The organism is Achromobacter sp. 1011791174, from assembly GCF_059760925.1.
This window is the reverse complement of record NZ_JCBANH010000042.1, coordinates 1-49,983: the sequence shown is the minus strand read 5'-3', so window position 1 is coordinate 49,983 and position 49,983 is coordinate 1. Positions and strand designations below refer to the sequence as shown.

Here is a 49,983-nt window from a genome sequence, read left to right as displayed (position 1 = left end):
GCGGGAAGCCGGCCAGGCCGGGCTGGGTGGGATCGTCCGGGATCGATGAGTGCATCTGCGCGCTTCCTGGCAGGAGGGGAAAAGTGCGCGGATCGTACCCAGCATGGGCCGTGCGGGTAAATGAGATAAGTCCGATACTGCTAGGGGGCAGTAATCGCAATGCAGGAATTGGAAAGCAGGATTTTCAGTTCTTACGATCCATCCCGGCGGGCCTTTTCTTCCTGCGTATCGCCTCGCGGTACTGGCTGGGCGTAAACCCGGTCAGTATCTTGAACTGCCGGGTGAATGCGCTGTGGTCGGCGTAGCCGCACTGCATGGCGATCTCGGTGATCGTGACCCCGGTGTCCAGCAGATAGTGCGCATGTTCCAGGCGGACCTTGTGGATCATCTGCCTGGGCGTCAGATGGAAGATCCGCTTGCAGCACCGTTCCAGCTGGGCGGTGGAAATCCCCGCGACCTGGGTCAAGGCTTCCATGGTCACGGGCCGGCTGAAATTCTCCCGGATATAGCGATCCACCGCCGCCATCCGCTGGTAGGCCGGGTCCGAGTCGCTGGCCGATTGCAGGTCGCTGGATATGCCGACCAATCCGATGATCTGTTCGTTGCGATTGAAAATCGGGCGCTTGTGCGTGATGCACCAGCCGGGTTCGCGGCTGCCGAACAGATGCAGTTCCAGCTGCTCTTCCAGCGCGATGCCGAGTTTCAGGACGCGTTCGTCCTGTTCCGTATAGGCGGCCCCCAGCTGTTCGGGAAAGACTTCGACGCTCGTCTTGCCCAGTAGAAAGTCCAGCCGCTTGACGCCGCAGCGCTGCACCAGCGTGCGGTTGGCGAACAGATAGCGCGCCTTGGCATCCTTGATGAAGATCACCGCGGTGGGAATGGCGTCCAGGACAGGGGCCAGTGGAACGATCCCCGCCAGCATCTGCTCCATGTCCACCAGGTTTCCCTTGCCCCCGTTCTGGTCCAGCAGGCTTATCAGACTGTGCATGGGCTGTCTCGGTATCCAGGTCTATTGGTGTGCGGAATTCGACTTGCGAGGCTGGGAAATTATCAGACGCCGCGCTGTCGCCTGCAAGGCAATTTCGAGGCAGCCATTGCCGCTATTTCCAGGGGGAACACCGCGAATTCAAGCGGCTTGCATGGGTAGCGACCATGTGCCAAATGAGGATAAACCCTGACGCCGACTATGCAAACATCGTCATGCCGAGGACGACAAACATCAAGATCCAAGGCGGCGGCGGTTCTATCGTCCCGCTATCGCAGAGGGCTGCATCCGGAGGCAGCGCAAGGAGCTCTGCGGCCAAGTGGTTCAGCCCGGTTTCCATGGGGGCCGCTGTTCGGCTTGGCGCGTGATTGACATTGCCCGTTCACTCCAATAATCAAAACAGGAGACACCATGTCAGGCCTCGGAAAATTCAAGAAGCAGCTGTCGCTGACGGATCTAACATTCATCGGGCTGGGCGCCATATTCGGCTCGGGCTGGCTGTTCGCGGCCAGCCATGTGTCCAGCATCGCGGGGCCGGCGGGGATTCTCTCCTGGCTGTTGGGCGGGTTCGCCGTGCTGTTGCTGGGCATCGTCTATTGCGAGCTGGGCGCCGCGCTGCCGCGGGCGGGCGGCGTCGTGCGCTATCCGGTGTTTTCCCATGGGCCGCTGCTGGGCTATCTGATGGGATTCATCACGCTGATCGCGTTCTCCAGCCTGATCGCCATCGAGGTTGTGGCCGCCCGGCAATACGCGGCGGCCTGGTTTCCCAGCCTGACGCAGGCCGGCGGCAGCAATCCGACGGTGCTGGGCTGGCTGCTGCAATTCGCGCTGCTGGGCCTGTTCTTCTGGCTCAATTATTCCAGCGTCAAGACCTTCGCCAAGTCCAACAATCTGATCAGCATTTTCAAGTTCATCGTGCCCTTGCTGGTGATGGGCGTGCTGTTCTCGTTCTTCAAGCCCGACAATTTCACGATGCACGGATTCGCGCCGTTCGGCATGTCGGGAATCGAAATGGCCGTGTCGGCCGGCGGCATCATCTTTGCCTATCTGGGCCTGACGCCGATCATTTCGGTGGCGAGCGAGGTGCGCAATCCCCAGCGCACGATTCCGATCGCCCTGATCCTGTCCGTGCTGCTGTCGACCGCGATCTATGTGCTGCTGCAGGTGGCGTTTCTGGGCAGCATTCCGGCGGACATGCTGGCCGGCGGATGGGCCGCCGTCAGCAAGCAGTTTTCCCTGCCGTATCGTGACATCGCGCTGATTTTGGGCGTGGGCTGGCTGGCCTACATGGTGGTGGCCGATGCGGTGATTTCCCCCAGCGGTTGCGGCAACATCTACATGAACGCCACGCCCCGCGTGGTCTATGGCTGGGCGCGCACCGGCACCTTCTTCAAGGTCTTCACCCGCATCGACGAGAAGTCGGGAATCCCGCGCCCCGCGCTCTGGCTGACCTTCGGCCTGGCGGTGTTCTGGACCATGCCGTTTCCGTCATGGGAGGCGCTGATCAACGTCGTTTCCGCCGCCCTGGTGCTGAGCTACGCCGTCGCGCCCGTGTCCGTCGCGGCCTTGCGCCGCAATGCGCCGGACATGCCGCGTCCGTTCCGGGTCAAGGGCTTCGCCGTGCTGGGGCCGGTGTCCTTCATCATCGCCGCCCTGATCGTCTACTGGTCCGGCTGGGCGACCGTGTCCTGGCTGCTGGGCCTGCAGATCCTGATGTTCGGCATCTACCTGCTGTGCCGGCGCCTGGTGCCGACCGATCATCTCTCCATTGCCCAGCAGGTCCGTTCTTCCGCCTGGCTGATTGGCTTCTACGCGATCACCATCCTGCTGTCCTGGCTGGGCAGCTTCGGGGGCATCGGGTTGATCTCGCATCCGTTTGACACGCTGGTGGTGGCCGTCTGCGCGCTGGCCGTCTATTACTGGGGCGCGGCCACGGGCGTGCCCAGCCGCCTGGTGCGCCTGGAAGGCGACGAGGCGGAAAGCGAAACCGAGCCGGTCGCGATCCGTCGTCCGGCGGATGTCGTAGTCGCGGGTTCCGCGTCCTGAGCGCAGCGGGTAGAGGATGAAATGATGAAACAAGTACGCGTGATTGATTCCCACACAGGCGGCGAGCCCACCCGCCTGATCATTGACGGGTTTCCCGTGCTCGCGGGCGGCACGATGGCCGAGAAGCGTGACGCGCTGCGCGAGCAATACGATCAGTGGCGCCGCGCCTGCCTGCTGGAGCCGCGCGGCAACGATGTGCTGGTCGGCGCGCTGTGTTGCGAGCCGGTGTCGCAGGATGCCGTGTGCGGTGTGATCTTCTTCAACAACGCCGGCTATCTGGGCATGTGCGGCCACGGCACGATAGGTCTGGTGGCGTCGTTGCGGCACCTGGGCAGGATCGCGCCGGGCGAGCACCGGATCGACACGCCGGTCGGGCAGGTCAGCGCGACGCTGCATGAGGACGGGGCGGTCACCATTGCCAATGTGGCCTCGTACCGCCATCGCCAGCAGGTTTCGGTGGACGTGCCGGGATATGGCCGGTTCACCGGCGATGTCGCCTGGGGCGGCAACTGGTTCTTCCTGGTGTCCGGGCATGGCGAGGACTTGCGGCTGGGCAATGTGGAGCGGCTGACCGACCTCACATGGAAGATGCTGGGCGCCCTGGAAGCGCAGGGCATACGCGGCGAGAACGGCGCATTGATCGATCACATCGAGTTGTTCGCCGACGACGAGCAGGCCGACAGCCGCAATTTCGTGATGTGTCCGGGCAAGGCCTACGACCGCTCGCCTTGCGGCACGGGCACCAGCGCCAAGCTGGCTTGCCTGGCGGCCGACGGCAAGTTGGCCCCGGGCCAGCGCTGGGTGCAGGCGAGCATCACGGGCAGCCGGTTCGAGGGGCGCTACGAATGGCTGGGCGAGCGTATCCGCCCCTTCATCACCGGCCGTGCCTACATGACCGCCGACAGCACCTTGCTGATCGACGAACAGGATCCCTTCGCCTGGGGAATCTGATCCTGTACTCCTGGCCGCCCACGCGGCGGCTTTCCCTCGTTCCCCTGAATCGATTTCAAGGAAGTTCCATGAGCGACAATATTTTCACCGGCACCATTCCGGCCCTGATGACTCCCTGCACCGCCGATCGCAAGCCGGACTTCGACGCCCTGGTGCGCAAGGGCCGCGAGCTGATCGACGTCGGCATGAGCGCGGTCGTCTACTGCGGTTCTATGGGCGACTGGCCCTTGCTGACCGATGCCGAACGCCAGGAAGGCGTGGCCCGCCTGGTGGCGGCGGGGATCCCGACCATCGTGGGCACGGGCGCGGTGAATTCGCGCGCGGCCGTCGCGCATGCGGCGCATGCCGCCAGGGTTGGCGCCCACGGCCTGATGGTGATTCCGCGCGTGCTGTCGCGCGGCGCGTCCCTGGTCGCTCAGGAGGCCCATTTCTCGGCCATTCTGGATGCCGCGCCGCAGCTGCCGGCGGTGATCTACAACAGTCCCTACTATGGCTTCGCCACCCGCGCCGATTTGTTCTTCAAGCTGCGGGGCAAGCATCCGAACCTGATCGGCTTCAAGGAGTTCGGCGGCGCCCAGGACATGCGCTACGCCGCCGAGTTCATCACGTCCCAGGACGATGAGGTGATCCTGATGGCGGGGGTCGATACCCAGGTCGCTCATGGTTTCATCAATTGCGGCGCGACGGGCGCGATCACCGGCATCGGCAATGCCTTGCCCCGGGAGGTGTTGCAGCTGGTCGAGTTGAGCAAGCGGGCCGCCCGGGGCGATGCCCTGGCCCGCCGTCAGGCGCTTGAGCTTTCCGAGGCCCTGCAGGTGTTGTCATCGTTCGACGAGGGTTGCGACCTGGTGCTCTATTACAAGTATCTGCTGGTGCTCAACGGCGACCGGGAATACGCCCTGCATTTCAACGAGACCGACGCGCTGAGCGCGGCGCAGCGCCGTTATGTCGAGAGTCAGTATGCGCTGTTCCGCCAGTGGTACGCGCAGTGGTCGGCCGAGCAGCGCCTGGGCTGATCTTTCCCTTCATGACCGGCCGCGCCGCGCGCGGCCGGCGGCATCGGTACATCAGTTGCATCAGGAAATCCCATGACATTGACAGGCGACATGCTCATCGGCGGGCAGGCCATTGCCGGAAACCGTGACGCAATCCACGCGATCAATCCCGCGACCGATGAGGTCCTGGCGCCCGGCTACGCCGGCGGCGGGCGCGAGCAGGTCGAACAGGCCTGCGCGCTGGCCTGGGCGGCGTTCGACCGCTATCGAGAGACGGCTCCGGAGGTCCGCGCCCGCTTTCTTGAAACCATCGCCGATGAAATCGAGGCGCTGGGCGACGCCTTGATCGAGCGCGCATCGACGGAGACCGGCCTGCCTCGCGCCCGCATCCAGGGCGAGAGAGGCCGGACCTGCCAGCAATTGCGCCTGTTCGCCCAGGTCGTCAGGGCGGGCGAATGGCTCGATGTGCGGGTCGATCCGGCGCAGCCCGATCGCCAGCCCTTGCCGCGCGCCGACTTGCGGCAACGGCAGATTGCGCTGGGGCCCGTCGCGGTGTTCGGCGCCAGCAATTTTCCGCTGGCGTTTTCGGTGGCGGGCGGGGATACCGCGTCCGCCCTGGCCAGCGGCTGTCCCGTGATCGTGAAGGCGCATGGCGCGCACCCCGGCACCAGCGAACTGGTGGGCCGCGCCGTGGCGCGCGCCGTCCGGCTATCCGGGCTGCCCGACGGCGTGTTCTCCCTGCTGTACGGGGCCGGCCACGAGGTGGGCATCGCCCTGGTGACCGATCCGCGCGTCAAGGCGGTGGGCTTCACCGGCTCGCGCGCGGGCGGCGCCGCGTTGATCGATGCGGCACGTGCTCGCCCGGAGCCCATTCCCGTCTACGCCGAAATGAGTTCGATCAATCCGGTCTTCCTGTTTCCGGCGGCGCTGGCGGCCCGCGGCGCGGCCTTGGCGCAGGGCTTCGTGGGCTCGCTGACGCAGGGCGCGGGCCAGTTCTGCACCAACCCGGGCCTGCTGATCGCCAGGCAGGGCGAGCCACTGGATCGCTTCCTGGCCGAGGCGGCCCGGCTGCTTGAACGCAGCCCGGCGCAGACGATGCTCACGCCCGCCATCCACCGGGCCTATGTGGCGGGCGTGCGTGCGCTGGCCGGCAATGGCAAGGCCAGGCTGGTCATGCGCGGTGCGGAAAGCCTCGGCCCCAATCAAGGCCAGGCGCATCTGTTTGTCGCGCGGGCCGAGGACTTCCTGGTCGATCCGCGCTTGCAAGAGGAAGTGTTCGGCGCCGCCTCGCTGGTCGTGCAGTGCGGCAGCGATGAGGCGTTGCGCGAAGTCGCGGAGCGGCTCGAGGGCCAGCTGACGGCAACGCTGCACCTGGACGAGGCGGATCTCCCCGCCGCGCGGACGCTGGTGCCGACGTTGGAGCGCAAGGCGGGCCGGCTGCTCGTCAATGGCTGGCCCACGGGCGTCGAGGTCGCGCCAGCCATGGTGCATGGCGGACCTTTCCCGGCCACGTCCGATGCGCGCGCCACCTCGGTCGGCACGGCGGCCATGCAGCGGTTCCTGCGGCCGGTCTGCTACCAGGACTTTCCCGACAGCCTGCTGCCGGCCTCGCTGGCCTTTGCCAATCCCTTGAAGCTGCGCCGTCTGCTCGACGGTCAGCGGGAAGCATGATGTCCGCTGAAGACATCGTCGTGGTGGGCGCGGGCATCGTGGGCGTCGCCTGCGCCCTGGCGCTGGCGCGCCGGGGTGCGCGCGTGGTCGTGGTCGACAGGCAGGAGCCGGGCCTGGGCGCGTCCTATGGCAATGCCGGGCATCTGGCGACCGAGCAGGTGTTTCCGATTGCCGACCTGTCCATCATCAAGCGCTTGCCCGCCATGCTGATGGATCCCATGGGGCCGCTGCGCCTGGACTGGAAGTACCTGCCTCGCGCGCTGCCGTGGTTCACCCGCCTGCTGCTGAATCTGCGTCCGGCGCCATATCGGCGCAGCGTGGCGGGTTTGCGCGCGCTCAACGAATGCAGCCTGGCGGCGTGGCAACGGCTGCTGCGTTCCATCGATCGTCCGGACCTGCTCAAGGAAGAGGGCTCGCTCCTGGTCTACGAGCGTCAGGACTCCCGCGCGGCGGTCGAGGGGCTGCTGGCGCGCATGCGCGATCAGGGTGTGCCGGCGGATCACTGGAACGCGGCCGAGGTGGGCGAGGCGGCGCCCTTGATGAGCCGGCATCTGCTCGGCGGCCTGTTTTTTCCCGCGACAGGCCATTTCATCGACCCGCACCAGGTGGTTCGGGATCTCGTCGTGGCAGCCAGGGCCAGTGGCGTGCGCTTTCTGAAGCAGGACATCGGCGATGGCCGCCTGTCTGACGACGGCGTGGTTCTGCATGGCAGTGGCGGCGGCTTGAGCGCTCGCCGGGTGCTGATCGCGTGTGGCGCGCATTCGGCGTCGCTCACAGCCCGCTTGACCGGTCAGCGCGTTCCGCTGGACACGGAGCGAGGCTATCACCTGATGCTGCCGCACGAACACGGCCGGCTGCCGTTCGCGGTCACGTCATTCGAGCGCCGGTTCATCATGACGCCGCTGTCCGGCGGACTGCGGCTGGCGGGCACCGTCGAGTTCGCCGGCCTGACGCGGCCCCCGGCGATGGCGCGCGCGTGGCAACTGCATCGGCTAAGCAAGGGCCTGTTCGAGCATGACCTGGATGCCCGCGACGCCACGCCGTGGATGGGGTTCCGGCCTTCCTTGCCTGATTCGCTCCCGGTGATCGACGTGGCTTGCGCAGGCCGGGTGCTGCTGGCCTTTGGCCACCAGCACCTGGGCCTGACGCAGGCGGCGGTCACCGCCGAGCTGATCGCGGGACTGGCCATGCCTGTCGCGGGGCCCGCCGTGCCTTCCTTGCGCGATCTGTCCCGCTATCGGTTGGACCGGTTCACGTGATTCTTGATGTGATGCGCGGGCTCGTGGGCCATCGTCCGTCGCGCGAGCGCAAAACCGCGTCAAGGCAACATGGGTATGCGAGGGTCTAGCGGCGTGCCGCGCCGTGCATATTCGGCGAAGGCGACATTCCGCTTCATGGCCTCGTCCAGCGTCAGGACTACTTTCTCGCCCAGGCTTTTCCAGGGATTGACCAGGGTCATCGACACGGCCTTGCCGGTCATGTCGTAGCCGACGCTATCCAGCACGAACGCGTGACGGCTGCGGATGTGGCCAAACCGATCAGGCTGACCGTATGCGCATGCCACGATCAGGAATCTGGGGCTGCCGTCTTCCAGGCAGCATTCCCTGGCGGCGGCTTGCTCGAGGATCATCGACAAGCCCTCGGTATTTGTCGGACCATACATGAACGCGGTGCCGTAGCCCAGCAGGTTGCCGATCAGGGGATCGTAGTCGTCGGATCTTTGGTTGTGCGCGTCGATGGAGTCACGGTTTGAACGCAGCGGGCTTTGTCCGTTTTGCATCAGGTTGCCTGCCAGATGCTCAAGAATCTTGACCATCAGCGAATTCGTGCTGGCAGAACGGGGATGGTTGATGATCCGCCTCAGCCTGGACGGGGAAATGTCGACCAGCAGCCGGCCGTTCTCCAATGCCAGCGCATATCCCTTTTTCTTCAGGTTGCGCATCTCAGGCCGATCAGCCAGCACCTTTTCCAGGGTCTCCCGGGGCTCGCCCCGCAGCAGCCTCTGCCTGCCCATGGGGGAATGGATATTGGCGTTGAACGTCAGCCGAAGCGCCCCGCGCTCGGTGACTTCGGCCGAGTTCAGGATGCTCTCTTGCACGATGGGGCTAGACAGGGCGCCGATCATGACAGCCAGTGCGGAGCAATCGCGCGATGTTCCTTGCTTGATGGACAACGGTTCGCCGCTCGGGATGAGGCTCATGGCGTAGTCCTCGTGCTGCTGCAGGCTCAGCAGATGGTCGTCCACCTTCATGCGCTGGCCAGCCTGGCGCAGGCGGGCGATCTCTTGCTGATCATGGATATCGCGCCCCGCGTGCAGTGTCTGGCCGTCGATGATCAAGGCGTAGTCGCAGGTTCCGTTGGGATGTTCCGTCAGATTCAGTTCGAACATGTCCCGATACCGGGGCAGCGCCATGCCTCGCAGCAGCAGGAAGGCGCTGATGCGGGCAGGCTCCGCGTCAGCGATGGGGGCGTCGCGCTGGGCAGCGACGATGGCATAGACGTTCCGGATGCTGTCCCGTTTTGCATTGCCCCGGAAAACGTAGTCGATGATCCTGTCCAGCAAGGTCATGGCCGAAGCGTCTTGTTCGGACTTGGCCTGGAAAATGCGTCCGAGTCTCGACGGACTCAGGGAGTAGGCCGGATGGCGCTGGGCGACGTCGATGCTCAAGGCGTGTTTCTCCGGGCGTGGCAAGGTAATGGGGCGCCCGGAAATCGACGGCGTGGCGGCGGGGAATCACGGGCATCGGAACGCTGGGTGGCCGCAACCCGAAAAGGGTTCCAGCGGGGCCGGACGCTCAGCCCGGCCGTGCCCGCCGTCGTGCCGCCTGTTTCGTTGGCCAGCGCGGCTCGCGCATCTACGCCGCTGGCATCTGATTCGTCACGCAATGGATCCCGCCGCCGCCCGACGCGATGGCGTCGATGTTCAGCTGCACCACCTTGCGCCCCGGATACAGCCGTTCCAGCAGTTCGCGCGCATGGGCGTCGGCCTTGGCGTCGCCGAACTCGGGCGCGATGACGGCGCCGTTGATGACGAAGTAGTTGATGTAGCCGGCGGCGAAATCGGGGTTGTCGCGCAGGAAGCGGCTGCGGCGCGGGTTCTGCGGCGGCGGCAGGGTGTGGATGTCCAGCGGCTTGCCGTCGGCGTCGGTGCTGCGCTTGAGGATGTCCAGGTGCTTGCGCGTCAGTTCGTAGTCGTAGGAATCCGGATCCATGTCCAGGTTGGCGACGACCACGCCGGGGCGGGCAAAGCGGGCATAGAAGTCGACATGGGCGTCGGTGATGTCCCGGCCCTTGATGCCGGGCAGCCAGATGATCTTGCGAAAGCCCAGGTCTTGCGCCAACGCCTGCTCGATCTCGGCCTTGGTCCAGCGCGGATTGCGGTTGTCGTTGAGCCAGCTGCTCTCGGTCATGATGGCCGTGCCCAGGCCGTCGGTCTCGATGCCGCCGCCTTCGCCGACCAGATCGCTGCGCAGGTGGTCGATGTCCAGGCCGTCGCACATGGTCTTGGCCAGGCGGGAATCGGCGCCGTGGCGCTGCTTGTCGCCCCAGCCGTTGAAGTTGAAGTCCACGCCGGCCACGCTGCCCTGACCGTCGGCCAGGAAGACCGGGCCGATGTCGCGTATCCAGATATCGTCCAGCGGCGCTTCCTCGAAGCGGACGCGGGCCGCGTCGCAATGGTGTTCGGCCAGGCGCCGTTCCTCGGGCCGGCAGTACACGGTGACGGGCTGGAAGGCGGCGATGGCGCGGGCGATGCGGCCCAGAGCGGCCTGCACGTCGGGCGTGTCGTCCTCCCAGATGGCTGGCTGGGCGCCGAAGGCGATGAAGGCGCGCGCCTGTGGCGCGTTCTCTTCGGCCATGTGCCAGCCCTTGACGGCGGCGCGGGCGGCCGGGGTGTGGAAGGCCAGGCCCAGCGGCACGGCTTGCGCCCCAAGCAGCAGGGCGGAATGTTGGAGGAATAGGCGGCGGGTCGTCACGCGGGGCTCCTGGTATCAGTACGGATCGATTAAAAATGCTTGTTGATGGAAAAAGGGCGCGTAACCTTCGAACGCCAGTGTATTTCCCGGGAAAACACGCGGACAAGCGATATATTTAGCGGAATACTGATTAGCAAGGCTTATCGATATGTTGAAACACTGGCCTCCCTTGAACGTGTTGCGCGGCTTCGAGGCGGCCGCCCGGCTGGGCAGTTTCCACAAGGCGGCGGAAGAACTGCACGTGACGCAGTCCGCCATCAGCCAGCAGGTGCGCAGTCTGGAGGCCTACCTGGGCCAGCCGGTGTTTTTCCGGCAGGGGCGGGCGGTGTCGCTGACCGACGCGGGCTGGGATCTGCTGGGCACCACGCAGGCGATGCTGCGGCAACTGGCGGCGGGCATCCGCCGGCTGGACCAGTACCGCAAGCCCAATCAATTGATCGTGAACGCCAGCCCGGCCTTCGCGCGCCACTGGCTGATGCCCAGGCTGGAATCATTCCGCGCCGCGCGGCCCGAGGCCGATCTGTGGCTCTATACCAGCGACGCGCCGCCGGACATGGCAACGCAGACGGTGGACATCGCGCTGCGCGACGATCTGGCGCCGCAGGCCGATTGCGCGTTTCGCGTGCTGGTCGAGGACCGCCTGTATCCGGCCTGCCATCCGCGCCGGCTCGCGCCGGGCGCGGGGGCGCTGGCCACGCTGCATGGCGAGCGCGAGATGGACTGGAGCCACTGGGAGACGCAAGGCGGGGCCGATGTGGGCCAGCGCGCGCAGGGCATGAATTTTTCCGATCCGGGGCTGCTGCTGGATGCGGCGCGCGAGGGGCTGGGCATGGCGCTGGTCAGCGCCCTGCTGGCCGAGCGCTGGCGTGACGAGGGCACGCTGACCGCGATGACGGAACAGACCGTGCGCGGTCCGAACTGGGCCTGGCTGGTGCATCGCGACAGTCAGGACGATCCGCTGGCGCGGGCGTTCTGCGGCTGGCTGTGCGCGGCGCTGGGCGTGCCGGAGGCGCCGGCGTCTGGCGGCTGATGCGCGGCCGTCGATGGTCGGCCCGGCGCGCGGGGCGGTCGGCTTTCAACGGCTGATGCGCACGCGCATGCCTTCGCGCCGGGTGCGCAGGCGGTAGGTCTGCGCCAGCATGTCCAGCGCTTGCGGGATGTTGTCGATGGGGAAGGCGCCCGAGATCCGCAGCGCGCTTGCGCCGGCGTCCACCTCGATGGTCTCGCGGCCATGGCGCGCCAGCTCGCGCGCCCACAGGTCCACGGGCATGTCGTCGGCGATCAGCAGCCCTTTGCGCCAGGCCAGCGCGGCTTCGCTCGCGGCGTCGATGGCCTCGATGCGCTGGCGCGTGTAGCGCGCGCGCCGGCCGGCGCCGATGATGTTCGCGCCCGGCGCCACGTCGGCGCCGTCGGGGTGGATCTGCACGGCGCCTTCGTACACGGCAAGTTCGGTGTAGCCCGGGTATTGGCGCACGCTGTAGCGCGTGCCCAGCGCCAGCAGCAGGCCATCGTCGGTCTGCACCAGGAAGGGGCGCGGCGGCGCGCGCGTGTCGGCGGCGGTGCGGATGTAGATCTCGCCGCGGCGCAGGCGCAGCAGGCGCTGGCTGTCGTCGTAGCGCAGGTCCAGCGCGGTGTCGGTATTGAGCGCGACCTCGGCGCCGTCTTCCAGCCTGATGTCCAGGCGTTCGCCGATGGCGGTGACGTAGTCGGCGGCCAGCCAGTCGCGCCAGAACGGATGGCGCCACGACAGCCAGCCCAGCGGCGCGGCCGCGAGCAGCAGGGCCAGGGCGCGTAGCGCGGCGCGGCGGCCGGCCAGGGGCGGGCGGTTCAGCGTGCGCGTCGCGAGCGCGGGGGGCAGCAGGCCGATGCGGGCCAGCAGCCGTTCGGCGCGCCGCCAGGCGCGCTGGTGCTCGGCGCTGTGCGCGCGCCAGCGTTCGAACTCGGCCTGGCGGGCCGGCGGCAGCGGCCCGTCCTGCATCTGCAGCAGCCAGGACGCGGCTTCTTCAAGGATGCGCGGGGCCAGGGGCGGCAGATCGCGCGGCGCGCGGATGCCGGCGGCGGCGCGGGCGGCGTCATTCATCGGGCATCAGGCTCAGGCAGGCCAGGTAGGCCTTGCGGATGTAGCTCTTGACCGTGGGCACGGCCATGTTCAGCGCCTGGGCGATCTCCTGCTGCTTCATGCCGTCCAGCGTGGCCATCAGGAAGGCCTGCTTCACGCGCGGCTTGAGCGTGTCCAGCATGGCGTCGATCTCGTGCAGGGTTTCCAGGATGACGCTTTGCTGCTCGGGCGAGGGATGCTGCGGCTGGGGCAGGGCGGCCAGCGCGTCGAGCCAGGCGCGCTCCAGCGTCTGCCGGCGCATCCAGCTGACCAGCACGCCCTTGGCCACGGTGGTGAGATAGGCGCGCGGCTGCTGGATCGCTTCGCGCGGCGCGCCGGCGCGGCTGGACAGGATGCGCAGGAAGGTGTCGTGCGCCAGGTCTTCGGCCGCGCCGCGGCCCCAGGAATTGAGCCGGTAGGCCAGCCAGCCGCGCAGCCAGGCATGGTTCTCGATGTACAGGGCGGCGATGCGGTCGCGCTCTGCGCAGGGCTGCGGCGGGCTGGGGGCGTGCATGTTCGGGACGGTCTTGCGTGGAGCGAAGGAAACGGCCGCGCCGGCGACTGGGCGGGCGGCTGCTTGAGTAATAAATAAAAACCATTATCATTAAAGTTTGGGTGATTCGCAATACGGAGAGCCAGCCATGCGCGATTGCCGGCGCGTTGCTCGCGATGGATGCCGCAGGGGCCGAATGGCCCTGGCGCCGCGCGGTCGTCATGCCTCGGCCGCGCGGCGCGGGGGCGCGCACCGGGCCAAGGCCGTGTCCGCCGGAGCCGCCTTGTCGACCCGCGTATTGCGCGCGAAAAGTTTTTTTCCGGAAAACGTATCCCTTTTCCGATCTCGTGCGGCAGAGGAGCTGAAAGCCTGCGCTTGGCGTCGGCTCCAGACCCGACGAGATAGGAAAAGCATGTCCCCCGCACGTCATCTTCCCCGTTCTTCCCGATCCCCGCGCCGCCTGCGTCCGCTGGCCCTGGCGCTGCGCTGCGCGCTGGCGGGCCTGCCCGCGACAAGCATCGCCATGCTGCCAACGGGCGTTGCGCTAGCGGCCGAAGCCGCACCGGGCGCGTCCGGCACGCCCGCCACGCAGCTCGACGACACACAGCTGCGCAGCTACGACGTGCCGGCCGGGCCGCTCGGCGCGGCGCTGGGCGCGTTCGCCAGCCAGTCCGGGCTGCTGCTGTCCTTCGATCCGGCGCTCACGCGCGGGTTGAACGCGCCGGCGCTGGCGGGGCGCTACACGGTCAGTGGTGGATTGCGCCGGCTGCTGGCGGGCACCGACCTGCGGCTGCTGCCGCGCGCGGATGGCAGCTATGCGCTGGCGGCGGCGTCCCGGGCCTCGGCCGACGCCATCCCGCTGCCCTCGGTGGTGGTCACGGCCGAAGGGCCGCCCGAGCCGGAGAAAGAGGTCTACACGGCGCCGCGTTCGTCGGTGTATCTGTCCGGCAAGGACCTGGACCGCTTTGGCCGGGGCGTGTCGCCGGCCGATTTGCTCAAGGGCGTGCCGGGCGTGCAGGTGGGTGACAGCCGCAATGGCGGCGCGCTGGACGTCAACATCCGCGGCGTGCAGGGCCAGAGCCGCGTGGCGGTGCAGATCGACGGCGCCGAGCAGGCATTGAATGTGTACCGGGGCTATGCCGGCACGCAGCAGCGCAGCTATATCGACCCGGACCTGATCAGCGATGTCACCATCAACAAGGGGCCGACGCTGAAGTCCGGCGCCATCGGCGGCACGGTGGAGATGCGCACCCTCGGGGTCAAGGACATCCTGGTGGACGGCAACAGCTTCGGCATGCGGCTCAAGGGCGATGTCTGGAACAACGGCGTGGCGCCCGAACGCCGGACCGGCATGGCGGCCGCGCCGGGCCGCGAAGCTGAAAATCTGGAGACAGCGCCGCACGTCGGGCGCGGCAGCCTGTTCGGCTCGCAGGCCAAGTCCGGCAGCGTGGCGCTGGCCTATACCAATGAGCGCCTGGATCTCGTGGCCGCCTACGCGCGCCGCAACCAGGGCAACTACATCACCGGCGTGAAGGGCTGGGAGCGCTACCGCAGCTTCGACCGCTACGGCTATGAAGAGTCCACTGTGGCCAAGGTCTACAAGCCGGGCGAGGAAGTGCTGAACTCGTCCTACAAGACGGAGTCCGTGCTGCTCAAGGCCACCATCCGGCCGGCGGACGGCCACGCGCTCGAACTGGGCTACCGCCGCTATGACGGGCGCAACGGCGAGATCATGCCGTCGGACATCTTTCGCCTGGGCACGGCGGGCATCTACCAGTATCCGTTGAGCCAAACCAAGATCGATACCTACACGGCGCGCTACCACTACCTGCCCGCCGGTAATCCGCTGGTGGACGTGACGGCCAACCTGTGGCTGACGGATGCCTCGACCAGCCTGCTGACCTCGGTGACGGCGCCGACCTCGCAGGCCTACCGCTCGGATCGCAACTGGACCCGCCAGGCCAACCGCCGCATCGGCGGCGACCTGGGCAACGTCTCGCGCTTTTCGACCGGCGTGGGCGATTTCAAGCTGGACCTGGGCGGTTCGTTCCAGATGGAAGACATACGCCCGCAGAAGGGCGTGGTGATCACGCAGAACGACATCAACGCCAACCGCACGCTGCGCGACGCCAAGCGCCAGGAATTCAGCCTGAACGGCAAGCTGGAATACAAGCCTGTGGACAAGCTGACGCTGTGGACCGGCGGCCGCTACACGCATTTCAGCGTCGAGGACAACGGCACCCGCGCCATCGCCCGGCGCGAGGACCGCGCCATGCGCTTCATCACGGTGAGCAAGCCGCGCGACTATGGCTACCTGTCCTGGTATCCGGACCGCAACGGCCAGTACACGGCCGCGACGGATCCCCGCTTGAACAACGGCATCGTCTACACGGACACCAATAACCCCTTCGAAGGCGTCAACTACAACGACTATGGCGCGACCGCTACGGAAGTCGAGGATGAGCGCGTCGTCAACATGGTCCAGGGCTATCGCTATGAGGGCAGGCGGCGCAGCAGCGGCGGCGGCTTCTCGCCGTCGGTGGGCTTCAACTTCGAGCTGATCCCGGACACCTTCGTCTACGCCTCGTACACGCAGGGCTTGCGCATGCCCTCGCTGTTCGAGACCAGTCGCGGCACCTTGCAGGTGGACCCGGGCAAGAGCCTCAAGCCGGAACGCTCCAGCAGCTGGGAAGTCGGCGCCAGCACGCTGCGCCAGGGCGTGTTCACCGACCGCGACACGGCCGGGCTGAAGGTGGCGTACTTCAACAACAACATCAAGAACTACATCACCCGCTACTACGATCCCAGCCCGGGCCTGATGGGCCTGATGCGTTTTACCAATACCGACAGCTACAAGACCAGCGGCCTGGAACTGCAGTCGCATTACGATGCCGGCCGCGTGTTCGCCGATCTGTCGGCCACCTACTACCTGAAGACCGAGACCTGCGATTCGGCCTTCGCCGCCAAGCTGCGCGCCGCCGCCAACCGCTACCGGCCGACACAGGACACGCCCAACTGCACCTCGGGCAGCTTCATGGGGTCGTACACCAACACGCAGAACCCGCCGCGGCTGGCGCTGAACCTGACGGCCGGCCTGCGTTTCCTCGACGAGACGCTGACCGTGGGCGGGCGCGTGACCTATACCTCGGGGCCGACCGCCAAGGCCGACAAGCCCTGGCAGACCGGCGCCACCACGCTGCAGCAGGTGTACCACTCGGTCGCGCTGTACGACCTGTTCCTGAACTACAAGCTGCGCGAGCACACCGATGTGAACCTGGCCGTGCAGAACCTGACCAACCGCTATTACCTCGACCCGCTGGCGCAGAGCTTCATGCCGGCGCCCGGGCGCACCGTATTCCTGGGCATGCAGACAAGGTTCTGACCATGAAGCCCGCCACGCTTTTCCGCCGGCCGCTGCCGGCCCACCCACCTCTGCCAGCGAGGATGCACCATGACCACTCTATCGCCCCACGCCGACGCGGGCCGCGCCCGCCGTCTGAAGGCCAGCACGACGTCCACCCATGATTCGCTGGACAGCCGCATCATGGGCGCGCGGATCTTCGCCAGCCGCGAGCGCTACGCGGGATTCCTGCGCGTGCAATACCGCTTCCTGCGCGATGTGGACGCGCTCTATGCGCGCGCCGACCTGGCGGCATTGCTGCCGGACATGCCGGCGCGGCGCCGCTTGGGTCTGGTGACGCGGGACCTGGCCGACCTGGGCATGGCGCCGCCGGCCGAGGCCATGCCGGCGGCCGACGCTGGCATGGCCGTGCCCGGCGCGCTGGGCTGGCTGTACGTGGCCGAAGGCTCGACGCTGGGCGCGGCCGTGCTCTACAAGCTGGCCGGCAAGCTGGGCCTGGACCGCGACTTCGGCGCGCGCCACCTGGCCGCGCATCCCGAAGGCGTGGCGCAGCACTGGCGCGACTTCGCGGCGGCGCTGGACGCGGTGCCGCTGACGCCGGAACAGGAGGGCGAAGTCGTGTCCAGCGCCCGCGCCGCGTTCGTGGCCGTGCGCGGCTATGTCGAGCAGGAACTGGCTTGATGGAAGAACCGTCGGCCGGCGCGGATCGGGCGTCGCCGGAAGCAGGGCGGCGGCCCGCCGCGAAGCCTGGCCGGCTGGCGCGCGCCGCCTGGGCCGCGCTGGGCTGGCTGATGGTGGCGCTGGGCATCATCGGCGCGCTGTTGCCGGTGATGCCGACCACCATCTTCCTGATCCTGGCAGTGGCCTGCTTCGCGCGCTCGTCGCCGCGCATGGAAGCCTGGCTGCTCACGCACCCGCGTTTCGGCGCGCCCTTGCGGCAGTGGCGCGAGCAGGGCGCGATCAGCCGCAAGGGCAAGGCCTATGCCATCGGCGGCATAGCGCTGGGCTACGCGCTGTTCGCCTGGGGCGCGCATCCGTCCTGGATGTTGGACCTGGGCGTGGCCATGGGCATGGCGGCCTGCGCCGGATGGATCGCGTCGCGGCCGGCGCCCGCCGCGCCGCCGGCTTGAGCGCCGACGCCTCAACCGCGCTGGCGGACGGCGCTGGGAAATATCGATCGGTGAATTTCATTCAAGCAATTACTTGAATGTGTGGTAGATTGACGCCGTTGCTATTGTCCATGCTTGCCGGCATCCCGACGTCCGCGCCAGCCCGCCACCGCCATGTCAGATTCCTTTCCGCTCGCACGCTATTTCACGCGCATCGGCTATCACGGTCCCGCAGAACCCACGCTGGAAGTACTGCGCCAGCTGCATCTGCTGCATCCGCAGGCCATCCCGTTCGAGAACATCGATCCCTACAGCGGCCGTGGCGTCAGCCTGGATCTGGCGCGCATCGCCGACAAGATGCTGGCGCGCGGTCGCGGCGGCTATTGCTTCGAGCACAACAGGCTGTTCCAGGCCGTGCTGGAGCAACTGGGCTTTCGTGTCACGCCGCTGATCGCGCGCGTGCGCTGGCAGGTGCCGGCGGACGTGCGCACAGGGCTCACGCACATGCTGCTGCGCGTGGATCTGGACGGGCGCAGCTGGTTCTCCGACGTGGCCTTCGGGTCCACCACGCAGACCGCGCCGCTGGAGTTCCTGCTGAACGTGCCGCAGGAAACGCCGCACGGCGTGTTCCGCATCGCGCCGGCCGGCCCGGATGAATTCAGTCTGGAATTCCAGACCGCCAAGGGCTGGAGCACGGTCTATCAGTATGGCTTGCGGCCGGCGCCGGCCGTCGATTTCGAGATCGGCAACTGGTACACGTCCAGCCATCCGCAATCGGTGTTCCTGTCCGACCTGATCATCAGCCGCACCGCGCCCGGCCTGCGCGAGCTGCTGGTGAACGATGTGTTGACGCTGCGCGGCAACACGGGCGCGCCGCCCGAGACGCGGCGCTACGACGATGCGCAGGCCTGGGCGGATTGCCTGCGCGAGCGTTTCGGATTGGACCTGCCGCCGGGCGAGGCGGCGGACCTGTTCGAGCGGGCCGCCGCAAGCGGCAGGCAGGCGGCTGCCGGGGAGCTGACGGCGGGCTAGCGCCCGACATGCCGTCAGTCCCTGACGCGCCCGGGCCCGCTCCGCTTCAGCGCTTCAGGTACGCCATCGCCGTGTCGTGGAAGAACAGGTCGCGATGCGCGGCATAGGCGGGCCGGTTCATGATGTCGACGAACACGTCCAGGTAGCGCGCCGTGTTGTCGACCATGCTGGGCATGTGCCAGTCCGAGCCGTAGGCGACCTTGTCCAGGAAGTCGTGGGGGCGGCCGTTATGCTGGGCCTCGGCGCGCGCGCGCTCGATGTTGGCGACCAGCAGCTCGCGCGCGGTCGGGTCGTCCAGCAGTTCGGTGATGTAGCCCAGCTCGCAATACACGTTCGGGTAGGTCGCGCACAGGTCGGCGACGATGCGGGCGAAATTGTCGGCGTCGCGCCACTCGGCGTCGTTGTCGGCCATCCAGCCGGCCGAGGAGACGCCCAGGTTGCTGGCCCGGCCGCCGCCGGCATGGCCCAGGCAGAGCCGCAGATCGCGCCAGCGTTCGTGTTCGAGCAGCGCGCGCCAGTGCTTGGGGTGGGCGTTCAGGCCTTTCTTTTCCTTCGTCTGGAAGCCGATGGGCGTGCAATGCACGAACACCGGAATATCGCCTGCGATGCAGTAGTCGAAGAACGCCGCCACCCGGCTCTCCAGCACGGGGTCGGCGTTGCCGATGGGCAGGTAGCCCAGCGCCGGATAGAACTTGAAGCCCAGGAAGCCGTGCGCGATCGCGGTGTCGGCCAGTTGCCGCCAATTGTCGCGCCGGGGATCGAAGGCGGAAAAGCCGAACATCGATTGCGGGTTGTCCTGCTTGAGCTGCTCCATCTTCCGCAGCTGTTCGGGGAAGGGATAGCGCGGCGGCTTGGGCACCGGATAGGCCAGCTGCATGTCCATCATCATGTGCAGCACCTGGATGTTGCCCGCGCCGAGCTTGTCGTAGCTGGACAGCAGCTGCTTGAGCACGGCCTTCTCCGACTTCAGCATGGTCAGGAAAAACTCCAGGTAGTTCTCTACGTGGCTGCCCCAGGCGAACTTGTCCATCAGGTCCGTGGCCGCGCGCAGCGCCTTGCGAATCACGCGCCGGGCCCAACCAAGCACGTCGACGATCCGTGGCGCGGCGCCCAGTTCCTTGAATGAGGTCACGGGTTCGTGCAGCGGCAACGGGTCCGGGTCGATCCAGCCCTCGGCGGCGTAGTCGATGCTCGCCAGCTGATCAATGATCCCCACGAGTTCCTCCGACAGCCCCGGTTCGGCAGGTGCGTCGTCCCACGGCTGGTCAAGCAGGTCCGCGGGGCTGCGCCCGGCGATCATGTCGGCCGGCACCCGCTCCATCAGGCCGGCGCGGACGACGTCCCAGATCTGCTCCAGATAGTGCTCGTCCGCGTTCTCGGGCGTGAAGGGCAGCGGATGGTCCGCGCGCAGATCCTGGGCGTCCGCATACGAGGAACCGGCCAGTGCGTACAGCAGCTGCGCGACGTAGTCCGCGAGCTTGCTTTCGTCTTTCTTCATTGCGCTGGCGATCACGCTTTCCAGCGGCAGATACCGGGCATTGAACAGATGGGTATGCAGATCCACGACACGGGCAGGCAGGTTCATGCGAGTGCTCCTCGGGATGGGGAATGGCAGTCTAGCGCGGGCATGGCGACCCGCATGCGGGCGGACGTTAGGGGCAGGGAAAATCCCGATGGGCGACGTCTTGTCGACATTCCAGCGGGGCATGACGCCGTCCGCGCGGGAATGGCCAGCGCCGGCTTGCGCCAGGTCATGCGGGGCGCGTCCGGCGGGCGCTGCCCGACCCGCCCAACGGGCGGCGTCCGGTAAGATCGCAGGCGAGCCGGGCTTGTGCCTGCCCGTTCCTTTCCTTGCCCGGCGCCACGCGCGCCGCCGCTCCCGTCCCGTGACTCCGCCACCATGACTCAATCCGCTTTCGAACTTCCGCCCGACCTGCTCGCCTTCCTGCGCAGCCCGCCGGCCTCGGCCGCCGAGCGCGACACGCCCGATGTGTTCTTCGACCGGCCCGAGATCGGCCGCCTGTACGCCCAGGCGCAGGAACCCGGGCAGACGGAAGCGGTGCTGTCCGCCTGCGCCGCGCTGCTGCCCGAGGTGCATCCCAACCGCGCGTCGCTGCTGGCGCTGATGGGCGGCGCGCTGGTCGAGGACGGCGCCGACCCGGCCATCCTGTTTCCCGCCTGCCATGCCTTGCTGGACGTCTGGCTGCAGGAGCTGGAGCCGTACTGCGCCGAGGAGGTCGACGAGGACGACGACGAGGCCGAGCCCGAGGAAGTGCAGGCCTGGGCCGACGCGCAGGCGCGCATGAAGGCCGTGCCGCAGGAGCGCCGCTGGGAGGTCGAGACCTTGCAGCAGGCCGTTGAACTGCTGGTGCTGCCCATGATGGCGATGGTGCTGCGCGACGAGCGCAACCACCGGGCCTTCCTGGCGGACGACGCCTTGCAGGCGCGGATCTACCGCCTGAACCGCAACGGCAGCCTGCCGTTCGAGCAGCTGCACTACCTGTGGCTGGCCGCGAACATGAGCTACGAGGACGAGCTGGTGGTGGTGCTGCCGGCGTCGGGCACGGGCTTCGTGGCGCGGGCGCACGCGGTGAACAACGGGTTCCATGCCTTCACGCTGCTGCAGAACCTGATCCGCGAACACGGCCAGGCGCTGGGCGTGCGCCAGGCCATCGTGGACCGCGCGCCGCCGTCGGAAGACAACGACAGCGACACGGCGGATTTCCTGTGGCTGCAGGCGCAGGCCTACGCGGGCGGTGAGCTGGTCAACGAGCTGGCCTGGTCCTGGGGCGAGGCGCCCTTGCGCGCCAATGCGCAGAAGCACGGCAAGCGCGTGCTGATCGGCCTGGACAAGGGCGACGCGTGCAGCCGCAGCTGGGCCGGTTTCCTGGGCGCCTGCCATGACGCGCAGAATCCGCACGTCGCCTTCAAGCGCTACCTGACGCCGGAGGAAGTGGCGTCGTACCTGCAATGAGCGGGCGCATGACGGCCAGGACAACGGAGGCGCGCGGATGAGCGGCGTGCCCGATTCCATCGTCGCCCTGCTGCGCGAGGCCGGCTGGCAGGCGCCGCCCGACGACGGCGCGCGGGATCCGGCGGGCGAGCGCCTGCTGGCGTCGCTGGCCGGCCTGTCGCTGGGCAAGACTGGCGCGGGACGGGAAACCGCCGCCAGCGACGTGGCGTTCTATGAACGGCCCTGCGAGCCGGACGAGGACGAATCGCTGGAAGGCCTGCCCTGGCGCGGCCGCACCGGGCCGCTGCGGGCGGTGGCCGACGCGCATCACAACCACATGATCGTGCTGCTGGATGCCGCCGGCGCGGCTTATGTCTATACGGTGCCGGACGGCAAGCTCTATAGGCTGGGCGCGTCGCTGGGCGAGGCGCTGGAACGGCTGCTGCTGGGCCTGAACTACGGCCCGGGAATCGACGCGGACGGCTGAGACGGGGGCAACGACGGGCGCAAGCCGTGCCATCCGCTGGCAGAGCGTCGTCCGTTCAAGCGTTCAAGTGCTCAAGGGCAGCGCCGTGAAGATCCGGTACAGCTCGGGCTGTTCCTCGAAGCCGATGCCGGGCGAGGCGGGCAGCGAGGCGTGGCCGTCCTGGATGCGGACTTCGCGGCCGAAGCCGCCGAAGGCGCCGAACAGGCCGGGATAGGATTCCGCGCCGCCCAGCCCCAGGCCCGCCGCCACGTGCAGGGACATGAGATTGCCGCCGTGCGGCATGATGCGCGCGGCCGGCACGCCATGGCGGGCAGCGATCTGCACGATGCGGTGGAACTCGCCCACGCCATAGGCCAGCGGCGGATCGGGCTGCAGGATCAGGCGCGCGCCGGCCGGCCCATAGCGCAGGAAGTTCTCGGTTTCTTCCTTCGAGTACAGGTTCTCGCCGCCGGCCACCAGGCCCGGATAGGCCTGGCTGACCGCGCGGTAGGTCTCGAAGTCGGCCGGATCGCAGGGTTCTTCCAGCCAGCGCAGGCCGTAGGGCGCGATCGCGCGGGCATAGGCCAGCGCCTCGTCGCGGTTGAAGGCGCAACTGGCATCCAGCGCCAGGCGGTTGCCGTCTTGCAGCAGCGACAGCGCCGATTCGATGCGGTCCAGGTCCTCGGCCAGCGGCAGGCCACCGGCCTTTATCTTTACGTCGCGGTAGCCGGCGTCCAGATAGCCCTGGATCTCGCGTAGCAGTAACGCGCGGTCGTCGGCCGGCTTGTAGAAGCCGCCGCCGGCGTAGCAGGGAATGGCGCGCGGCTCGCCGGCCCCGGCCACGCCGTAGCGCTCGGCCAGCGTCTGGTACAGCGGCCGGCCCTCCAGCTTGGCCGCCGCGTCCCACAAGGCCAGTTCCAGCGTGCCTACGGCCATCGAGCGCTCGGCATGCGCGCCGGCTTTTTCACGGCGCAGCAGCGCGGCCACGGCGCGCGGCGGATCGAGCCGGCCGCTATCCGGGTCCAGCAGGTCGGATGGCGGCGCGGCCAGCAGGCGCGGGATGAAGCGCTCGCGCATCGGGCCGCCGCAGGCATAGCGGCCGAAGGAATTGAAGGCGTAGCCCGCCACGCGCCGGCCGTCGCGGAACTGGTCGGTGGCGATGGCGACGATGGTGGCCGTCATTTCGCTGAAGTCCACCCGCGCGTTGCGCAGCTTGGCATCGATACGGAGGGTCTGTTCGCAGGCGTGGACGATCTTCATGGCGCGTGGGTGGGAGTGGCGGGAATCAATCGAGGGAGGCGCCGGTGCGGCGGACGATGTCGCCCCATTTCTGATGCTCGGCGCGGATGAAGGCGCCGAACTGCTCGGGCGTGCCGTGCACGGCTGGGCTGCCGAGCCGGGCGATCTGCTCGCGCACCTCGGGCAGGTCCATGACCTCGCGCATGACCTGGTTCAGGCGGGCGACGATGGGGGCGGGCGTGGCGGCCGGCGCCATCAGGCCATACCAGGCCAGCGATTCGTAGCCCGGCACGCCGGCCTCGTCCAGCGTGGGCACGTCCGGCAGCAGCGCGGAGCGCTGCTTGCTGGTGACCGCCAGGGGCCGCAGGCGCTTGCTGGTCAGGTTGGGCATGGCCGAAACCATGCTGTCGATGGCGAAGTCGATTTGTCCGCCCATCAGGTCCACCGCCATTGGCGCCTGGCCCTTGTAGGGCACGTGCACGGCGCGCGCGCCCGTCAGCGATTCCAGCAGCGCGGATGACAGGTGCTGGGGCGTGCCGTTGCCGGACGAGCCGTAGGTGTAGCGGCCGGGCCGGGCCTTGAGTTCGGCCAGCAGGGCGGGCGCGGTCTGGGCCGGGCTGGCGCGGTTGACCATCAGCACCAGCGGCACCGCCGCCACCTCGACCACGGGGGCCAGGTCGCGCAGCGGATCGTAGGACAGCTTGGGATAGAGCCAGGGGCTGATGGCCAGCGGGCCGCTGGACGACAGCAGCAGGGTGTGGCCGTCGGGCTGGGCCTTGGCCACCACGTCGGTGCCGATATTGCCGCCCGCGCCGACCCGGGCCTCGACGATGACGGGCTGGCCCAGCCGCGCTTGCAGGCGCGGGGCGAGGATGCGAGCCAGGATGTCGGACGGCCCGCCCGCCGGATACTGGATCACCATCGTGATCGGGCGCGAGGGATAGGCCGGGGTGTCGGCATGGGCGGGCTGGGTCGATGCGGCGGCCAGGCACAGCGCGGCCGCGTACAGCCGGGGCAGCGCGCCGAGCAGGCGGGCGGGAATGCGGGTCATGATGTCTCCTTGGGGCGCGCGTCCTGCGTGGGACACGCTGTCGTGGATGAAGCGCCGTAGCGGTTGTGATGTCTTCCGTGGCGTCTTGGGGCAGTGTCTTCGGATGGCGTCCGGCGTCGCGCCGGGCCGGGCCGCTTAGAGTCCGTCCATGGAAAACGACAGGCTGCGCAAGGCCTCGCGCAGCGCGGCGCGCTGCCGGGGATTCAGCGCCTCCAGCGGCGGCCGCAGCCGGTTCCAGCCTTCGTCGCCGCTGGCGTCGGCGACGGCGGCCTTCATCGAGGCGATCAGCGGATAGGCGGCGAAGGCGCCGCGCAGCGCGTTGAGCGCGTCCTGGCGAGCCTGCGCATCGGCCTCGCGCCAGCAGCGGTACAGCGCGACGATGGGGCCGGGATTGACGTTGGCGGTGGCCGAGATGCAGCCCGCGCCGCCCAGCCGCAGCGTGTCCAGCAGCAGCGTCTCGGTGCCGGCGTAGACGCCGAAGCCCGCGCTTGAGAACTGTTCGATGGCGTGCGCGGTGTAGGTCCAGTCGCCGCCGGTGTCCTTCATGCCGGCGATGATGCCGGGATAGTGCTTGAGCAGCCGTTCCACCAGCGCATGGGAAAAGCCCACCTGCGCCACGGGCGGGATGTGATACAGGTACACGCGCAGCCGCGCGTCGCCGACGCGCTCGATGAGTTCGCTGAAGAAGGCATACAGGCCGTCGTCGGTCACTGTCTTGTAGTAGAACGGCGGCAGCGCCAGCACGCCGGCGCACCCCTGATCGACGGCGGCGCGGCTCAGGCGCACCGCGTCGGGCAGCGCGCAGCTGCCGGTGCCGGGCAGCATGCCGGCGGCCGGCGCGCCGGCTTCGATGGCGGCGTGCAGCAGGCCCAGCTTTTCCTCGACGGACAAGGAATTGCCCTCGGAATTGGTGCCGAACATCGCCAGTCCGCAGTCCTGCCGCGCCAGCCACAGGCACAGCCGGGCAAAGCGTCTCGGGTCGGGTCGCAGGTTCTCGTCGTAGGGCGTCAGCACGGGCGCGAGGACGCCGGGTGGGCGGTGGTCTGGGGTTTGCATCATGGTCGGCGCCTGGTCGGTGGACGGTCGAGGCATCGTAGCGGCGCGCGTCCGGCGCGGGGTTGCCGGATTGCTTTCCTATTTTGCGAAATTCGCAAAATTCATGAATCGAAAGCGATCCCTGGAATCGATTGTCAAGCGTACACTCGTCGGCGTGATTTCCGTTGAGGAATACGCAAATGATCGACCTCGTCGCGCTGAAGGATTTCCTGGTCCTGTGTCAGTTCAGGAGTTTCAGCCGCGCGTCCGAGCGCTGCCATGTCTCGGTGTCCGGCCTGAGCCGGCGCATCCAGGGGCTGGAGCAGTGGCTGGGCGCGCCCCTGTTCGACCGCCGCAAGGCGGCGCTGGAACTGACCGATGCCGGCCAGCGGTTGCAGGCCGTGGCGACCGAGGTCGTGTATGCGCTGGAAGGGCTGCGCAAATCGGTGCGCAGCGACGCGCGAGACCGCCAGCAGCGCATCCGTTTCTGCGCGCCCCACATCATGTCGGCGGTGTTCTTTCCCGACTGGATCCCCCGGCTGCACAGCGATTTCCGCGACGCCAAGTTCAGCGTCGAATCCGACAATCTGCCCGAATGCCTGGCCATGCTGGACGAGGGCGCGGCCGACTACGCCGTGGCCTTGTTCGACGAGGGCGGGACCGTGGCGCGGCGCCTGGGCCTGTCCGCCGATGGCCTGCGCGCGCTGGAGCTGGGCCGCGAACGCCTCTTGCCGGTCAGCGCGCCCAACGCGGCGGGGCGGCCGCTGTACGACCTGGCGCAGGCGGGCGGACGGCCGGTGTCGTTCCTGGGCTATGCGGACGAATGCCATCTGGGCTGGTCGCTGCGGCCCTTGCTGGACCGGCTGGACCTGGACCTGCGCCAGAGCCACAACGCCAGCCTGACCGACGGCCTGCGGCTGATGGCGCTGTCGGGCCTGGGCGTGGCCTGGCTGCCGCTGTCGCTGGTACGCGCCGATCTGGACGCGCGCCGGCTGGTGCCGGCCGGCGGCGCGGCGTTCGAGTTGCCGCTGCGCCTGATGCTGTTGCGCCATGAGGCGGAACTGGCGGCGCAGGCCGAACGGCTATGGCAATACCTGATGGCGCTGGCCGAGCCGGCGCCGGTTGCGGACGCGCGTGGCGCCGAGCTGGTCGCGGGTTGAGCAGGCGGACTGGACCCGGCGCGGGCCGCGATGTCCTTCCGCCTCAGCCCGCGTCCTGCGCCATGTTCTCGCCCGTCGCGAACAGGTCCACCAGCGTGCGCCGCAGCCAGCGCTGGGCCGGCACGGTGTCGTTGCGCTGGTGCCAGAACAGCGTGATGGTGCGCGGCGGCGCGTGCATGGGCAGCGGCACGGCGCGCAGGTAGGGCGCATGCGGCGTCAACGCGCCCAGGTGCAGCGGCAGCACGGCGATCAGGTCGGTGTGGCGCAGCATTTCATAGGCCACGTTGTAGTGGTTGACCAGCGCGGCCTGTCGCGCGACAGGCCGCGCGCCGACAGGTACATGTCGTAGGACGGCAGCGTCTGGCCTCCCAGGCTCACGTCCACGTGGCGCGCCGACAGAAAGGCGCGCGTGCTCAGGCGCTTCATGCCGGCCAGCGGGTGATCGTGGCGCATGAAGCAGGCGTACTCCACCAGCCAGAGCGAGCGCGAGCGGATATGGCCCGGGTACTGGGCTTCGTTGACGTAGGCGCTGAGCACGCAGTCGGCGCGGTTCTCTTCCAGCTGTTCCGGGATTTCCAGCAGCGTGTTGGGCACGGCGCGCACGCGCGCCTGCGGCGCAGACTGCTCCAGCCGCCCGAACAGCGGCGGCAGCACGATGCCTGCGATGTAGTCGGACATCGACAGGCTGAACTCCATCGTGGCGCGGGCCGGGTCGAAGGCTTCGGCGTCGAGCGCGCCGCGCATGCGGTCCAGCGCCTCGCCCAGCGCGCTCCACAGCACGGCGGCGCGCTGGGTGGGAATGACGCCATTGCCGGCGCGCACGAACAGCGGGTCGTCCAGGCTGTCGCGCAGCCGCGCCAGCGCATTGCTGACGGCGGGCTGGGTCATGCAAAGTGCATTGGCCGCGCGCGTCACGCTGCCTTCGGTCATCAAGGCCTCGAAGACCTTCAGCAGGTTCAGGTCCAGCGTGCGGAAGCTCATGGCAGGTCATTCACATTGGTGATGTGGGGCATCATAACTATAAATTGGATAGATAGATTTGCGCATGCCTATCATGCGGTTCCTGGTCAAGAACAGTACGGCTGAAGCCGTCGATTGCAAGGGGAATTCCGCATGTCCATGATCTCGGCGCGCATCGAGCGCCTGCCGTTCGCGCGTTTTCACAAACACCTGCTGCTGATGGGCGGCCTGGGCTATATGTTCGATGCCATGGACGCCGCCGTGCTGGCGTTCATCCTGCCCGTGCTGCGGGTGGAATGGGGCCTGACCAGCGTGCAGATCGGGCTGCTGGGCAGCAGCACCTTCATCGGATTTTTCTTTGGCGCGCTGCTGGCCGGCACGCTGGGCGACCTGATCGGCCGGCGCGCGGTGATGATGTGGGCGCTGGCGCTGTACTGCGTGGCCTCGCTGGTCAGCGCCTGGGTCGACAGCTGGCCGCCGTTCTTCGCGGCGCGGGTGATCGCCGGCATGGGCACGGGCGCGGAAAGCGCCATCATCGCGCCCTATCTGGCGGAGTTCGTGGCGCGGCGCTTTCGCGGCAGCTTCACCGGCGCGCTGGCGGGCTTCTTCTCGTTCGGCTTCGTGGCCGCCGCGCTGCTGGGCTATTTCATCGTGCCGGCGCATGCCAGCGGCTGGCGCATCGTGCTGGTGATCACGGCGCTGCCGGTGGTGATGCTGCTGTGGTGGCGCCGCGCGCTGCCCGAATCGCCGCGCTGGCTGGAAAGCCGTGGCCGGACCGCCGAGGCCGAGGCCGTGCTGGACCGCATCGAAGCCGATTTCCGACGGCGCGGCGCCACACTGGCCGAGCCCCGGCCCGAGCCCGAGGCGCCGCCGCGCGGCGCGGCCAGCCTCGGGTCCAATTTCGCGCTGCTGCTGCAGGGCCGGCAGACGCGCATCACGCTGATGACCTGGATCATGTGGCTGTCGATCACCTTCAGCTACTACTCGTTCTTCGTGTGGATCCCGGGCCTGCTGGTCGAGAGCGGCATGAGCATGACCAAGAGCTTCGGCTATTCGCTGGCGATCTACTGCGCGCAGGTGCCGGGCTATTTCAGCGCGGCCTGGTTCAACGAGAAGATCGGCCGCCAGGCCACCATCGCCAGCTACATGCTGCTGGGCGGCGCGGGCGCGCTGGGGCTGGCGCTGGCCAAGACGGACGGCCAGATCATGCTGGCCGGCATCATCATGTCCTTCTTCATGAACGGCACCTACGCCGGCGTCTATGCCTACACCGCCGAGGTCTTTCCGACGGCGGTGCGCACCACCGGCGCGGGGCTGGCCTCGGCCATCGGCCGGCTGGGCGCCATCGCCTCGCCCGTGCTGGTGGGCTATCTGTATCCCAAGTTTGGCTTCCTGGGCGTGTTCGGCACCACCACGGTGACGCTGGTGCTGGGCGCGCTGGTGGTGCTGGTGATGGGCGTGCCCACGCGCGGCCGCTCGCTGGAAGCCATCGCGGCGGGAGAGGTGAAATGAACGGCGCGCGTCCCTTCCGTCCCGCCGTGGCGGTGCCGGCCTTGAATGCCGTGGCCCGCGCCCATGAGGCGCCCTCCCAGCCGCAGGCCGTGTTCGCCGCCGTGGACCACGCGCTGGCCGGCGAGATCGGCCACCGGCTGTTCACCATCCTGTCCTACGACCCGGACAGCGGCGTGGCCACGCGGCTGTATTCGAACCTGCCCGACGCCTACCCCGCGGGCGGCAGCAAGACCGTGATGCCGGGGCCGTGGACCGACACGGTGCTGGCGCGCGGCGAGTGCTACATCGGCTACACGCCGGACGATCTGCGCAGCGTCTTCGCCGATCACGAATTGATCGCCTCGCTGGACTGCCAGAGCGTGCTGAACGTGCCGATTCGCTGGCGCGGCCGCACCTGGGGATCGCTCAACCTGCTGCACGCCGAGCGTTGGTACGGTCCGGACGACGCCATCGCCTGCCGGCCCTATGCGCAGCTGGTGCTGCCGGCGCTGTGCTGCGCCTGAGCGCGGCGCCTTCATATGTCCATAGGCCGGGCTGATACGCCCGGCCCTTCACTTGCCAATATCGGGAGCATCATGGAAAGCACATTGTTCAAGAACGCCGCGTTGCTGGATCCGGCCCGGCCCGAGCTGCTGGAGGACCACGACGTGCTGGTCGAGAACGGCCTGGTCAAGGAAGTCTCGGACCGACCGCTGTCGGCCGCGTCGGCGCGCGTCATCGACCTGAAGGGCAAGACGCTGATGCCGGGCCTGATCGATCTGCACGTGCATGTGATCGCGGTGCAACTGAACCTGCCGCAGCAGATGGCCATGCCCAATGTGCTGGTGGCGTTCCGCTCGGCGCCGATCCTGCGCGACATGCTGCGCCGGGGCTACACCACCGTGCGCGACGCCGGCGGCGCCGGCCATGCCTTCAAGGTGGCGGTGGAGCAGGGGCTGGTGCAGGGGCCGCGCCTGTTCGTGTCGGGCCGGGCGCTGAGCCAGACCGGCGGCCACGGCGACGGCCGTCCGCGCAGCGATTTCATGCCGGGCGATTCGCCGTGTCCCTGCTGCGTGCGGGTGGGCGCGCTGGCGCGCGTGGCCGACGGCGTGGACGAGGTGCGCCGCGCGGTGCGCCAGGAATTGCAGATGGGCGCGGACCAGATCAAGATCATGGCGTCCGGCGGCGTGGCCTCGCCTACCGATCCGGTCGGCGCCTGGGGCTATTCCGAGGACGAGATCCGCGCCATCGTCGCCGAGGCGCGCGCCCGCCAGACCTATGTGCTGGCCCACGCCTACACCGCCGAGGCGATCTCGCGCGCGGTGCGCTGCGGCGTGCGCACCATCGAACACGGCAACCTGGTCGACGCCGAGGCGGCGCGGCTGATGGCCGGGCAGGGCGCCTATGTGGTGCCCACGCTGATCACCTACGAGGCCCTGGCCAACGAAGGCGCGGACCTGGGCCTGCCGGCCGACAGCGTGGCCAAGGTGGCGCAGGTGCGCAACGCCGGCCTGCATTCGCTGGAGATCTATCGCGACGCGGGCGTGCCGATGGGCTTCGGCACCGACCTGCTGGGCCCGTCGCACCGCCTGCAAAGCGAGGAATTCCGTCTGCGCGCCGAGGTGCTGGGCGCGCCGGCGGTGATCGCCAGCGCCACGCAGGTGGGCGCGCGGGTGCTGGGCATGGAGGGCAAGCTGGGCGTCATCGCGCCGGGCGCCTGCGCCGACATGCTGGTGGTGGACGGCAATCCGCTGCGCGACGTGTCCTGCCTGCTGGGGCAGGGCGAGCACATCCCGCTGGTGATGCAGAACGGCAAGGTGCAGTTCGACGAGCTGGCCGCCTGAGCGGACGGGGGGGGCGGGCGGCCTGGTGTGCCGTTCCTTCGGCGCGGGCGTTTCCGAGGGACAGCACGCTAGGGCTTGCCGCCCGCGTCGGCGGGCCTGACCGCCGCCCGCCACAGGTCCAGGAAATGGCGCTTCTTGAGCGCGTCCTGGTACACCAGCAGGCCCACGCCCAGGCCCAGCGGCCGCACGCCGGCGGCCGGTACCACCGAATCGCCCACCGGGCGCATGCCGGAAGCCTGCGCGATCATGTGCTGGCCGCGCGGCGACAGCAGGTAGTCGAGGAACATCGCGCCCAGGTCCGGGCGCGGCGCCTGGCGCGGGATCAGCGCGGCGCGCGACAGCATCAGCGTGTAGTCGCGCGGGTAGATGACGGCCAGCGGCGCGCCGCGTTCGATGCGGTGGCGGGTATAGGACTCCAGCACGTTGTAGGCCAGCGTGGCGTCGCCGCGCTCCAGCATGTCCAGCGCGTCGTCCGACGAGGCGTACAGCGCCGCGTCGTTCTGGCCCAGCGCCGCCAGCAGCGCCGGCGCCATGCTGTCCAGGCGCGTGTCCTGGGTGGCGGCCAGGTAGCCGATGGCGCTGGCGCCGACGTCATAGGTCGACACGGCGCCGGCCAGCGGCCGGTCGGGCGCCTGCAGCAGCGACAGCAGCGCGCGGCGGGTGCGCGGCGCGCGCGCCGCGTCCAGCCTGCGCGTGTCGTAGACCATGACGATGGGATCGGTGCCGGTGCTGAAGACTTCGTCGCGCCAGTTGGCCCAGGCGGGCAGGGCGCGGGTCTCGGGCGAGTCATGGGGCAGCGCGTAGCCGTCGTTGGCCAGCTTGGTCTGCAGGTCCATGGCGCTGCTGATGACCAGGTCCGGGCCGGATTTTTCGCTTGCCGCGTCGCGACGCCGCGCGATGATTTCGTCGTACAGCGCCTGGGTGGGCAGTTCGGTGTATTCCAGGCGCAGGGCCGGATGGATGCGGTGGAAGTCCTCCAGCACGCCACGGAACACGGGCAGGCTGTTGGATGCATGCACCACCAGCACGTTGGCGGATCCGTCCGGGCCCAGCGCGAGCGTGTTGGGCGGTTCGGCCTGGGCCCGCGCCGGCGGGGCCAGGGTCAGGGCCAGCGGCAGCAGCAGCGGCAGGATCAGCGCGCGCGCCAGCCGGCGCAGAAGGGTGTCAGCTTTCATGGGGCAGCGCCGGCAGCAGGATGACGGCGTCCAGCCCGCCGCCCACGCGGTTGCTCAGTCGCAGCTCGCCGTGGTGGCTGTCGACCGCGCGGCGCACGATGGACAGGCCCAGGCCGGCGCCGGCCGAGCGCGGATTGGGGCCGCGCACGAAGCGCTCGAAGGCGGCATGGGCCAGGGCCGGCGGGATGCCCGGTCCCTGGTCGGACACGGTGACGCGCCAGCGCGCGCCGTCGCGTTCCAGCCGCACGTCGATATGGCCGCCGGGCGCGGCGCCGTGGCGCAGCGCGTTGTCGATCAGGTTCTTGACGGCCTCGCGCAGCATCAGGCTGTCGCCCAGGGCCGGCGCGGGCGCGCCGTCGATGGGCAGGGCCAGGCGCACGTCGGGCGCGGGCTCGGCCTGCGGCACCGAGTCGTACACGGCCTGGTCCAGCAGCTCGGCCAGGTCCAGCGGCTGGAACTGCCGCACATTGCTGCGGTGGATCACGCTGGCGTCGCTGAGCAGCTGGTTGACCAGCCGCGACAGTTTCTCGGCGTTGCGCAGCACGGCCAGCAGGCTGCGGCGCTGTTCGGCGGGGTCTTCCTCGTCCAGCGCCACTTCCATCTGCGCGTGCAGCGCGGCCAGCGGCGTGCGCAGCTGATGCGCGGCCTCGGCGATGAACAGGCGCAGCGTGTCCAGGTTTTCCGCCAGCCGCGCCATGAAGCCGTCCAGCGTATGCACCAGCGTGTCCAGCTCTTCCGGCACGGGCGCCTTGATGGGTTGCAGGTCGGACGCGCCGCGTGCGGCCAGCTCGCGCTCGATGCGGCGGATCGGCGCCAGCGAACGGCGCAGGCCCCACCAGGCCAGCGCCAGCGCGGCGGCGGTGAAGCCCAGCAGCGCCAGCGTGCCGCGCCACAGCACCCGCGCGGCCAGCGCATCGCGCGCCTCGCTCGTCTGGCCGACCAGGACGCGTGCGCTGCGCGTGCCGGCGGGACCGGCGATCTTGCGCTCCATCCAGGCGAAGCGCACCGGCTGGCCCTGATAGCGCGCCTCGAACAGCCGCGATGAGGCCGCGTCGTCGGACGCGCCATCCACGGGCGGGGCGGGCAGGTCGGGATAGCCGGACACCAGCGCGCCGTCGCCGGCCCGCACCTGGTAGAACACGCGGTCGCGCGGCGCCTGCTCCAGCAGGGCCAGCGCGGCATAGGGCATGTCCATGCGCCATTCGTCGTCGACCAGCTGCAGGCTGTCGGCGATGGACAGCGCCGAGGCGCGCAGCAGCTGGTCGTAGGCGGTGTCGGCGGTCTGCTGCGCATAGCCGCGCACCATCAGGTAGAGCCCGCCCACGCCGGCGACGAATAGCGCCAGCAGCATGGCCAGCAGCCGGCGGCGGATCGAGATGCGGCCGGCGCCGGCATCGGGCCGCGGCTCGCCGGCAGCCTTAGCCGCCGGCTGGCGCGTCGGGCTTGCCGTCATCGCTGCACGTCAGGATGTAGCCGGTGCCGCGCCGGGTCTCGATGCGCAGCGGCGAGCCTTCGAGCTTGCGCCGCAGCCGGGCGATGTAGACCTCGATGGCGTTGGGCGCCGCGTCGTCGTCGAAGGCGAACAGCTTGTTGGCGATCTCGTCCTTGCTGACGGCGCGGTTCATGCCGGCCAGCAGGATCTCCAGCAGGCTGTATTCGCGCTTGGGCAGCTCGATGCGCTGGCCGGCCAGCGTGAGCAGGCGCGCGGCGCTGTCGATGACCAGATCGCCGAAACGCTGCACTCCGGCGGCCTGAGCGCTGGGCCGGCGCAACAGGGCGCGGCAGCGCGCCTCCAGTTCGCGGAAGTCGAAGGGCTTGGCCAGGTAGTCGTCGGCGCCGGTGTCGAGCGCGTGGACGCGGTCCTCGATGTCGATGCGGGCGGTCAGCGCCAGCACCGGGATCTTGCTGCCCCGGTCGCGCAGGCGATGCAGGATGTCGAAGCCCGACATGCGCGGCAGGCCGATATCCAGGATCACCAGGTCGAAGCTTTCGTATTGCAGCACGCCGTCGGCGCTCAGGCCGTCGTTCTGCCAGTCGACCGCATGGCCGAGCCGGCGCAGCCGGCGCACGATGGCGTCGGCCAAGTCTTCGTCGTCTTCGATCACCAGGATGCGCATGCGGCCAATTTTCGCATAGTGGATGCCCCCACGCTGCGCGCTCCAAGGGCGCTTGCTGCCCCCCGAGGGGGGCGCCCTTCCTTGGGGCGGCCCGGCGCAGGGGCGGGCCGCTCCCTCCGCCGGGCGTGCCTCGCAAAAACGACAGGTTCCAGACAGCTTTAATTCCTAGCCTTGCGGTCCTGCCCGTCTCCCCTTGCCGGGGCGGCTACGAATAACAACGATCCGTGGAGATACCCCATGCTTCTGACCCTGCTTGGCTTCGGCATGGTGATCACGTTCATGACGCTGATCATGACCAAGCGACTGTCGCCCCTGGTGGCGCTGATCCTGGTGCCCATCCTGTTCGCGTTGATGGGGGGCTTCGGCGCCGGCATCGACAAGATGATGCTGGACGGCATCCGCAAGATCGCGCCCACGGGCGTGATGCTGATGTTCGCCATCCTGTACTTCGGCGTGATGATCGACGCCGGCCTGTTCGATCCCATCGTCGGCCGCATCCTGCGCGCGGTGAAGGGCGATCCGCTGAAGATCGTGGTGGGCACCACCGTGCTGGCGCTGGTGATCTCGCTGGACGGCGACGGCTCGACCACCTACATGATCGTGGTGGCGTCGATGTTGCCGCTGTACCGCCGCCTGAAGATGAATCCGCTGTCCATGACCTGTCTGGCCATGCTGGCCAGCGGCATCATGAACCTGACGCCCTGGGGCGGGCCGACCGCGCGCGCCGCCAGCGCGTTGCATGTGGACGTGGGCGACATCTTCGTGCCGCTGGTGCCGGTGATGGGCGTGGCCATCGTGGCGCTGCTGGCGCTGGCCTTCGCGCTGGGCCTGAAGGAGCGCCGCCGCCTGGGCGTGCTGTCGCTGCCGGACGGCGCCACGCTGCACGCGGGCTACGACGAGGACGGCCCCAAGAACCTGCCCGAGATCGAGGTCGACCAGGACCTGCGCCGCCCGCGCCTGCTGTGGGTCAACGCCGCCCTGACGCTGGCGCTGATGGTCAGCCTGGTCATGGGCGTGCTGCCGCTGCCGGTGCTGTTCATGATCGCCTTCGCCATCGCGCTGATCATCAACTACCCGGACCTGGCCGAGCAGCGCCGCCGCGTGGCGCAGCACGCGGGCAACGTGCTGTCGGTGGTGTCGCTGATCTTCGCCGCCGGCATCTTCACTGGCATCCTGTCGGGCACGGGCATGGTCGAGGCCATGTCGCGCAGCCTGCTGGCCGTGCTCCCTGACGCCATGGGTCCGTACCTGGCCGGCATCACCGCGCTGGTGAGCCTGCCCTTCACCTTCTTCATGTCCAACGACGCGTTCTATTTTGGCGTGCTGCCGATCCTGAGCGAGGCGGCGCAGGGCTACGGCATCAGCGCCGTGGAAATGGCGCGCGCCTCGCTGATCGGCCAGCCGGTGCACCTGCTGAGCCCGCTGGTGCCGTCCACCTATCTGCTGGTCGGTCTGGCCGGCGTGGAATTCGGCGACCACCAGCGCTACGCGCTCAAGTGGGCCACGATGATCTGCCTGGTGATGCTGGCGGCTGCGCTGGCGTTCGGCTTGTTTCCCCTGGTCGGCAGCGTCGGCTGAGCCGGCGCGCCCTTGAAATAGGAGTTTCCATGGCTTTGCGCATTGCTTACGTCACCAGCGGCATGGGCCATACCGGCACCGCCATCTGCCAGGCGCTGCATCGCGCCGGCCACCGCGTGGTGGCAGGCTGCGGGCCGAAATCGTCCCGCAAGGATCACTGGCTGAAGGCGCAGAAGGCGCTGGGCTATGACTTCACCGCGTCCGAGGGCGACGCCACCGACTGGGAATCGACCCGCGCGGCCTTCGCGCGCGTGCGCGGCGAGGTCGGCGAGATCGACGTGCTGGTCAACAACGCCGGCGCCATGCTGGACATGCGGTTGCGGCAGATGGGCTATGCCGAGTGGTCGGCGGTGCTGCGCAGCAACCTGGACACGCTGTTCAATACCACCAAGCAGGTGGTCGACGGCATGGCCGACCGGGGCTGGGGCCGCATCATCAACATCGGTTCGGTGGCGGCCGAGAAGGGCCAGATCGGGCAGGTCAACTACGCCACGGCCAAGGGCGCGGCCATCGGCTTCACGCGCTCGCTGGCGCAGGAAGTCGCGGCGCGCGGCGTGACGGTCAACCTGGTGTCGCCCGGCTTCATCGCCGACGACACGGTCAAGGCCTTTCCGCCGGCGCTGCTGGATCGCATCGTGGAAAGCGTGCCGGTCGGCCGCCTGGGCACGCCGCAGGACCTGGCGGGGCTGTGCGCCTGGCTGGCCTCGGACGAGGCGGCCTTCGTGACGGGGGCGAACTACGCCATCAACGGCGGCGTGTACATGAGCTGAGGCGAGGGCGCTTGCCGCGCCCGCCGGCCCTAGCTGTTCAGGACCGGGCTGCCGTGGCGCCGCAGGAAGTCCGGGATGGACGAGGGCGTGCGCTTGCTGCCCTCCAGCCATTCCACGCGCCACTCGGTCAGACGTTCGCCGGTGTGGTGCTCGTAGCGGCCGGGCTCCGGCTCGTTGATGCATTCGTCCTGGCGCACCAGCACCAGCGGTTGCTCGGCTCCGGCCGTCTCGCGCGAGTAGGCGCTGGCTTCCTCGAAGGTGGCGAAGGCGCAGTAATAGTCGTCGCCGTCGTAGAGGTCCTCGCCGCCGTCGTGCGGGTGCACCCAGACGCGGTATTCCAGCACGGCGTCGTAGAAATAGCCGCCGCCGGACTTGGTCTGGGCGGGATATTCGCCGATCAGGTCGGCATCGACGGCGATGGGGAAGGCGGAGCGGAGAGAGGCGGGCATGGCAGAGGATTCCGGGCGCTGCAGGCGCTATGGGGGGATTGTAGGAAGCCTGACGGCCCGGGGCGCCCGCCGCGCCCCAGGTTTCCATTTCAGACGGTCACAAAGCCAAGCGGATCAAGGGTAAACCCTTAATAACCAAAAACCGCTTCAGCCCCGGTGCACCGAGACCCCGCCATCGACCAGCAGCGCCGTGCCGGTGGTGAAGCTGGACGCGTCCGACGCCAGGTACAGCGCCGAGCGCGCGATCTCGGCGGGCGTGGCCAGGCGCTTGAGCGCGTGCAGGTTCTCGACGTAGGCGCGGGCCTCGGGCGAGGCCATGGCGTCGCGCCCCATCGGCGTGTCGGTGCCGCCGGGCAGCAGCGCGTTCGCGCGGATGCCGCGCGCGCCATATTCCGAGGCGATGACCTGGGTCAGGCCGATCAGGCCGGCCTTGCTGGCCGCATAGGCGCCCATGCCGGGAAACCCCGCCGTGTAGCCGACGAAGGTGGACGTGAAGATCAGCGAGCCGCCGCCGCGCGCCAGCATGGCGGGAATCTGGTGGCGCGCGCCGAGGTAGGCGCTGGTCAGGTTGGCCTGCAGCACGTCCTGCCATTCCTGCGGTTCGATCTCGTGCAGCGGCCGCGACGGGCCCATGGCTCCCGCGTTGTTGAAGGCGATGTCCAGTCCGCCGAAGCGTTCCACGGCCGCCGTGACGGCGTCGCGCGCCAGTGCCTCGTCGCGCACGTCGCCGGCCACGGCCAGCGCCCGGCCGCCTGCGGCCTCGATGGCGGCGGCCAGCCTGTCCAGCTCGGCCGCGCGGCGCGCCACCAGCACCACGCTGGCGCCCTCGCGCGCATAGAGTTTTGCCGTTTCCAGCCCGATGCCGGAACTGGCGCCGGTGACGATGGCGACCTTGCCGGCCAGTTGTCCTGATGCTTGCATGCCCGATCTCCTGTGGTTGCGGGGTCAGGCCGTCAAGGTAGGCGAGGCGTCGGGGCGCGGCTATCCGTTTATTGCCGCGCCCCGGCCTTTTGCTACAGGCCCAAGGCCTTGCGCTCGTCGGCGCTCAGCCTGGCCAGCTGCGTGGCGTCCAGCGGACCGTCGCCCACCACCTGCACGGCGCCGTCGCGCCGGTACGTCGCCTGGCGCTCGGGCGAGGGGGCCGAGGCCCCCGGGCTGGATGCCGCGCCCGCCGTCGGCTCGTCGCCAAAGCCCAGGATCTGCACGCTGATGATCGAGGGCTGGTTCTGGCGCGCCTGGTTCTGCGCGCGCTGCGCCGAGTCCTGGGCGGCGCCGACGGCCGAGCTGGCGGCGGCGCTGGCCGACGACAGCGCACCGGTGTTGACCGAGGCGGCCACCGGCACGCCGACGCTCTCGCCCTGCGCCTTGATGTTGGCGGCGTTGAGCACCTGCTGGGCATGGATGTTGATGTTGCCCGACACGCGGATGCCGGCCTCGCCCGCGTCGATGGTGCCCAGCGGCGCGTACAGGTCCACGTCGCCGGCCGGCACTTCCGCGATGGGCGCCAGCGTGGCGATGCCGGCGCCGGTGGCGGGCGCCGACGGCGACAGCGCCACGTTGCCGATGCTGTCGTAGCGGCGGGTCGGCGGGGTGTAGACCACGGTGGTCTTGGAGCCGCGACCGGCGTTGATGTCGCCCTGCGCCGACCAGGCCAGGATGCTGCCGCCGAAGGTCGTCATGACGCGGCTCTGGCCCAGCAGTATGCTGTCGCGCGCATAGAACTGGATGTCGCCGCTGCCCTGGGTCAGTACGCCTGCCGTGGCCGGCGGGACCGCGCCTTCCACGCCGTAGACCTGCGCGCCGCCGGGCGTCAGCACCTGGATGTCGCCGCCGGCGCGCGTCTGCACTCCCGCGCCGCCATACATGGTGATGCCGCCGGCATAGTCGGCGCCGGCATCGCGCGCCGGGAACAGTGCGGCGATGGCCTGGCGGCCGCGCAGGAAGCTGCCCAGGCGCGGGCTGGACTTGGCGTTGTACTCGCGGCCGCCGGCGCGCAGCTCGGCGAAGTAGACCTGGCGCGCGAACACGCGCTGCTGCTCGGGCGGCAGCGCGTCGAAGTAGGCGCGCGCGTCGCTGGTGTTGCCGGCGAAGCCGTAGACCTGCGTCAGCCACAGCAGCAGTTCGTGTTCGTAGGTCTTGAACGGCAGGCCCTGGTCGGTCAGCGGCCGCGACGGATCGGCGACGCGGGACGGGTCCAGGTAGCGGCGCAGGAAGCCGGCGTAGTCGGCGCCCTGCGCGCCCAGGCCGGCCTGCATGGCGATGCCGGCGCCCGGGCGGGTGTCGCCCGGCACCACCGGCCCCAAGCTCAGCACGGCGGCCTGGTCCAGCATCTGGATGTTGCGGCCGGCGCTGATTTCCAGCGTGCCGGGCCCGGCCACGGTGAAGCTGCCGGCGATGATGTCGCGGCCGGCGCGCACCAGCGAGACGTCGCTCGCCTGGTCGTGGATGAACAGGTTGTTGGTGTAGCTGTAGCTGAACGGGAAGGGGCTCGACTCCAGCGGTCCCAGGGGGCTGCCGCTGCCGACGATGTCGCGTCCGGCCAGCATGCGCACGGCGCCCGCGCCCAGGTGCCACTGCCTGCCGGTCAGGTTTTCCGGCGGGCCGAAGCGCAGCAGGCGGCCGCTGCTGACGCCGACCAGGTCGCCGTCCATCGCGTAGAAGCGCGACGCCGCCCAGGGGCCGGCCGCCGCCGCCGCCGGCGAGCCGAAGGCGAACAGCACGCGCTCGCCGTAGGAGCCGTCCTGCGACAGCGTATTGGGGCCCCAGATGGCGGAGTTGAAATTGCCGTTCTTCACCATGCCGACGAAGGCGGGGCGGTAGGGCGAGGCCAGCGTGTCCAGCGATGCGCCGCTGCGCATGAGCGGCGCGTTGCCGCCGTAGATCGAATCGCCCGCCAGCAGGTCCAGGCGGCCGGCGGGACCGGGCGCCAGCAGCACGGGGGTCTTGTAGTAGATGCTGCCGTTGGCGGCCACGGCCGACAACTGCGACGGGTAGGTCACGACGCTGTCGTTCAGCGGCGTCACCGGCATGATGGGCGTCAGGTTGCCGCCGGCCGAGAACAGGTCGATGGCGGTGTTCGCGGTCCACAGCGAGAACCAGGTGTTGGCGCCGTACACGCCCGGCGTGCCATTGGCCTGGACATACGGCATGGACAGCGGCATGGGCGCGCGGCCCGGATCGTCGGCCTTCTCGATGGCCAGGTCGCCCAGGCTGCGCAGCCGGAAGGCGCTGTCGCCGGCGTACAGGGCGATGCCGCCCGTGGTCACGACGTCGGCCGCGCGGAACAGGTCCAGGGCGCGTGTGTCGCGCGCCGCCTTCACGCCGTACAGCGGATCGAGCCTGCCGAAGGACGCGGCCTGCAGCGAGGTCTGGCCGCGCAGGTTGGTGACCGAGCCGCTGGACTCGTAAGGCGTGGGCAAGGCCGGGTTCAGGGCGCCGCCCACGCGCAGCTCGATGTCGCCGCCGCCGGTCAGCGCCAGGCGGCCGTCGGCCTGCATGCGGCCGGTGCTGCCCACCGCCAGCACCAGGGCCTGGCTGCGCGGATTGATCTGGCGCAGGCCGTCGCTGACCAGGCGGGGTTGCTGCCGGCCGGCATCGCCGCCCACGTCCATGCTCAGGTTGCCGCCGCCCAGCGTGCCGAAGCCGGTGAAGCCGCGCAATTCGTCGGTGGGCTGGTTGATGTCGCCGGCCACGTAAGTGCCGAAGTTGATCCACCAGGCGGTGGGCTGCGCCTGGCCGATGGCCGCCGAGCCGGATCCCTGGCGCCAGAGCCAGTTGCCTGGCGTGTCGCTGTTGTAGCCGATGGAGGATGTCACCGGCCGGCCATAGGACGCCGGGGATGCGAGCATCACGTCGCCGATCAGGTTGGCGCCGGTGCGCACGGTCAGGTTGCCGCCGCCGTCCGGATACCAGGCGCGGTAGACGCTTTGCGCGCCGCCGTTGACGTAGGGCTCGAAGCCCTGGCTGGGATCGTTCGTCACCTTGCCGGCCAGGCCCCTCAGGCGCGGCTGGTTGTACGGGTCGCCGGCCTGGGTGGCGGTAGACGAGGCGCCGGCGGTATAGACGCCGTACAGCGAATGCATGCGCAGGTCGCCGCCGGCCAGCAGATCCAGGTCGCCGGTGCCGGTGCGCAGCACGCTGAAGCGCGCGGTCGCGGGAGCCGCCAGATAATCCTTGGGCTCCTTGGCCTTGCAGTAGTCGGGCACGTCCTTGCACATCAACGCGGCTGACGGGTAGCCGAAGTTGTCGATGATGAACTGCTCGTCGATCACCGTGCCGGCCAGCCAGGGCATGCCGATGTCGTCGGCGCCCTGCTGGGTCCACAGGAAGTTGCCGGGCGCGTCGAAGCCGTACATGCCGTAGTGGTTGTCGGCCAGCACCAGGTTGCCGCGCTTGACGCCATATTGCGTGGCGCGCGTGTCGGCGCCGTCCAGGTCGGCGCCGCCGACCAGGCGCATCGACCAGGACTGCGAGCCTTCCGGCAGCATGGGCGCCACGGCCCAGACCTTGCCCTGCGCGTCGTTGACGACAGGACGCAGGTCCACGTATTGCACGCCGGGATTGAGCTTGACGTTGGCGCCGGACGGAATCAGCGCGCCGCGCGGCAGGATGACGTTGCGCGCCAGCGTCAGCAGGTTGGAGCCATAGGGGACGTTCGGCAGGTTGGGCAGCGCGATGCCTGCGGGCCATTCGGTCGTGGCCAGGAAGGTCATGGCCGTGATGCGCCAGCCGGCGGCCAGTTTCGCGCCCGCGGCCAGCGTGCGAGGCTGCGCCAGCACGGTGCCGGCGGCCAGCGCCACGCTGCCGTCCGCGTTGAGCACGGCGGCCGACAGGATGGCGCCGGCCGGCAGCGTCAGCGGCTGGGCCAGCGCCGCCGTCACGGGCAGCACGGAGCCGGGCTCCAGCGTGAAGCTCGACAGCGTCACGCCGTAGTTCAGCACCACGCCGCCGGGGATCTGCGTGCCGGCGGCCAGCTCCACGCCGGCGTGTGGCGTGACCATGTCGCCGCCGGTGTAGTCCACGCCCGGCAGCAGGCGCCAGCCCTTGGCGTCCTGCTTCACGTCCGGGGGCGGCGCGAAGCCGTCGTTGATGCTGCCGTGGATCTGCAGGTCGCCGCCGGCGCGGATCACCAGGTTGCCGACTTCGCCCGAGCCGTAGACGCCGGTCAGCGGGGTGTGCGGGTTGAGGCTGGCGTAGCGGTAGCGGGACAGGTCCAGGTCGCCCTGCACCACCAGGTCGCCGTCGGGCGTGGCGCTGCGGATCTCGATGCCGGGGCGCAGGTGCAGCGCGCCGGCATAGGGGCGCAGGCCGGCCAGCTTGCCGTCGACCAGGTTGGCGTTGGCCAGCGCCTGGGTGATGAAGGCGCGGCTGTCGTCGTGCAGGCGGTCCAGGTAGTCCTGGTCGATGATTTGATAGGGCTTGCCGGCGGCAGTGGTTTCGGTGCCTGGGTTGGCGCTGCGGTCGACCCAGACGCCGTTGACGGCGATGCTGCGCGCGCCGCGGATGTCCAGCGGGCCGCGCGCCTCGATGTCGATGTCGCCGCCGCGCGCGCCGTTCAGGCGCGGCGCGTTCAGTTCCAGCGTGCCGCGCGGCTTGCCGTCCTGGCGCGGGTCGTCGCTGCCGGCGCGCAGGTCGATGCGCGCGCCGCCGTCCAGGCGCAGCGTGCCCTGGCCGGCCTTGAGTTCGACGATGGCGCGGTTGGGCGCGTCGATGATCTGGCCGTAGCTGTCGACGCGCAGCGTGGTGCCGTGCGCGTCCAGCACGGCGTTGGACGCCAGGCGCAGGCCGTCGCGCGCCGACAGGCGGATGCTGCCCACGCTGACGCCGCTGGCGTCGATGCGGCCGGCCACCGTGAGGCTGCCGGCGTCGACCGAAATATTGACTTCGCGGGCGCGGACTTCGTCGCCGATGGTCAGGTCGCCGCGCTTGATCTGGAAGCTGCGCGCGCCATAGACCGAGCCCGCGTTCAGGCGCTGGTTCAGCGCGGTGAAATCCAGCTGCTGGGCGCGGATGTCGACGGCGCCCTGGGCATACGGCACGCGCGAGCCGCCGGTCTCGTAGTCGCCCGAGGCGCTGCCCAGGATGCGGCCTTGCAGGTCGACGCGGCCCGCGCCGGGATCCAGCGCGATGGCCGTCAGGCGGCCGGCGCGGTTGTAGCGGGCAGACAGGTCGATGACACTGCCGGCGGCCTGGGTGATGTCGCCGTGGCGGCTTTCCAGGATGGCCTCGCCGCCCCAGCTGTATTTGGTCAGCTCCTCGAACGGCACGGGCCGGCCCGCCAGGTCCAGCTGCGCCTGGCCGGTCAGGACCAGCGCCCGGTCGGCGCGCAGCGCCACCTTGCCCGAAGGCAGGGCGATGCGGCCGTCGATGTTGAGCTGGCCCGCGTCCAGTCCAAGTTCCGCGCCCAGGCCGCGTATCGCGCCGGCCTGCGCGCCGGCGGGCATGGCCAGGTTGATCGCGTCGCCGGCCTTGATCCGGTTGACCGAGCCGGCCTCGCCCGTGAGCAGCGGCGTGAACAGGTTCAGCGTGCCGCCGCTGTATTGCCAGCCGCCGGCGCTGTCGTAGGCGCCGCGCGTCTGGTACACGTTCAGGCTGCCGCGATGGTTGGCGGTGATGCGGTCGCTGGCGCGCAGGTTGACGTTGGCGAAACCCAGCGTCAGGCGCGCCTGGTCCAGGCCGCCGACGGGCTGGGTGTACGGGCCGTAGCCGAACTCGATGCGTTCGGCCTCGATGTTCAGCGACCCCTGGCCGGTGCCGGCGCCGTTGTTGACCACGCCGGCCGGCGCGCTGACCGCGCCGTTCCAGATCAGGTTGCCGGCGCGGATTGTGGCCGCATCGCCGGCCTGGCCGTAGCCGTAGATGGCCGGCGCGGTCAGCGCCAGCGTCCGCAGGCGCGACTTGCCGGTGGCCGGATCCAGCGTGTCCAGCACGACATTGTTGAAGAAGTTGAAGGAATCGCTGACGGCCAGCGTCAGCATTTCCAGCGCCGGCGCGCCGTGCTGCCGGTCGCCCGCCATCAGGCGGTCGAGCAGCGTCTGGTTCAGCGTCAGCCCGCTGGACAGGCCGCCGCGCGCGGCCGCGTCGGCCAGCGCCTGCTCGCTGCCGGCATTGACGCTGCCGACCGCCAGCGTCAGGTAGCGCGCGCCGTAGCGGGCGGCGTTGTCCAGTTCGAAGGCCTTGTTGGTGGCGAAGGCGATCGTGCCTTCCGAATAGAGCTGCGCCTCGCCCGCGCAGGTGGCGGGACCGCAGGCGCCGATGCGGATGGCGCCCGCGCCGACGGGCGGCTGGTCGGCATCGGGCGGCAGCAGGTTGATCCAGCCGTTGGACACCGCCACCACGCTGGCGGGGCCGGGCCTGTAGGTGAAGCCGGTCGACGAGTCGAAGCCCGGCGCGCCGCGTCCCACGGTGTTGATGGATGCGCCGCGTTCGATGACGATGCTGCCCGAGGGCACGCCGGCGACCAGGAAGACCTCGGCGCCCGTCAGCTGGGCGCCCGCGCGCAGCGCGATGCTCTGGAAGTGGGTGGTGCCGTAGCCGAAATAGACAATGTTGCCGATGTTCCGGTAGTCCACGGCCGGCGTGGCGCCCACCATCAGGCGCGGCGCGCCCAGGCGGTTGAGCTGGGCCGAGTCCAGCGAGAGGCCGTTGAATCCGGCGCTGCGGCCGGCGCCGGGCGCGGTGATTTCCAACGCGTCCTGCCAGCTGTTCATGGAAGCGACCGCGAGCGTGCCGCTGTTGCCGCCGCGAGCGGCCGAGAAATCGGCCCGGCCGGCGAAGCTGAAGGACTCGCCCGGCGCGTCCTTGGCCAGTAGCAGGCGCAGCGTGCGGGCATCGGCCGGCGCCAGCGCGCGCGGCTGTCCACGGCGCGCCGCGTCGGCCGCCACGAAGGCGGCGTAGTCCATTTCGTTGTACTGCGAGTACTGGCGCAGCACCTGGCCCGAGCTGATCAGCAACTGGCGCGGCACGGCGTCGGCGATGCCGGCCGAGGCATTGCCCAGGCGGCCGGCGATGGACCAGGAGCCATTGCGCAGCCGCAGCGCGCCGGCGGCATCCAGGCCGGGCGTCGCGCCGTTGATCTCGACGCGGAAGGCGCCGGGCATCAGGGCGTAGGTGGACGGCATCAGCGTGTAGGTGCCGGCCGGCAATCCGGGAACGCCGGCGCCGATGGTGACCTGCTGGCCGATCTGCGGCTGGCTCTGGCCCGCGTCCGGCGCGGTCGGCGCGGCCATGGGCTGGGCGCCCGGCACCAGCGCGTAGACGGGATTGGTGGACAGGCCGGGCAGGGTGAAGCCGCCTTGCGGATTGGTCTGCGCCAGCGGATTGAAGCGCGCGTCGGTGGAGCCGCCGCGGCCCGAGATGAAACCCGCGCCCAGCAGCTGCCCGCCGCCGGACAGGTCCACCAGCGCGTTGTCGCCGACCTGCACGGTCTGGCCGGCGAGCTGCAGGCCCACGGACAGGCTGCCATGGTATTCCCCGCCGCCCTGGCCGGTCAGGCGCACGTCCTGCCCCAGCCATTGATAGCCGACGCCGTCGACGGTGCCGCCGTAGGGCATCGTCAGGCCGCGTCCGCTGACGGAGGTGACGCTGCCGGGCAGCAGCGTCACGCGCGAGGTGAGGCCGTTGGTGCTCGCCTCGCCGATCTCCAGCAGGCCGAGCGGCGCGCGCAGCACGCCGCCCTGTTCGATGATGTCGGCCGCGAGCCGCAACGTGCCGAAGGCGCTGTAGGGCATGTCCGGCAACTGATCGGCGGCGCGCCGGATCACGAGGCGGCTGCCGGCCTCGAAACCCGGTTGGCCGTCGCGCTTGCCGCCCACGCCCGCCGCCACGCGCACGACGGCGCCGGTCTCGGGATAGATCTGGGCGGCAGTCAGCGTCAGGTCGCCGGGCGTGGCGAACTGCGTGGTGAGGACGGCGCTCGAGTCCCGGTTCAGCGCGCCCAGGCCGCCCAGGATGCGGATGTCGCCACGGCTGACCAGTTCGGCCATGGGGAAGCCCAGGCCGGTGTAGCGCGTCGGTCCCGAGGCCGGATGCGTGATGGCCAGGGGGCCGAGCGTGACGTTGTCGCGCAGGTCGATCAGGCCGGCTTCGGCGCGCAGCACGGATGCACTGACGCGATTGCTGGTGATTGGCGCCGGCAGCGGCCGCTGGTAGCCCTCGCGGCTATTGCCGTCGGTGGCGCCGGCCAGCATGATGTAGGGCGCGGCCAGCCGAACGCGCGCCGTCGGCGCGGCATCGGGCGTCATGGCGAGGGTCCGGCTGAACAGGCGCAGGCTCTGGCCCAGGTTCAGCGTGACGTCGCCGGCGAAGCTGAGCAGGCCATTGGACAGCAGGTCCAGCGCGCCGAAGCCGCCTTGCTCCAGCTGGTCGGCGCCCAGCGTGGCGTGGCCATAGGCCAGCTTGTCGGCGGCCGTGGCGGGATTGTCCAGCGCGGCAGGCAAGCCCGCCGTCGCCTTGTCCGACAGCACGAAGTCGCGCGGCGCCTTGACCCGGTCCTGGATCGCGCTGCTCTTGTATTCCGGCGTGTCCAGCCCCAGCGCCAGGCGGCCGCCGGCCGCGCCGGCGCCGCCCGAACGCGCGATCATCTGTCCGTCCAGGTACAGGCCGTTGGCCGAGCTGATGGCGATCAGCCCGCCGGCGCTGGCGGCGGCCACCGGCGCGCCGTTGGCCAGCAGGCTGGCGGAGGCGCCGGATGCGTCCAGCCGGCTGCCCGGCCGCAGCACGATGAACAGGTCCGGCGCGGCCACGTTGCCCTTGGCGACGTTGACCACGCCGCCCAGCGTGATGCTGCCGCCATCCTGCAGCAGGCCGTAGGACTGGCCCTTGAGGTTGACCGCCGTGGCCCACGTCCAGCACGGCGTGTTCGCCGACCCAGAGCGAGCGGCCGGAGCCGGTCGCCATCATCTCGTCCATGGTCGTGTCGCGCAGCGCGGTCACCGCGATGCGGCCCGACCAGGCCTGCAGCGTGCCGTTCAGCGTGATCTGGCCGATGCCGGCCAGGTTGATGCGCTGGCCCGGGTCGACCGCCACCAGCGAACCTTCCGCCAGCGTCAGGCCGACGCGGGACAGCTCGTTCTGCGCGGTCTGCAGCGTGCCGCTCTGCAGGGTCAGGCTGGCGCCCTTGCGCTGCGTCAGCACGCTCTTGACCGCGTCTTCCTGGTAGAGCGGCGGCGTCCAGGCCTGCAGGGCCCGCGTCTTGTCCGTCGCGGCGGCGGCGTCCGGCGCCAGGCGCAGCAGCGGCATCGAGACGCGCAGCTGCGCGCCTTCGACGACTTCCAGGCCGCGCGTGCCGATCAGTTCGTATTGCGAGAAGCCCTGCGCGAAGTCGCTGTCCGCCAGCACCGACACGCCGGCGGGCGAGGCCTGGCCGCGCTGCTCGGCGCGCACCACGCGGATCTGGTTGGCCTGCAGGGTCAGCTTGCCGCCGCCGTCCACGCCGCGCGCGGCCAGCGCGCCGTCCAGCGCCAGTACGCCGGGCGACCCCGCCGATCCGGCCTCCAGCAGCAGATCGCCGCCCCGGCCGGCCAGGGCCTTGCCGCCGCTCTGGATGGCGGCCCCGCCGCTCACGTCCACCAGGCTGCCCTGGCCGAGCGCGATGCTGCCGGTGCTGCGCAGCGCCACCTGTCCGCCGTTGCGGCGCGCCAGGCCGGGCGAGGCGGCGGGATCGAGCGCGGCATTGGTCCACAGGCCGCTGACATCGAGCGTGGCGCCCGCCGCCAGCGTGACGCCGGCGGGCTTGCCGGTCGCGGGCCGGACGAGGACGTCCTCGATCGCGCCACGGTCGTTGACCTGCCTGAGCACGTTGCCGGCCTGGATGCGGCCGCCCTGTGCGGCGATGCCGGCCTGGATGTCGACCTGCGGCGCGTACAGCAGCACGCCGGTGCCGGGGGCGAACCCCAGCGCCTGTTCGACGGCGATCCTTTCCTTGGCGGCCACGGTCAGCTGACCCGGATTGACCGCGTTCAGCCAGGCGGCGTCCAGGCGTATCTCGCCGTCGGCGGCCGGACCGCCGCCGATGGATACCTTGCCGGCCAGCGCGGCCAGGGCCCAGTTCACCTGGCCGCTGTCGGCGTCGTAGCGCGGCAGATAGCTGCCGACGATCAGGCGGCCGCGGCGCGCCACGGTCGTCTGCGACTGCAGATAGCCGTCCATGTCCCATTGCGGCGCGTCGGTCTGGCGCGGGCCCTGGTAGACCTCGCCGGTGACGCCGCCTTCCAGCCGGGCCTGCCCGGTCGAGACGATCAGGGCGCCGGCGTCGCGGCCGACGGTGTAGCCGTTCTCGAACCGCGTCCGGGGGCCGATCAAGGGGTTGTAGAAGACCCGCGTGGCCTTGTCGCCCCAGCGCTGGTGCACCTGCTCGAAGCCCTTGTACAGGCCGGTGTAGAGCAGGTCGCCGGGCGCGCGCGACACGTCGTAGAGGCGGCCGTCGGCGCCGCGCAGCCAGCTCTGGCGGATGTACCCGTCCTGCACGTCCAGCGTGCCGCCGGACAGGTTGATGTCCGAGCCGGCGTGGGTGACCAGCGCGCCGCCGGTGAAGGTGGCGGTGCCGCCCTGGGCCAGCCATTCGCTTGCCGTGCGCCCGCTGGTGGCCAGGTAGCCGCCCACTTCCAGCAGGCCGCCGCCGGTGTACCAGCGCTCGCCGGCATAGCCGTTGGCGCCGCCCGGCACCTTGACCAGCGTGCGCCGGTCGATCCAGATCTCGCTGTTGTTCAGCAGCTTGCTGTCCCGGTTGACCGGCGCGTCGCGCTGTTCATTGCCCTGGACGTCGATCTTCAGATTGTTCGATTCCATGGCCAGGCGCACGCCGATGGCGCCCGCCACGTCCAGCCGCGCGCCGGCGTCGAGCAGGGTCTGCCTGCGCGCCGACACGGCGATCTGGCCGCCGGTGGCCAGCGTGGTCGAGCCGTCCAGGAACGAGGCCAGGTTGCCGCTCACCACTTCGATGCGCGGCAGGTCCGGGCGGTCGGCCACCGTGCTCAGGTTGTCGAAGACGCCGGCCGTGTTGTTGTTGGCGAGGCCGTCCAGCGTCTTGAGCGCGGCGGTGCGCTGGCCCTCCAGGCCGGTCACGGCGGATGGCTCCAGCAGCACGGCGGTGACGCTGCCCGCGCCCAGCGTCACGCTGCCGCTGGCGTCGCTGGCGCGGTTCAGCAGGTGGATGGCGCCGCGCGCGCCGATGTCGGTGCTGGCGACCAGCACGCCGTCCTGCCGGATCTGATGGCCGGTCAGCGTGATGTCGCCGGTGGTGGCGCTGATCAGGCCGCTGTTGCGCACCAGGCCCGCCGTGCTGGCGGGCTTGAGCGTGGCGCTGACTTCATTGCCGGCCGTGGTGGACTTGAGGTTGCCGTCGGTGCCGTAGCCCTTGCGGATGTAGAAGTCGTCGCCGGCCGCCAGCGCGGTCTGGCCGCCAGGCGTGGCGATGGCGCCGGCGTTGTGGACCTCGCGGCCCAGCAGCAGCACGTAGCCGCCGCCCTTGGTCGCGGTGGTGGACGCGGCGGTGTCGATGCGCGCGCCTGCCTGCACCTGTATCTGCCCCAGCGCGTCCTTGAAGGTGGGCTGCGTGCCGTTGGCATCGGTATAGATGCCCTTGTCGCGGAACTGCTGGTCGGTGATGGTGGCGGCGGCGGCCACCAGGTTGCGCGCGTTGACCTGGCTGGTGCCGGTGAAGATCACGCCGTTCTGGTTGACCACCAGCACGGTGCCGTCGGCCTTGATCGCGCCGTGGATCTCGCTGGGTTTCGCGGACGCGCCGACCACGCGGTTCAGCGCCGCGTCGGACGCGTTCTGCTTGAATTGCAGCGTGGTGTTGCGGCCGACGTTGAAGCTGTCCCAGTTCAGGATGGCGCGCGACTGCGTCTGCTCGATGGTCACGACCTGGCGGCCATCGGCCGTGCTCTTCTGCGGCGCCTTGGCGCCTTCCCATTTGGCCTGCGCGCCCTCGGCCGCCCACAGGCCGCCCGGCGTCAGTCCGTCCGGCACGCCGGCGC

General features: G+C 69.6%; 32 protein-coding genes and 2 pseudogenes. 18 read left to right on the top strand and 16 right to left on the bottom strand.

Annotation, left to right across the window (positions count from 1 at the left end):
- Positions 1-184: 184 nt before the first annotated feature.
- The gene (locus tag AC6LJ5_RS16170; RefSeq protein ID WP_498141000.1) at positions 185-988 is read right to left on the bottom strand and encodes a helix-turn-helix domain-containing protein; all 804 of its coding nucleotides are present in this window, start codon (positions 986-988) and stop codon (positions 185-187) included.
- A 408-nt stretch (positions 989-1,396) separates the two neighbouring features.
- Between AC6LJ5_RS16170 and AC6LJ5_RS16165 the strand changes: the two are divergent.
- From AC6LJ5_RS16165 to AC6LJ5_RS16145, 5 genes and pseudogenes are all read left to right on the top strand, one after another.
- A pseudogene (locus AC6LJ5_RS16165) lies at positions 1,397-2,959 on the top strand (APC family permease); the annotation flags it as partial.
- Between the two features lie 96 nt (positions 2,960-3,055).
- Positions 3,056-3,982: a 4-hydroxyproline epimerase gene (locus tag AC6LJ5_RS16160; RefSeq protein WP_498140999.1), complete on the top strand. Its 927-nt coding sequence runs from the start codon at positions 3,056-3,058 to the stop codon at positions 3,980-3,982.
- A gap of 68 nt (positions 3,983-4,050) precedes the next feature.
- Positions 4,051-4,998: a dihydrodipicolinate synthase family protein gene (locus AC6LJ5_RS16155; protein WP_498140998.1), complete on the top strand. Its 948-nt coding sequence runs from the start codon at positions 4,051-4,053 to the stop codon at positions 4,996-4,998.
- 72 nt (positions 4,999-5,070) lie between these two features.
- Positions 5,071-6,648: an aldehyde dehydrogenase (NADP(+)) gene (locus AC6LJ5_RS16150; RefSeq protein WP_498140997.1), complete on the top strand. Its 1,578-nt coding sequence runs from the start codon at positions 5,071-5,073 to the stop codon at positions 6,646-6,648.
- The gene (locus tag AC6LJ5_RS16145) at positions 6,648-7,907 is read left to right on the top strand and encodes an NAD(P)/FAD-dependent oxidoreductase (protein ID WP_498140996.1); all 1,260 of its coding nucleotides are present in this window, start codon (positions 6,648-6,650) and stop codon (positions 7,905-7,907) included. The genes AC6LJ5_RS16150 and AC6LJ5_RS16145 overlap by 1 nt, the downstream gene beginning before the upstream one ends.
- Before the next feature lie 59 nt (positions 7,908-7,966).
- Here AC6LJ5_RS16145 and AC6LJ5_RS16140 read toward each other — a convergent pair whose 3' ends face one another.
- Together AC6LJ5_RS16140 and AC6LJ5_RS16135 are read right to left on the bottom strand one after the other, a co-directional pair.
- Entirely contained in the window at positions 7,967-9,316 is a 1,350-nt protein-coding gene (locus tag AC6LJ5_RS16140; RefSeq protein ID WP_498140995.1) for a hypothetical protein, read from the bottom strand.
- A gap of 187 nt (positions 9,317-9,503) precedes the next feature.
- Positions 9,504-10,622, bottom strand: a complete 1,119-nt coding sequence (locus AC6LJ5_RS16135; RefSeq protein ID WP_498140994.1) for an agmatine deiminase family protein — start codon at positions 10,620-10,622, stop codon at positions 9,504-9,506.
- A gap of 148 nt (positions 10,623-10,770) precedes the next feature.
- On the opposite strand from AC6LJ5_RS16135, the gene AC6LJ5_RS16130 reads away from it, so the two are divergent.
- Positions 10,771-11,652, top strand: coding sequence for a LysR substrate-binding domain-containing protein (locus AC6LJ5_RS16130; RefSeq protein ID WP_498140993.1), 882 nt, complete (start codon positions 10,771-10,773; stop codon positions 11,650-11,652).
- A 45-nt stretch (positions 11,653-11,697) separates the two neighbouring features.
- Here AC6LJ5_RS16130 and AC6LJ5_RS16125 read toward each other — a convergent pair whose 3' ends face one another.
- Both AC6LJ5_RS16125 and AC6LJ5_RS16120 read right to left on the bottom strand, forming a co-directional pair.
- Positions 11,698-12,702, bottom strand: a complete 1,005-nt coding sequence (locus tag AC6LJ5_RS16125; protein WP_498140992.1) for a FecR family protein — start codon at positions 12,700-12,702, stop codon at positions 11,698-11,700.
- Positions 12,695-13,234, bottom strand: coding sequence for a sigma-70 family RNA polymerase sigma factor (locus tag AC6LJ5_RS16120; protein ID WP_498140991.1), 540 nt, complete (start codon positions 13,232-13,234; stop codon positions 12,695-12,697). The genes AC6LJ5_RS16125 and AC6LJ5_RS16120 overlap by 8 nt, the downstream gene beginning before the upstream one ends.
- 391 nt (positions 13,235-13,625) lie before the next feature.
- Between AC6LJ5_RS16120 and AC6LJ5_RS16115 the strand changes: the two genes are divergently transcribed.
- From AC6LJ5_RS16115 to AC6LJ5_RS16100, 4 genes are all read left to right on the top strand, one after another.
- Positions 13,626-16,595 carry a TonB-dependent receptor gene (locus AC6LJ5_RS16115; RefSeq protein WP_498140990.1) on the top strand — a complete coding sequence of 990 codons (2,970 nt, stop codon included), beginning with the start codon at positions 13,626-13,628 and terminating at the stop codon, positions 16,593-16,595.
- A gap of 69 nt (positions 16,596-16,664) precedes the next feature.
- Positions 16,665-17,255: a biliverdin-producing heme oxygenase gene (locus AC6LJ5_RS16110; RefSeq protein WP_498140989.1), complete on the top strand. Its 591-nt coding sequence runs from the start codon at positions 16,665-16,667 to the stop codon at positions 17,253-17,255.
- Positions 17,255-17,704 (top strand): YbaN family protein, encoded by a 450-nt coding sequence (locus AC6LJ5_RS16105; protein ID WP_498140988.1) that lies wholly within the window; start codon positions 17,255-17,257, stop codon positions 17,702-17,704. The genes AC6LJ5_RS16110 and AC6LJ5_RS16105 overlap by 1 nt, the downstream gene beginning before the upstream one ends.
- A gap of 153 nt (positions 17,705-17,857) precedes the next feature.
- A complete protein-coding gene (locus AC6LJ5_RS16100; protein WP_498140987.1) occupies positions 17,858-18,715 on the top strand; it encodes an arylamine N-acetyltransferase family protein in 858 nt (285 codons plus the stop codon).
- A gap of 46 nt (positions 18,716-18,761) precedes the next feature.
- On the opposite strand, the gene AC6LJ5_RS16095 is transcribed toward AC6LJ5_RS16100, so the two are convergent.
- Positions 18,762-20,300 (bottom strand): amidohydrolase family protein, encoded by a 1,539-nt coding sequence (locus AC6LJ5_RS16095; protein ID WP_498140986.1) that lies wholly within the window; start codon positions 20,298-20,300, stop codon positions 18,762-18,764.
- A 315-nt stretch (positions 20,301-20,615) separates the two neighbouring features.
- On the opposite strand from AC6LJ5_RS16095, the gene AC6LJ5_RS16090 reads away from it, so the two are divergent.
- Positions 20,616-21,689: a hypothetical protein gene (locus AC6LJ5_RS16090; protein ID WP_103273005.1), complete on the top strand. Its 1,074-nt coding sequence runs from the start codon at positions 20,616-20,618 to the stop codon at positions 21,687-21,689.
- A gap of 37 nt (positions 21,690-21,726) precedes the next feature.
- On the top strand, positions 21,727-22,155 hold the full coding sequence (locus tag AC6LJ5_RS16085; protein WP_498140985.1) for a hypothetical protein: 429 nt from the start codon (positions 21,727-21,729) through the stop codon (positions 22,153-22,155).
- A 63-nt stretch (positions 22,156-22,218) separates the two neighbouring features.
- Here the strand turns inward: AC6LJ5_RS16085 and AC6LJ5_RS16080 are convergent, their stop codons facing one another.
- From AC6LJ5_RS16080 to AC6LJ5_RS16070, 3 genes are all read right to left on the bottom strand, one after another.
- A complete protein-coding gene (locus AC6LJ5_RS16080; protein ID WP_498140984.1) occupies positions 22,219-23,394 on the bottom strand; it encodes an enolase C-terminal domain-like protein in 1,176 nt (391 codons plus the stop codon).
- Between the two features lie 25 nt (positions 23,395-23,419).
- Positions 23,420-24,424 (bottom strand): Bug family tripartite tricarboxylate transporter substrate binding protein, encoded by a 1,005-nt coding sequence (locus tag AC6LJ5_RS16075; RefSeq protein WP_498140983.1) that lies wholly within the window; start codon positions 24,422-24,424, stop codon positions 23,420-23,422.
- Between the two features lie 135 nt (positions 24,425-24,559).
- The gene (locus tag AC6LJ5_RS16070) at positions 24,560-25,483 is read right to left on the bottom strand and encodes a dihydrodipicolinate synthase family protein (protein WP_498140982.1); all 924 of its coding nucleotides are present in this window, start codon (positions 25,481-25,483) and stop codon (positions 24,560-24,562) included.
- 176 nt (positions 25,484-25,659) lie between these two features.
- On the opposite strand from AC6LJ5_RS16070, the gene AC6LJ5_RS16065 reads away from it, so the two are divergent.
- Positions 25,660-26,619 carry a LysR family transcriptional regulator gene (locus AC6LJ5_RS16065; protein WP_212313635.1) on the top strand — a complete coding sequence of 320 codons (960 nt, stop codon included), beginning with the start codon at positions 25,660-25,662 and terminating at the stop codon, positions 26,617-26,619.
- A 43-nt stretch (positions 26,620-26,662) separates the two neighbouring features.
- Here AC6LJ5_RS16065 and AC6LJ5_RS16060 read toward each other — a convergent pair.
- Positions 26,663-27,549 (bottom strand): annotated as a pseudogene (locus AC6LJ5_RS16060) (LysR family transcriptional regulator).
- A 183-nt stretch (positions 27,550-27,732) separates the two neighbouring features.
- On the opposite strand from AC6LJ5_RS16060, the gene AC6LJ5_RS16055 reads away from it, so the two are divergent.
- From AC6LJ5_RS16055 to AC6LJ5_RS16045, 3 genes are all read left to right on the top strand, one after another.
- A complete protein-coding gene (locus AC6LJ5_RS16055) occupies positions 27,733-29,091 on the top strand; it encodes an MFS transporter (RefSeq protein ID WP_498140981.1) in 1,359 nt (452 codons plus the stop codon).
- Complete coding sequence (locus AC6LJ5_RS16050) at positions 29,088-29,594, top strand: GAF domain-containing protein (protein WP_498140980.1); 507 nt, start codon at positions 29,088-29,090, stop codon at positions 29,592-29,594. The genes AC6LJ5_RS16055 and AC6LJ5_RS16050 overlap by 4 nt, the downstream gene beginning before the upstream one ends.
- A 72-nt stretch (positions 29,595-29,666) precedes the next feature.
- Positions 29,667-30,914: a metal-dependent hydrolase family protein gene (locus tag AC6LJ5_RS16045; protein WP_103273010.1), complete on the top strand. Its 1,248-nt coding sequence runs from the start codon at positions 29,667-29,669 to the stop codon at positions 30,912-30,914.
- Between the two features lie 68 nt (positions 30,915-30,982).
- Here AC6LJ5_RS16045 and AC6LJ5_RS16040 read toward each other — a convergent pair whose 3' ends face one another.
- From AC6LJ5_RS16040 to AC6LJ5_RS16030, 3 genes are all read right to left on the bottom strand, one after another.
- Complete coding sequence (locus AC6LJ5_RS16040; RefSeq protein WP_392412028.1) at positions 30,983-32,089, bottom strand: ABC transporter substrate-binding protein; 1,107 nt, start codon at positions 32,087-32,089, stop codon at positions 30,983-30,985.
- Positions 32,079-33,440, bottom strand: a complete 1,362-nt coding sequence (locus AC6LJ5_RS16035) for a sensor histidine kinase N-terminal domain-containing protein (protein WP_498141001.1) — start codon at positions 33,438-33,440, stop codon at positions 32,079-32,081. The genes AC6LJ5_RS16040 and AC6LJ5_RS16035 overlap by 11 nt, the downstream gene beginning before the upstream one ends.
- A gap of 67 nt (positions 33,441-33,507) precedes the next feature.
- On the bottom strand, positions 33,508-34,206 hold the full coding sequence (locus AC6LJ5_RS16030) for a response regulator (protein ID WP_103273013.1): 699 nt from the start codon (positions 34,204-34,206) through the stop codon (positions 33,508-33,510).
- Between the two features lie 237 nt (positions 34,207-34,443).
- Between AC6LJ5_RS16030 and AC6LJ5_RS16025 the strand changes: the two genes are divergently transcribed.
- Together AC6LJ5_RS16025 and phbB are read left to right on the top strand one after the other, a co-directional pair.
- Complete coding sequence (locus tag AC6LJ5_RS16025) at positions 34,444-35,784, top strand: CitMHS family transporter (RefSeq protein ID WP_498140979.1); 1,341 nt, start codon at positions 34,444-34,446, stop codon at positions 35,782-35,784.
- Positions 35,785-35,813: 29 nt separating this feature from the next.
- Positions 35,814-36,554, top strand: a complete 741-nt coding sequence (gene phbB, locus AC6LJ5_RS16020; RefSeq protein WP_103273015.1) for an acetoacetyl-CoA reductase — start codon at positions 35,814-35,816, stop codon at positions 36,552-36,554.
- Between the two features lie 29 nt (positions 36,555-36,583).
- Here the strand turns inward: phbB and AC6LJ5_RS16015 are convergent, their stop codons facing one another.
- The 3 genes from AC6LJ5_RS16015 to AC6LJ5_RS16005 all read right to left on the bottom strand — a co-directional run bounded on the left by AC6LJ5_RS16015 (position 36,584) and on the right by AC6LJ5_RS16005 (position 46,770).
- Positions 36,584-37,003 carry a GCN5 family acetyltransferase gene (locus AC6LJ5_RS16015; protein ID WP_103273016.1) on the bottom strand — a complete coding sequence of 140 codons (420 nt, stop codon included), beginning with the start codon at positions 37,001-37,003 and terminating at the stop codon, positions 36,584-36,586.
- A 147-nt stretch (positions 37,004-37,150) separates the two neighbouring features.
- Entirely contained in the window at positions 37,151-37,924 is a 774-nt protein-coding gene (locus tag AC6LJ5_RS16010) for an SDR family oxidoreductase (protein ID WP_103273017.1), read from the bottom strand.
- Positions 37,925-38,016: 92 nt separating this feature from the next.
- Positions 38,017-46,770, bottom strand: a complete 8,754-nt coding sequence (locus AC6LJ5_RS16005) for a putative filamentous hemagglutinin family protein (RefSeq protein ID WP_498140978.1) — start codon at positions 46,768-46,770, stop codon at positions 38,017-38,019.
- Between the last annotated feature and the right edge of the window lie 3,213 nt (positions 46,771-49,983).

Coding starts and splice junctions, on each gene's coding strand:
- AC6LJ5_RS16170 (WP_498141000.1), bottom strand. CDS start 988: ATGCACAGTCTGATAAGCCTGCTGGACCAGAACGGGGGCAAGGGAAAC.
- AC6LJ5_RS16160 (WP_498140999.1), top strand. CDS start 3,056: ATGAAACAAGTACGCGTGATTGATTCCCACACAGGCGGCGAGCCCACC.
- AC6LJ5_RS16155 (WP_498140998.1), top strand. CDS start 4,051: ATGAGCGACAATATTTTCACCGGCACCATTCCGGCCCTGATGACTCCC.
- AC6LJ5_RS16150 (WP_498140997.1), top strand. CDS start 5,071: ATGACATTGACAGGCGACATGCTCATCGGCGGGCAGGCCATTGCCGGA.
- AC6LJ5_RS16145 (WP_498140996.1), top strand. CDS start 6,648: ATGTCCGCTGAAGACATCGTCGTGGTGGGCGCGGGCATCGTGGGCGTC.
- AC6LJ5_RS16130 (WP_498140993.1), top strand. CDS start 10,771: ATGTTGAAACACTGGCCTCCCTTGAACGTGTTGCGCGGCTTCGAGGCG.
- AC6LJ5_RS16125 (WP_498140992.1), bottom strand. CDS start 12,702: ATGAATGACGCCGCCCGCGCCGCCGCCGGCATCCGCGCGCCGCGCGAT.
- AC6LJ5_RS16120 (WP_498140991.1), bottom strand. CDS start 13,234: ATGCACGCCCCCAGCCCGCCGCAGCCCTGCGCAGAGCGCGACCGCATC.
- AC6LJ5_RS16115 (WP_498140990.1), top strand. CDS start 13,626: ATGTCCCCCGCACGTCATCTTCCCCGTTCTTCCCGATCCCCGCGCCGC.
- AC6LJ5_RS16110 (WP_498140989.1), top strand. CDS start 16,665: ATGACCACTCTATCGCCCCACGCCGACGCGGGCCGCGCCCGCCGTCTG.
- AC6LJ5_RS16105 (WP_498140988.1), top strand. CDS start 17,255: ATGGAAGAACCGTCGGCCGGCGCGGATCGGGCGTCGCCGGAAGCAGGG.
- AC6LJ5_RS16100 (WP_498140987.1), top strand. CDS start 17,858: ATGTCAGATTCCTTTCCGCTCGCACGCTATTTCACGCGCATCGGCTAT.
- AC6LJ5_RS16095 (WP_498140986.1), bottom strand. CDS start 20,300: ATGAACCTGCCTGCCCGTGTCGTGGATCTGCATACCCATCTGTTCAAT.
- AC6LJ5_RS16090 (WP_103273005.1), top strand. CDS start 20,616: ATGACTCAATCCGCTTTCGAACTTCCGCCCGACCTGCTCGCCTTCCTG.
- AC6LJ5_RS16085 (WP_498140985.1), top strand. CDS start 21,727: ATGAGCGGCGTGCCCGATTCCATCGTCGCCCTGCTGCGCGAGGCCGGC.
- AC6LJ5_RS16080 (WP_498140984.1), bottom strand. CDS start 23,394: ATGAAGATCGTCCACGCCTGCGAACAGACCCTCCGTATCGATGCCAAG.
- AC6LJ5_RS16075 (WP_498140983.1), bottom strand. CDS start 24,424: ATGACCCGCATTCCCGCCCGCCTGCTCGGCGCGCTGCCCCGGCTGTAC.
- AC6LJ5_RS16070 (WP_498140982.1), bottom strand. CDS start 25,483: ATGATGCAAACCCCAGACCACCGCCCACCCGGCGTCCTCGCGCCCGTG.
- AC6LJ5_RS16065 (WP_212313635.1), top strand. CDS start 25,660: ATGATCGACCTCGTCGCGCTGAAGGATTTCCTGGTCCTGTGTCAGTTC.
- AC6LJ5_RS16055 (WP_498140981.1), top strand. CDS start 27,733: ATGTCCATGATCTCGGCGCGCATCGAGCGCCTGCCGTTCGCGCGTTTT.
- AC6LJ5_RS16050 (WP_498140980.1), top strand. CDS start 29,088: ATGAACGGCGCGCGTCCCTTCCGTCCCGCCGTGGCGGTGCCGGCCTTG.
- AC6LJ5_RS16045 (WP_103273010.1), top strand. CDS start 29,667: ATGGAAAGCACATTGTTCAAGAACGCCGCGTTGCTGGATCCGGCCCGG.
- AC6LJ5_RS16040 (WP_392412028.1), bottom strand. CDS start 32,089: ATGAAAGCTGACACCCTTCTGCGCCGGCTGGCGCGCGCGCTGATCCTG.
- AC6LJ5_RS16035 (WP_498141001.1), bottom strand. CDS start 33,440: ATGCTGCTGGCGCTATTCGTCGCCGGCGTGGGCGGGCTCTACCTGATG.
- AC6LJ5_RS16030 (WP_103273013.1), bottom strand. CDS start 34,206: ATGCGCATCCTGGTGATCGAAGACGACGAAGACTTGGCCGACGCCATC.
- AC6LJ5_RS16025 (WP_498140979.1), top strand. CDS start 34,444: ATGCTTCTGACCCTGCTTGGCTTCGGCATGGTGATCACGTTCATGACG.
- phbB (WP_103273015.1), top strand. CDS start 35,814: ATGGCTTTGCGCATTGCTTACGTCACCAGCGGCATGGGCCATACCGGC.
- AC6LJ5_RS16015 (WP_103273016.1), bottom strand. CDS start 37,003: ATGCCCGCCTCTCTCCGCTCCGCCTTCCCCATCGCCGTCGATGCCGAC.
- AC6LJ5_RS16010 (WP_103273017.1), bottom strand. CDS start 37,924: ATGCAAGCATCAGGACAACTGGCCGGCAAGGTCGCCATCGTCACCGGC.